This window comes from Streptomyces sp. NPDC007971, from assembly GCF_042958635.1.
Taxonomy (GTDB): Bacteria; Actinomycetota; Actinomycetes; order Streptomycetales; family Streptomycetaceae; genus Streptomyces.
In genome coordinates, this window is sequence record NZ_JBIBJK010000002.1 from 551380 (window position 1) to 608636 (window position 57257).

Annotated in this window: 50 protein-coding genes, 1 tRNA gene, 2 pseudogenes and 1 riboswitch (2 of these 54 only partly in view); of the genes and pseudogenes, 34 read left to right on the forward strand and 19 right to left on the reverse strand. The window is 72.1% G+C overall.

Features of this window, described 5'->3' with window-relative positions; all coding sequences use genetic code 11:
- The 3 genes and pseudogenes from mfd to ACFZCP_RS06310 form a co-directional block, all read left to right on the forward strand.
- Window positions 1-621, forward strand: partial view of a transcription-repair coupling factor gene (gene mfd, locus ACFZCP_RS06300; protein ID WP_391424532.1) — the end only. 2937 nt of this gene lie to the left of the window's left edge; the window shows 621 of its 3558 coding nt (coding positions 2938-3558); its start codon lies off the left edge, out of view; its stop codon occupies window positions 619-621.
- Between the two features lie 227 nt (window positions 622-848).
- Window positions 849-1565 carry an HNH endonuclease family protein gene (locus ACFZCP_RS06305; protein WP_362680646.1) on the forward strand — a complete coding sequence of 239 codons (717 nt, stop codon included), beginning with the start codon at window positions 849-851 and terminating at the stop codon, window positions 1563-1565.
- Between the two features lie 55 nt (window positions 1566-1620).
- Window positions 1621-2120, forward strand: a pseudogene (locus ACFZCP_RS06310) (hypothetical protein); the annotation flags it as partial.
- 22 nt (window positions 2121-2142) lie between these two features.
- On the opposite strand, the gene ACFZCP_RS06315 reads toward ACFZCP_RS06310, so the two are convergent.
- From ACFZCP_RS06315 to ACFZCP_RS06330, 4 genes are all read right to left on the reverse strand, one after another.
- A complete protein-coding gene (locus ACFZCP_RS06315; RefSeq protein ID WP_362680644.1) occupies window positions 2143-3267 on the reverse strand; it encodes a hypothetical protein in 1125 nt (374 codons plus the stop codon).
- A 70-nt stretch (window positions 3268-3337) separates the two neighbouring features.
- Window positions 3338-5098: a M48 family metalloprotease gene (locus ACFZCP_RS06320; RefSeq protein WP_391424535.1), complete on the reverse strand. Its 1761-nt coding sequence runs from the start codon at window positions 5096-5098 to the stop codon at window positions 3338-3340.
- Between the two features lie 49 nt (window positions 5099-5147).
- Entirely contained in the window at window positions 5148-5879 is a 732-nt protein-coding gene (locus ACFZCP_RS06325) for a hypothetical protein (protein ID WP_391424537.1), read from the reverse strand.
- Between the two features lie 52 nt (window positions 5880-5931).
- Window positions 5932-6069: a hypothetical protein gene (locus ACFZCP_RS06330; protein WP_391424539.1), complete on the reverse strand. Its 138-nt coding sequence runs from the start codon at window positions 6067-6069 to the stop codon at window positions 5932-5934.
- Between the two features lie 195 nt (window positions 6070-6264).
- Between ACFZCP_RS06330 and ACFZCP_RS06335 the strand changes: the two genes are divergently transcribed.
- The 15 genes and pseudogenes from ACFZCP_RS06335 to ACFZCP_RS06405 all read left to right on the forward strand — a co-directional run bounded on the left by ACFZCP_RS06335 (window position 6265) and on the right by ACFZCP_RS06405 (window position 24889).
- A complete protein-coding gene (locus tag ACFZCP_RS06335; RefSeq protein WP_391424541.1) occupies window positions 6265-8727 on the forward strand; it encodes an N-6 DNA methylase in 2463 nt (820 codons plus the stop codon).
- A 171-nt stretch (window positions 8728-8898) separates the two neighbouring features.
- Window positions 8899-9558: a hypothetical protein gene (locus ACFZCP_RS06340; protein WP_391424543.1), complete on the forward strand. Its 660-nt coding sequence runs from the start codon at window positions 8899-8901 to the stop codon at window positions 9556-9558.
- A 38-nt stretch (window positions 9559-9596) separates the two neighbouring features.
- Window positions 9597-11090: a protein kinase gene (locus ACFZCP_RS06345; RefSeq protein WP_362697444.1), complete on the forward strand. Its 1494-nt coding sequence runs from the start codon at window positions 9597-9599 to the stop codon at window positions 11088-11090.
- Between the two features lie 48 nt (window positions 11091-11138).
- Window positions 11139-11966, forward strand: coding sequence for a glycoside hydrolase domain-containing protein (locus tag ACFZCP_RS06350; protein ID WP_391424545.1), 828 nt, complete (start codon window positions 11139-11141; stop codon window positions 11964-11966).
- A 203-nt stretch (window positions 11967-12169) separates the two neighbouring features.
- Window positions 12170-12817 carry a SurA N-terminal domain-containing protein gene (locus ACFZCP_RS06355; RefSeq protein ID WP_391424548.1) on the forward strand — a complete coding sequence of 216 codons (648 nt, stop codon included), beginning with the start codon at window positions 12170-12172 and terminating at the stop codon, window positions 12815-12817.
- A gap of 97 nt (window positions 12818-12914) precedes the next feature.
- Complete coding sequence (locus ACFZCP_RS06360; protein WP_362697411.1) at window positions 12915-13946, forward strand: nucleoside triphosphate pyrophosphohydrolase; 1032 nt, start codon at window positions 12915-12917, stop codon at window positions 13944-13946.
- Window positions 13943-15211, forward strand: coding sequence for a cytochrome P450 (locus ACFZCP_RS06365; RefSeq protein ID WP_391424550.1), 1269 nt, complete (start codon window positions 13943-13945; stop codon window positions 15209-15211). The genes ACFZCP_RS06360 and ACFZCP_RS06365 overlap by 4 nt, the downstream gene beginning before the upstream one ends.
- A gap of 166 nt (window positions 15212-15377) precedes the next feature.
- Window positions 15378-16475 carry a transglycosylase family protein gene (locus ACFZCP_RS06370; RefSeq protein WP_391424552.1) on the forward strand — a complete coding sequence of 366 codons (1098 nt, stop codon included), beginning with the start codon at window positions 15378-15380 and terminating at the stop codon, window positions 16473-16475.
- A 182-nt stretch (window positions 16476-16657) separates the two neighbouring features.
- A riboswitch (cyclic di-AMP (ydaO/yuaA leader) is annotated at window positions 16658-16830 on the forward strand.
- Between the two features lie 4 nt (window positions 16831-16834).
- Window positions 16835-17548 carry a transglycosylase family protein gene (locus ACFZCP_RS06375; protein WP_391424554.1) on the forward strand — a complete coding sequence of 238 codons (714 nt, stop codon included), beginning with the start codon at window positions 16835-16837 and terminating at the stop codon, window positions 17546-17548.
- Between the two features lie 341 nt (window positions 17549-17889).
- Entirely contained in the window at window positions 17890-19176 is a 1287-nt protein-coding gene (eno, locus tag ACFZCP_RS06380) for a phosphopyruvate hydratase (RefSeq protein ID WP_362697441.1), read from the forward strand.
- A gap of 235 nt (window positions 19177-19411) precedes the next feature.
- Entirely contained in the window at window positions 19412-19882 is a 471-nt protein-coding gene (locus ACFZCP_RS06385; protein WP_391424556.1) for a septum formation initiator family protein, read from the forward strand.
- Between the two features lie 30 nt (window positions 19883-19912).
- Window positions 19913-20314, forward strand: a pseudogene (locus ACFZCP_RS06390) (DUF501 domain-containing protein); the annotation flags it as partial.
- A gap of 204 nt (window positions 20315-20518) precedes the next feature.
- Window positions 20519-21475, forward strand: coding sequence for an exopolyphosphatase (locus tag ACFZCP_RS06395; RefSeq protein ID WP_391424728.1), 957 nt, complete (start codon window positions 20519-20521; stop codon window positions 21473-21475).
- 444 nt (window positions 21476-21919) lie between these two features.
- Entirely contained in the window at window positions 21920-23296 is a 1377-nt protein-coding gene (locus tag ACFZCP_RS06400) for an NAD(P)/FAD-dependent oxidoreductase (RefSeq protein ID WP_362697396.1), read from the forward strand.
- Between the two features lie 294 nt (window positions 23297-23590).
- Window positions 23591-24889, forward strand: coding sequence for a class I SAM-dependent methyltransferase (locus tag ACFZCP_RS06405; protein ID WP_391424559.1), 1299 nt, complete (start codon window positions 23591-23593; stop codon window positions 24887-24889).
- Window positions 24890-24946: 57 nt separating this feature from the next.
- Here the strand turns inward: ACFZCP_RS06405 and ACFZCP_RS06410 are convergent, their stop codons facing one another.
- Together ACFZCP_RS06410 and ACFZCP_RS06415 are read right to left on the reverse strand one after the other, a co-directional pair.
- Window positions 24947-27475: an FtsX-like permease family protein gene (locus tag ACFZCP_RS06410; RefSeq protein WP_391424562.1), complete on the reverse strand. Its 2529-nt coding sequence runs from the start codon at window positions 27473-27475 to the stop codon at window positions 24947-24949.
- Window positions 27475-28245, reverse strand: coding sequence for an ABC transporter ATP-binding protein (locus ACFZCP_RS06415; protein ID WP_362697387.1), 771 nt, complete (start codon window positions 28243-28245; stop codon window positions 27475-27477). Before ACFZCP_RS06415 ends, ACFZCP_RS06410 begins: the two co-directional genes overlap by 1 nt.
- A gap of 390 nt (window positions 28246-28635) precedes the next feature.
- Here ACFZCP_RS06415 and ACFZCP_RS06420 point away from each other — a divergent pair.
- Window positions 28636-28719 (forward strand) — tRNA-Leu (locus tag ACFZCP_RS06420).
- A gap of 116 nt (window positions 28720-28835) precedes the next feature.
- On the opposite strand, the gene ACFZCP_RS06425 is transcribed toward ACFZCP_RS06420, so the two are convergent.
- Window positions 28836-29087 carry a hypothetical protein gene (locus ACFZCP_RS06425; protein WP_362697384.1) on the reverse strand — a complete coding sequence of 84 codons (252 nt, stop codon included), beginning with the start codon at window positions 29085-29087 and terminating at the stop codon, window positions 28836-28838.
- A 323-nt stretch (window positions 29088-29410) separates the two neighbouring features.
- Window positions 29411-29818, reverse strand: a complete 408-nt coding sequence (locus ACFZCP_RS06430; protein ID WP_391424564.1) for a helix-turn-helix domain-containing protein — start codon at window positions 29816-29818, stop codon at window positions 29411-29413.
- Between the two features lie 231 nt (window positions 29819-30049).
- Between ACFZCP_RS06430 and ACFZCP_RS06435 the strand changes: the two genes are divergently transcribed.
- From ACFZCP_RS06435 to ACFZCP_RS06460, 6 genes are all read left to right on the forward strand, one after another.
- Entirely contained in the window at window positions 30050-30265 is a 216-nt protein-coding gene (locus ACFZCP_RS06435) for a hypothetical protein (protein WP_391424567.1), read from the forward strand.
- Between the two features lie 52 nt (window positions 30266-30317).
- Window positions 30318-30536 (forward strand): hypothetical protein, encoded by a 219-nt coding sequence (locus tag ACFZCP_RS06440; protein WP_391424569.1) that lies wholly within the window; start codon window positions 30318-30320, stop codon window positions 30534-30536.
- Window positions 30537-30651: 115 nt separating this feature from the next.
- Complete coding sequence (locus tag ACFZCP_RS06445) at window positions 30652-32571, forward strand: hypothetical protein (RefSeq protein ID WP_391424570.1); 1920 nt, start codon at window positions 30652-30654, stop codon at window positions 32569-32571.
- Between the two features lie 50 nt (window positions 32572-32621).
- Window positions 32622-33296: a hypothetical protein gene (locus ACFZCP_RS06450; protein WP_391424572.1), complete on the forward strand. Its 675-nt coding sequence runs from the start codon at window positions 32622-32624 to the stop codon at window positions 33294-33296.
- 318 nt (window positions 33297-33614) lie between these two features.
- Window positions 33615-34814, forward strand: coding sequence for a 4-hydroxybenzoate 3-monooxygenase (locus ACFZCP_RS06455; protein WP_391424574.1), 1200 nt, complete (start codon window positions 33615-33617; stop codon window positions 34812-34814).
- A 112-nt stretch (window positions 34815-34926) separates the two neighbouring features.
- Window positions 34927-35772 carry a Bax inhibitor-1/YccA family protein gene (locus ACFZCP_RS06460; RefSeq protein ID WP_391424576.1) on the forward strand — a complete coding sequence of 282 codons (846 nt, stop codon included), beginning with the start codon at window positions 34927-34929 and terminating at the stop codon, window positions 35770-35772.
- Window positions 35773-35841: 69 nt separating this feature from the next.
- Here the strand turns inward: ACFZCP_RS06460 and ACFZCP_RS06465 are convergent, their stop codons facing one another.
- Window positions 35842-36072, reverse strand: coding sequence for a DUF4287 domain-containing protein (locus tag ACFZCP_RS06465; RefSeq protein ID WP_020940491.1), 231 nt, complete (start codon window positions 36070-36072; stop codon window positions 35842-35844).
- 99 nt (window positions 36073-36171) lie between these two features.
- Here ACFZCP_RS06465 and ACFZCP_RS06470 point away from each other — a divergent pair, with 99 nt between their 5' ends.
- The gene (locus ACFZCP_RS06470; protein ID WP_362697361.1) at window positions 36172-36483 is read left to right on the forward strand and encodes a hypothetical protein; all 312 of its coding nucleotides are present in this window, start codon (window positions 36172-36174) and stop codon (window positions 36481-36483) included.
- A gap of 39 nt (window positions 36484-36522) precedes the next feature.
- Here ACFZCP_RS06470 and ACFZCP_RS06475 read toward each other — a convergent pair whose 3' ends face one another.
- The 3 genes from ACFZCP_RS06475 to ACFZCP_RS06485 form a co-directional block, all read right to left on the reverse strand.
- Window positions 36523-37317, reverse strand: coding sequence for a hypothetical protein (locus tag ACFZCP_RS06475; RefSeq protein WP_391424730.1), 795 nt, complete (start codon window positions 37315-37317; stop codon window positions 36523-36525).
- Between the two features lie 283 nt (window positions 37318-37600).
- Window positions 37601-38821, reverse strand: a complete 1221-nt coding sequence (locus ACFZCP_RS06480) for an acetyl-CoA C-acetyltransferase (RefSeq protein ID WP_391424579.1) — start codon at window positions 38819-38821, stop codon at window positions 37601-37603.
- Window positions 38822-39393: 572 nt separating this feature from the next.
- Complete coding sequence (locus tag ACFZCP_RS06485) at window positions 39394-40449, reverse strand: GDSL-type esterase/lipase family protein (protein WP_391424581.1); 1056 nt, start codon at window positions 40447-40449, stop codon at window positions 39394-39396.
- A 161-nt stretch (window positions 40450-40610) separates the two neighbouring features.
- Here ACFZCP_RS06485 and ACFZCP_RS06490 point away from each other — a divergent pair, with 161 nt between their 5' ends.
- Window positions 40611-42002 carry a cystathionine beta-synthase gene (locus ACFZCP_RS06490; protein WP_362697352.1) on the forward strand — a complete coding sequence of 464 codons (1392 nt, stop codon included), beginning with the start codon at window positions 40611-40613 and terminating at the stop codon, window positions 42000-42002.
- Window positions 42003-42430: 428 nt separating this feature from the next.
- Here the strand turns inward: ACFZCP_RS06490 and ACFZCP_RS06495 are convergent, their stop codons facing one another.
- Window positions 42431-43285 carry a helix-turn-helix domain-containing protein gene (locus tag ACFZCP_RS06495; RefSeq protein ID WP_391424583.1) on the reverse strand — a complete coding sequence of 285 codons (855 nt, stop codon included), beginning with the start codon at window positions 43283-43285 and terminating at the stop codon, window positions 42431-42433.
- A gap of 147 nt (window positions 43286-43432) precedes the next feature.
- On the opposite strand from ACFZCP_RS06495, the gene ACFZCP_RS06500 reads away from it, so the two are divergent.
- Complete coding sequence (locus ACFZCP_RS06500; protein ID WP_362697346.1) at window positions 43433-44194, forward strand: SDR family oxidoreductase; 762 nt, start codon at window positions 43433-43435, stop codon at window positions 44192-44194.
- 6 nt (window positions 44195-44200) lie between these two features.
- Here the strand turns inward: ACFZCP_RS06500 and ACFZCP_RS06505 are convergent, their stop codons facing one another.
- Both ACFZCP_RS06505 and ACFZCP_RS06510 read right to left on the reverse strand, forming a co-directional pair.
- Window positions 44201-44632 carry a hypothetical protein gene (locus ACFZCP_RS06505; RefSeq protein ID WP_362697432.1) on the reverse strand — a complete coding sequence of 144 codons (432 nt, stop codon included), beginning with the start codon at window positions 44630-44632 and terminating at the stop codon, window positions 44201-44203.
- A gap of 157 nt (window positions 44633-44789) precedes the next feature.
- Entirely contained in the window at window positions 44790-45227 is a 438-nt protein-coding gene (locus ACFZCP_RS06510) for a carbonic anhydrase (protein WP_391424586.1), read from the reverse strand.
- 597 nt (window positions 45228-45824) lie between these two features.
- On the opposite strand from ACFZCP_RS06510, the gene ACFZCP_RS06515 reads away from it, so the two are divergent.
- The 3 genes from ACFZCP_RS06515 (at window position 45825) to ACFZCP_RS06525 (ending at window position 48993) form a co-directional block, all read left to right on the forward strand.
- Entirely contained in the window at window positions 45825-47333 is a 1509-nt protein-coding gene (locus ACFZCP_RS06515) for an aromatic amino acid lyase (RefSeq protein ID WP_391424588.1), read from the forward strand.
- Window positions 47334-47461: 128 nt separating this feature from the next.
- Entirely contained in the window at window positions 47462-48310 is an 849-nt protein-coding gene (locus tag ACFZCP_RS06520; protein WP_391424732.1) for a MurR/RpiR family transcriptional regulator, read from the forward strand.
- 89 nt (window positions 48311-48399) lie between these two features.
- Window positions 48400-48993, forward strand: coding sequence for a hypothetical protein (locus ACFZCP_RS06525; RefSeq protein WP_391424590.1), 594 nt, complete (start codon window positions 48400-48402; stop codon window positions 48991-48993).
- Between the two features lie 7 nt (window positions 48994-49000).
- On the opposite strand, the gene ACFZCP_RS06530 is transcribed toward ACFZCP_RS06525, so the two are convergent.
- The 4 genes from ACFZCP_RS06530 to ACFZCP_RS06545 form a co-directional block, all read right to left on the reverse strand.
- Window positions 49001-49375 carry a hypothetical protein gene (locus ACFZCP_RS06530; RefSeq protein WP_362697334.1) on the reverse strand — a complete coding sequence of 125 codons (375 nt, stop codon included), beginning with the start codon at window positions 49373-49375 and terminating at the stop codon, window positions 49001-49003.
- Between the two features lie 11 nt (window positions 49376-49386).
- Window positions 49387-49881 (reverse strand): roadblock/LC7 domain-containing protein, encoded by a 495-nt coding sequence (locus ACFZCP_RS06535; RefSeq protein WP_362697331.1) that lies wholly within the window; start codon window positions 49879-49881, stop codon window positions 49387-49389.
- Between the two features lie 1000 nt (window positions 49882-50881).
- A complete protein-coding gene (locus tag ACFZCP_RS06540; RefSeq protein ID WP_362697325.1) occupies window positions 50882-51271 on the reverse strand; it encodes a hypothetical protein in 390 nt (129 codons plus the stop codon).
- Between the two features lie 178 nt (window positions 51272-51449).
- Window positions 51450-52904 (reverse strand): diaminopimelate decarboxylase, encoded by a 1455-nt coding sequence (locus ACFZCP_RS06545; RefSeq protein WP_391424593.1) that lies wholly within the window; start codon window positions 52902-52904, stop codon window positions 51450-51452.
- 113 nt (window positions 52905-53017) lie between these two features.
- Between ACFZCP_RS06545 and hutU the strand changes: the two genes are divergently transcribed.
- The 3 genes in view from hutU to ACFZCP_RS06560 are tightly spaced (each overlapping or abutting the next) and all read left to right on the forward strand, a layout consistent with a single transcriptional unit that may run on beyond the window.
- Complete coding sequence (gene hutU / locus ACFZCP_RS06550) at window positions 53018-54682, forward strand: urocanate hydratase (RefSeq protein WP_391424595.1); 1665 nt, start codon at window positions 53018-53020, stop codon at window positions 54680-54682.
- Window positions 54679-55896 carry an allantoate amidohydrolase gene (locus ACFZCP_RS06555; RefSeq protein ID WP_391424597.1) on the forward strand — a complete coding sequence of 406 codons (1218 nt, stop codon included), beginning with the start codon at window positions 54679-54681 and terminating at the stop codon, window positions 55894-55896. The genes hutU and ACFZCP_RS06555 overlap by 4 nt, the downstream gene beginning before the upstream one ends.
- A protein-coding gene (locus tag ACFZCP_RS06560) for a formimidoylglutamate deiminase (RefSeq protein WP_391424599.1) crosses the window boundary here: on the forward strand, window positions 55893-57257 show its 5' portion. 6 nt of this gene lie beyond the right edge of the window; the window shows 1365 of its 1371 coding nt (coding positions 1-1365); its start codon is at window positions 55893-55895; its stop codon lies off the right edge, out of view. Before ACFZCP_RS06555 ends, ACFZCP_RS06560 begins: the two co-directional genes overlap by 4 nt.

The window sequence follows — 57257 nt, forward strand, 5'->3', positions numbered from 1 at the left end:
GCGATGAAGGACCTGGAGATCCGCGGCGCCGGCAACCTGCTCGGCGGCGAGCAGTCCGGGCACATCGCCGGCGTCGGCTTCGACCTGTACGTCCGCATGGTCGGTGAGGCCGTCGCCGACTACCGGCGCCAGCTGGAGACCGGCGAGATCGAGGAGGAGCCGCCGCTCGAGGTCAAGATCGAGCTGCCCGTCGACGCCCACGTCCCGCACGACTACGCCCCCGGCGAGCGCCTGCGCCTGCAGGCGTACCGCGCCATCGCCTCCGCCAACTCCGAGGACGACATCAAGGCCGTCCGCGAGGAACTCACCGACCGCTACGGCAAGTTGCCCGAGCCGGTGGAGAACCTGCTGCTGGTGGCCGGCCTGCGGATGCTCGCGCGGGCGTGCGGCGTCGGCGAGATCGTCCTGCAGGGCACCAACATCCGCTTCGCCCCGGTGGAGCTGCGCGAGTCTCAGGAACTGCGCGTCAAGCGGCTCTACCCGGGCACGGTCATCAAGCCGGCCGCGCACCAGCTGCTGGTCCCGCGCCCGAAGACCGCGAAGGTCGGCGGCAAGCCGCTCGTCGGCCGGGAACTGCTGGCGTGGGTGGGTGAGTTCCTCACCACGGTCCTGGGGTCGTAGGCGCCGTACCCGGCGGACTCCGGTACAGCAGGGTGTGAGCGGGCGCACGCGGGCGTGCGCCGCGCTCTCCGGCAAGGCGCCACATGCATCAAATGGCGCCCGGCTTGCCCCTGAATCCTCCCTTTGTCGCCCATCTGATGGCAGCGGATGGGCAGTTACCGTAGGGGTGGATCGGTCCGCCCCGCACCCGGGGCGGACCAGGGCGAGCAGCAAGAGGGGGGCGCACCGTGTCGCGTCTGAGGAGTGGGGCGGTCACCGCGGCGGTCGTGCTGGTCGCCGTGGCTGGCTGCAAGCCCGGGCAGAGCAAGGGCGCCTCCGGGCCCGAGGGGACCGGGGGCACAGGCGCCGCCCTGACCGCCGCCGGCACACTGCCCGTCAAGGGGCGTGCGCCCAAGACCGGTTACTCCCGGGAGCGCTTCGGCACCGCCTGGGCGGACACGGACTCCAACTCCTGCGACACCCGCGACGACATGCTCAAGCGCGACCTGAAGGACGTGAAGTTCACCGGCGGCACCTGCAAGGTCTCCTACGGCCTGCTGGAGCCCGACCCCTACTCCGGCAAGGAGATCACCTACCGGCGCGGCCGCAGCCTGGTCGACATCGACCATGTCGTCGCCCTCTCGGACGCCTGGCAGAAGGGCGCCAAGTACTGGGACCCCGGCAAGCGCATAGCGCTGGCCAACGATCCCCTCAACCTCATCGCGGTCGACGCGAGCGCCAATCGCGGCAAGGGAGACGGCGACGCGGCCACTTGGCTCCCGCCGGACAAGGCCTACCGCTGCACCTATGTCGCCACCCAGGTGGCGGTGAAGAAGAAGTACGGCCTGTGGGTCACCTCCGCCGAGAAGGCCGCGATGAAGAAGGTCCTCGCCGGCTGCCCCGGCCAGAAACTCCCCTCGGGCGGCAACCCGACCGAGGCGCCCGCGCGCTTCCGGGCGCACTGAATCCACCCCGTCCATTCGCCGGCACGCCGAGTGCGCACTGCCTGCCGTGACCACCCTGGACGTCAAGGTGCGCAGCATCGCCGAGCGGCCCGACCGGCTGCCGGCGGTGCCGGAAATGGCCGACACACGGCCGGAGTTCGTGACCGACGACTCTGCGGGCAACGCTCGTCAAGGCCGGATCCCCACCGAACGGCCCGAGTACGCGCTGTTCGCCCAGGACCAGCACGGCGAGGTCGTCGCCCCCGTTCGCCCCAGCGCCAAGCACCGCGAACCGCACCCCCGATCACCGAGTACGCCCACCGGGTTCGTTCCGACGGCCTGCCCGCGGACCCCTGGCTTGTGCGTGCACGTCCGCGCCGGGGCGGCCGTCTACTCCGTCGCCCCGGCCTCCACGACGGTCGGCGCCTCGCCGGAGGAGTGGCGCCGCTGGACCGGGCTGCCTTTCGACACCCGGGCCAGATCGAGGTACCCGGCACCCTGGTCCCGGTCCGCTGCGAACCGGAACGCGGGTACGCCGTCCACGTCGAGCCCAGCGTCTGGATGCGGCACCGGCTGCAGGTGCCTCGCCCGGTGCCCGTCAGACCCCGGTGGAGTGGCCGCGCGGCGCAGGGGCGGGGCAGCCCGCCTTCTCCCAGAAGACGAAGGCGTTGGTGCGGGCGTAGACGAAGGCCTTGACCGGGTTGGCGGAGTACGTCCATGGCACGCTGCCGATGTATGCGCCGACCGCCCGGAACTGCTCGACGGCCTCCGCGTACCGCATCGTCAGGAACAGGGCGTCCGCCAGCAGGTGCCGGACCACCGGCAGTCGGTGGTGTCCGGCCGGCACCTGGTCCACGGCGTCCAGAGTGGCGTCCACGGCCGCCTGGACGAACGGCTGGTGGTACACGGGCTCCTCGCGCTCCCGGGTCCCGTGCTCCAGCAGCGCGTACAGACGGAGTACGGGCAGCAGACTTCCCGGGGGAGCCGTGGCCGCGGCCTGTTCGGCGAACGCGTACATCAGCTCGTGCGAGCCGCGCCACTTGGCGCACCAGAACTGCAGGGCGCTGACATGGGCACCGAAGTGGTGCGGGTCGCGTGCGGTGATCTCGGCCCACAGCGCCCGGAAGTCCTCGTGCGACCAGCCGAGCCCCAGGGCGATGGTGATCTGCGCGATCCAGGGGCAGGGGTCCTCTGGTGCCGTCCGGGCGGCCTCCTGGCAGGCGGGCAGTGCCTCGGCCAGCAGCCGGTGGAAGCCCTCGAACTGCTCCGCCGTGGTGTGCTTCGCCTGCTTCGCGCCGCGGACCTTGCCCGCGAGGACGACGAGGGCGTCGGCGTGCACGAGCGCGGCGGACGGGTCGCCGGGGTGCTCGGTTCTCCACGCCCTGAGCCAGGTGTCGTCCTCGGCGGCGGCCCGTGTGAGGGTGCCGAGCCGGTACCACCGCAGGTCCCAGTCGCGGCCCGCCCCGGCCAGGTAGGCGGCGGCCCGCCGCCAGTCACCGGCGAGGGCGGCCTCCTCGACCGCGTCGGCCTCCGGATCGGGGCCCGCGCGACGGGCGTCGAGCTGAGCGGCGGGCACCAGCCCGTACTTGGCGGGATCGATGTTGACCGGGGCCTTGGCCTTCGCCTCGGCCCGAGCGGCGCGCGCCTTGCGGGCGTTGCGGGGGATGGTGACGGCCGCGTAGACGAGGGCGCCGGCACCGGCTATGTCGATCAGGACGTTCATACCGGGTCTTTCCGAGTCGTGGCCGCCTGAAGAGGTGACCGGGGAGGCTGTGGGGCAGGAAGGAGAGCCGTCACGGCGGGGTGGGGGCCGGGAGCGCGGTACCGCCGACCGGAGAACGGTCGCCGCTGATCAGCAGGGCGCGCAGTGGCGCCGTGCCGGCCGGATCGGCGACCGCGTGGTCCAGGGCCTCCTCCAGAGCCTCGGCGAACCGCTCGGGTGCCGCCTGTCGCACCGGGGGCCCGGCCCAGCACAGCTCGAACCGGACCAGCCCCGCGTCCAGCGCGGCGAGCAGGGCCAGTTGGCGCAGGGCCGAGCGGAAGGCCGTCCTGGCGAACTCGCGCGCCGCACGGCCGCTGTTTTGGCCGGCCTGCTCCGACCTGGGGAGCCGGCCGGCGATCTCGTACAACAGACCCCGGTCGATCAGGTCCAGGAGGCGCTGGAGGTGGGTGACTGCCGGTGCGGCGGCGCCCCACGCGCCGGCCACCTCGGCCATGGCCTCCAGTAGCGGACCCGCCTCCCGCGCCCAGCTCTCGCGCCGGATCTGCGAAGGCAGTTCGGCCCAGCGCACCCGCCGCCCGGACGGCGTCCGCGGGCTCAGTACAGCCCGCTCCAGCTCGGCGAAGAGGCTCTCCGGCGCCCGGAGCAGCGAGAACGCGGGGCGCCGTACGCGCGAGGTGGTGCGTCCGTCGTCGGGGAGCGCCTCCAGCGCCGCGATCCGGTCGGCCGTGGGTGGGTGGCTGTCGTAGGGAGACCTCTCCTGGGGCATCTCGTGCGGGAGCGGCTCCCGGGCCAGGGCCTCCAGTTCCAACCGGCGTGTGTCGTCCGCGAGCAGGAGGACGAGCCCACCGTAGAACTGCCCTTCCGGCGGCAGCAGGCCGGCCTCCCGGCCCAGCAGGGCGTAATCGTGCAGATAGAGGTCGTCGGCGGCTTCGAGCGCGGGGATGCGGCGCAGTGCGGCGGCCGTGGTGTCCCGTCCGGCGACCCGGGCGGCCGCCAGATCGGCCGCGTACTCCTGCCGGCGGCTGACGGCCTCGGTCAGACGCAGGCAGAGCCTGGCGTACGCGGAGAAGACGACGGCCAGGCAGTGGTCCGGGCCCCGCGTGGGCACCCGCTTCGGCGGCGGCGACTTGCCGGCCGACCGGCGGCGTGCGGCCCGTGCGGCGAACGCCGCCTTCTCCTCGGCCTCCTGACGTGCGGCCCGCTGCTGCAGCGTGAGCACGGTGTTCAGCAATCTGCTGCGCAGTGCCCAGAGCAGGCTTCCCAACCGGCTGTCGTCGTGCGCGTAGTGCCCGAGCTCGTGCGCGAGCACGGCATCCAGTTCGTCCTCCGGCAGGCCGATCAGCAGCGCCGTCCCGAGGAAGAGCCGCCGTTCGCCCGCGATCAGCCCGAGCCACCGGGCGTCCTCCTGGACCATGGCACCGGCCCCCGGGATCACCCGTATCTCCGCGGGGGCCCGCGTGCCCACCCGCTCGGCCAGATCACGCACGCGCCGCCACAGCTCGGGCTGCTGCTGCGGCGTCAGCGGCAGCCCGGGCAGTTCGTCCCGCTCGGCCGGACGGCCACGGCTGAGGAGGACGACCCGCAGAACGCACCAGGCGATCGCCAGTGAGCCGAGGTAGCCCTCGAGAGTGACGACCGTGAAGCCCGGGCCCCGGGCCAGCATGACGTCCAGGACCGCCAGGGCGACGAGGACGAGCAGGGCCAGCAGGTAGAACCCGATCAGCAGGCCGAGGGCGAGCGCGGCGCGCAGCGGGGCTCCGGGTACGCCGCGGTCTCGTACGACGGCCTCGTCGTCGGCGGCGCTGCCGACGAGGCGGGACGTCAGACGCATCGGCATCCTTCACGGGTACGGAACGGACGTGGGGCTGTGATGCCGGTGATCAGCCCTGGCCGCCCGGCGCCGCCTCCTTCTTCAGCGCCGCCAGGATCGTCGTCGTCACCTTCTTGGCGGAAGCGGCACCGTTGTCGCCGCCCGCCGTGGACAGCACGGTGACCACGGAGCTGCCGGAGCGAGCCGCTATCAGCGTGGTGCCGTTGTCCCAGTAGCCGCTCGTCAGCGTCATCGTGTAGGCCTCGTCCCCGAGTCCGGACGTGGAGCTGCCGACGACCTTCACCTTGGCGTGCGCGTCGGTGTCCGTGAACGTGGCGCACTCACCGGCCACGGTCTGCAGTTGCTTCATCAGCGCGGTTGCGGTCGTGCCCTGGAAGGCGTCGATCTCCTGGGCCACTTCCTCGGTCTTGTTCGCGTAGTCCTCCTGCGCGAACGACACCCCGCCCTTGTAGCCGGACACCTGGATCCATGACGTGGTCTCCAGCCTGGTGCAGTCCGGCTTCGCGGTCTTCCTGCTGGACGGGGAGAGGAACTGGCCACCGCTGTCCGCGGAACCGTCCGCCTCGAGGGTGAGCCCGGACGGGATGGCCGACGCGGGCGCCATCGCCTTCTTCAGCTGTGTACCGGTGAGCAGACCGGCGTTGGGGTCCTTCGCCTTGGCCGGCTTGGCGCTCGCGCCGGTACCGGTACCGGCGCCGGTGCCGGAGGAGGAACAGGCGGACAGGGCCAGGGGGAGTGCCGCGACGGCGATCAGCATGACGGCACGGGACGGGATGCGCATAGGAGTCCTTCTCGGGGTGGTGGAACAGCTGTGCAAGGTATGCAGTGAGAGATCACATAAAGATCACATAAGGTTCAAGGGGCAACCAAAGTGCTGGCGTGCCGCCCTTGCCGCCGCTGCCGGCGTTCGTGGACACGGCACCGATGACGACGACCCCCACGACGGCGCCCAGCGCGACCTTGGCCTTCATGCCTATGGCGAATCCCCTCCCCAAAGCTGCGGCCGTCCCCTCCGGTGGCCGCCCGTTCGCTGGGTCAATGAGATCAGAGCTTGTGAACCGAGTCAACACGATTCACGGGATCGATCCTGTACACGTCCGTGAATGCATGGATCTTGTGTACGTCGGTATGCTCGGCACACACATGGGACGAGGGGAGCGGGGCCGGTGCAGGACAACGCGACAGAGGTGACCGCTGCCGGTATCGCACGGCTCGCCGGAGTGGGCCGGGCCGCCGTCAGCAACTGGCGCCGCCGGCACGCCGACTTCCCCAAGCCGGTAGGCGGCACCGAGACCAGCCCGTCCTTCGCCCTCGCCGAGGTCGAGGCCTGGCTGCGCAAGCAGGGCAAACTCGCCGAGGTCCCGCTGAGCGAACGGGTCTGGCAGCAGCTCCTCGGCCACCCCGAGGGCCCGCTGGCGGCGCTCGTCCACGCCGGTTGCGCGCTGCTGCTGATCCACGAGCGCCCCACCGTCTGGCTCGACGTGAGCGCCGGTTCGGACGAGCGCCTGGCCGCGATGCTGCCGGGCGCGCTGGAGCAGGTGCTGACACCGCGCTTCGGCGGAGTGCCGGGCCGTACGGTGCACAGCGGCCGGTCCGCGGGCGGCGCGGGAGCTGTGCACAGCTCCCGCGCCGCACAGGGGGTGAACACCACGCCGGTCGTCACCGGTGTGAACGCCGAACCGACCGCACCGGATGTGAACGCGAGCGCCGCGACACCCGATGTGAACACCACACCTACGGCGGCCGGTGTGAACACGGAGCCGACACCCCACGGCGTGAACGCGGCACCCGCAGCACCTGGTGTGAACCGCTCAGAGGCACCGCCCCGTGTGAACACCCCGCCCGAGGTTCACGACGCCCCCGCTGTCCACGGGATGCCCGGCGCGCACCCTCTGGCCGACCCCGCGACCCATCCCGCGCCGCACCCCTCGGCACCCCTCACGACCCACGCCACCGCACCCGCCCCCGGCATTGCCGCCCCCGGCACCCCTGTCCCCCGCACCCCCGTCCTGCGCACGCCCAGTGGCCCCCAGATGCTGACCTCCGCCCCGCTCCTGCGCGGTGCCGCCGAGCTGGCCGCCGAGGTGGGGGCGCGGCAGACCTTCGAGTTCCTGCTGGGCCGGCACCTGGACGCCAACCCCCGTCAGTACACGCTCACCCCGGCAGAACTCGCCGGTCTCATGGCCGATCTCGTCGGCCCCGCCCGTACCGTCCTGGACCCGGCCTGCGGCACCGGCGCCCTGTTGCGCGCTGTGGACAGCCGCCCCGACCAGGAGTTGTACGCCCAGGACAGTGCGCCCGACCTCGCTGCGCTCACCGCGCTGCGGCTCGCGCTGCACTCCCGGGCCGCCGTGCGCGGCGCCGCGGGCGACACCCTGCGCGCCGACGCCCACCCCGGGCTGCGCGCCGACGCCGTGCTGTGCCACCCGCCGTTCAACGAGCGCAACTGGGGTCACGACGAACTCGCCTACGACCCGCGCTGGGAGTACGGCTTCCCGGCGCGCACCGAGTCGGAGCTGGCCTGGGTGCAGCACGCGCTGGCCCGGCTCACCGACGGCGGCACGGCGGTCCTGCTGATGCCCCCGGCCGCCGCCTCCCGCCGCTCCGGGCGCCGGATCCGCGCCGACCTGCTGCGCCGGGGCGCGCTCCGGGCGGTCGTCGCGCTCCCGGTCGGGGCGGCACCGCCGTACAACATTTCCCTGCACGTGTGGGTGCTGCGGCGGCCCGAGCGGACGCCGGCGACGCCCGAGGTGCTGCTCGTGGACACGGGGAGGTTCGCCGGGGAGGGGCGGGGCGGTCCGGACTGGGAGGCGGTGCGGGACGCCGTACTGGACGCCTGGCGTGCCTTCGAGCGCGCGGGGCGGCTGGAAGAGCGGCCGGGGCTGGCCCGTTCCGTGCCGGTCATCGAACTCCTCGACGACGACGTGGACCTCGCTCCTGCCCGCCATCTGCCGCCGCCGGCCGTGGCCGACGGCGCGGAGCAGCTCACGGCGGTGCGCGAGCGCCTCGGCGAGACCCTGCGCCTGACCGCCGACCTCACTCCGCCCCCCGCGGATCCGGCTCCGCCCGCGCGCTGGCCGCTCACCACCATCGGCGAACTCGCGCGCGGCGGCGCGCTGGTGCTGCGCACCGGCGGAAACGGCGGCCACGCGCGCGTGCCGGTACTCACCGACCACGACGTCCTCGCCGGCACGGCGCCCTCGGGCACGCTGCCCGAGAGCGACGGGGAGGCTGTGCTGACCGAGCCGGGCGACGTCGTCGTACCGGTGCTCGGCGGAGGCTCGGTGGCGCGGGTCATCGACGAGGCGACGGGAGGCGCCACTCTGGGCCGCAACCTCGTGCTCCTGCGCCCGGACCGCACGTCGCTCGATCCGTGGTTCCTCGCCGGCTTCCTGCGCGGTACCGCCAACAACCGGCAGGCCAGCAGCTACGCCTCCACCGCGACCCGCCTGGACGTGCGCCGGCTTCAGCTGCCCCGGCTCTCGCTGGACGAACAACGGCACTACGGCGCTCGTTTCCGCGCACTCGACGAGTTCGAGCGGGCCCTGCGCCACGCGAGCCGGCTCGGGGAGCAACTCGTGCGCGGGATGTACGACGGCCTCACCGACGGCACGGTCGCCCCCGGCTGACCACTGACCGGAGGTTCCCCGGCCGTGGGCCCGGACAACGGTTCGGTACAGGCCGGACCGCTTGCCCGTGCCGGGCCATATGCTCGAAGCGACAATCGCATCACCGGCGTTGCCCGACCGCGGCGCACGCCGGGCGGATCCGTACGCCCACTTCAGGCAACAGGAGCAGCCATGCAAGGCCACGGCCACGGACAGCCGGTGAAGCAGCCGCCGCACACCGCGTGGCTGGTCTTCCTGCGCGTGCTGTTCGTGGCGCTCGGGCTCTTCAGCATCGGCTTCCTGGCCTGGGTGATGCCGCTGCGGCTGGCCGCGGTCACGCGCAAGGCCCTGGACTGGGGACTGTTCGTGACGGTGCTGGTCCTCGACATCCTCAGCATCGTGCTGCTGGCGAGCGAGCCCGGGGACGAGATCCACACCACCAGCGGCTACCTGGGCCTGTTCCTGCTGCTCGGCACGCTGGTGGGCGCCATGGCGTACTACCTGGTCGCGGAGATCCGCCACTTCATGCTGCAGCAGCAGGCGTACGCGGCACGGGGACCGGCGCCGGCGTACGGCTACCCGGGGCCCGCGAACCCGTACACCGCATCGCCGGCGCCGACCGTGCCGGTCGGCCCGCACACCCCGCCCCCGATACGGCCGGCCCCGGTGCCGCACACCCCGGTGCCTCAGCCCCCGCCGCCCACCCTGCCGCCGCAGCGCCCCGCGCCCGCGCGGATCGACCAGGTGCGGGCGGAGCTGGACGAGCTGAGCGACTACCTGCGCAAGCACGACGGCCACCCCGACGGCCGGAACGAAGGCATGCAAGAGGGCCACCACGAGGGCGGAAGGTGACCGTGGCGACAGGACGTGTCGTTGCCGGCCGCTACGAACTGTCCACGCTCATCGGCCAGGGCGGCATGGGCCAGGTGTGGACGGCGTACGACCAGCGGCTCGACCGGCGCGTGGCGGTGAAGCTGCTGCGCCCCGACAAGGTGGCGGGCCAGGAGGCGGACGAGCTGCGCCGCCGGTTCGTGCGCGAGTGCCGGGTGACCGCGCAGGTCGACCACCCCGGCCTGGTCACCGTGCACGACGCGGGCAGCGAGGGCGAGGAGCTGTTCCTCGTCATGCAGTACGTCGACGGCGCGGACCTCTCCGACCACCTCGCGGAGCACGACCCGTACCCGTGGCAGTGGGCGGTGGCGGTGGCCGCGCAACTGTGCGCCGTGCTGAGCGCCGTGCACGCCGTGCCGATCATCCACCGCGACCTGAAGCCCCGCAACGTGATGGTCAAGCAGGACGGCACGGTCACCGTCCTCGACCTGGGCGTGGCCTCCGTCATGGACACGGACACCACCCGCCTCACCCACACCGGCTCCCCGATCGGCTCGCCCGCCTACATGGCGCCCGAGCAGGCGATGGGCGGCGCGGTCGGCCCGTACACCGACCTGTACGCGCTCGGGGTGCTGCTGCACGAACTGCTCAGCGGAGACGTGCCGTTCTCGGGCTCCACGGCGCTCGGGGTGCTGCACCGGCACCTGTACGAGCCCCCGCTGCCGGTGCGCCGGATCCGCCCCGAGGTCCCGGAGGGGCTGGAAACCCTCGTCCTGCGCCTGCTCGCCAAGGACCCGGAACAGCGGCCGGCGTCCGCGCAGGAGGTGTACGAGGACCTGGCGCCGCTCCTGCCCGCGCGCGGCACCCCCACGGGGGCGCCCCTGGACCCCACGCGCCCCTTCCTGCGTCCGCACGCCCCATGGCCGGACCGGGCGCGCACGCCCGCGCCCCAGCCCGCCCCCGTCGCGCCAGCGCCGCCGGTGACCGGTAAACCGGATGTCGCCGCCGCCGTCGACGAGGTCAAACGCCTCCTGGGGGAAGGGCGCATCACCCAGGCCGTCGACATCCTGGGCGCGATCCTGCCCGCCGCGGCCGAACAGCACGGCGAGCACTCCCCGGTCGTGCGCACCCTGCGCAAGCAGTACGCGGCGACCCTCATGGACGACGGCCAGTACCGGCGCGCACTGCCCGAACTGCGCCGGCTCGCCGACGAACGCGCCGCCGAGGCCGGCCAGGCCGACCCGCAGTCGCTGCGCTTCCGCTACGAGGCCGCGCAGTGCCTGGAGCAGCTGGGCGAACCGGCGGCGGCGCTCGCCGAGTACCGCGCGCTGCTGCCGTACTACGAGAACCAGTACGTCTCCGGTGATCCGCAGCTGGCCCACGAGGTCCGCCGACGCATCGGCCATCTGCTGCTCGCCCTCGGCGACCGGCCGGCCGCCCACGACACGCTCGCGAGGCTGCTGATGGACGTGGAGCGGCTGCACGGCCCGGGACATCCCCTCGCCACCGACATCCGGCGCACTCTGCAGTGGCTGGGGCAGGTGCGCGGATAGGTTTTACTGTTCGCCGAAGATCAGGCGACACACATCAGGGGTGGGGACATGGCCGGCCATCGCCAGTCGAAGAAGCGCAGATACATCACGTGGGCGGTGGCGGGGACCGCAGCCGTGGCCGGGGCCGGCCTTGCCGCGCAGACCTCGATGGCCGCCACCACCTGGCCGGCGCAGAAGACGTTCACGGGCCGCGCCTTCGACACCTGCACCGCGCCCTCGCTGTCCACCATGAAGGCCTGGCACACCGGGTTCTACGGCGCCGCGGCGGTCTACGTCGGCGGCAAGAACCGCGGCTGCAGCCAGCCCAACCTCACCGCCTCCTGGGTGAAGTCGGTCAGCTCCCTCGGCTGGAAGCTCATACCGCTCTACGTCGGCGCCCAGCCGCCGTGCCAGAACAGCTCCAACCCGGAGAAGCTCACCGCCGCCACCGCCGCCTCCCTCGGCACCACCGACGCCAACGACGCGGTGGCCAAGGCGACCGCGCTCGGCATGAAGGCCGGCAGCGCGGTCTACCTCGACATGGAGGCGTACGACACGACGAACAAGTCGTGCAACGACGCCGTGCTCACCTACGTCCGCGCCTTCGACAAGCAGCTGCACGCCAAGACGTACCGGGCCGGCTTCTACGGCTTCACCAGCTCCAGCGCCAAGGCCGTCGCCACCGCGAGCGACAAGACCGACCTGCCCGGCAACCTCTGGTACGCCCTGTGGGACAGCAAGAACACCACCACGACGGACTGGCCCTGGGGATCCACCCAGTTCACCGGTCACAGCCGCGCCCACCAGTACATGGTGAACAGCAAGGAGTCGCACGGCGGCGTCACCCTCACCGTCGACCGCGACGCGTGGGACGCGCCCGTCGCCATCACCGGCTGACTGTCGCCATCACCGGCTGACGGCCGCCGCCGGCGGCCGGGAGCGGGCGGTGAACGAGCGGAGCTGAGCGGCCGGGCGACGGGGCGGTACCAGAACACCCGAGGAATCGTTGGTCGAATGGGTTGGCCAGAGCTTGGCCGCTGCCTACCATCGATCACCGCAAGACTTTGTGCTCCGTCGCACAATCTCCTCAGGAGGCTTCCTTGCACCGCCGCCGTCGCACCGCGCTCGTCCTGTCCGCCGCGATCGCCGCCGCGGCACCTCTCCTGTCCGCCTGCGGAAACGAAGCGCACGCGGGCGCCGCGGCCGTCGTCGGAGGGCAGCGGATCACGGTCGCACAGCTGGAGAACAGGGTCGACGAGGTCCGCAAGGCGCAGCGCGCCGCCGTGTCCGACGACACCCAGTACCAGCAGGTCCTCTCCTCCACCTCCGGCCTGACCCGCGACACCCTGCACAACATGGTCCTCGACCGGGTGCTGCACCGTGCCGCGCAGGACGAGGGCATCTCCGTCACCCGCAAGGAGGTCATGGAGATGCGCGCCGGCCTGGAGCAGCAGGCCGGGGGTGCCCAGGGACTCCAGACGGCCTGGCTGCAGAAGTACGGCATCGCGCCCCGGCGCCTGGACGACAACCTCCGCCTGCAGATCGAGGCGCAGAAGCTCGCCGCGAAGCTCGGGACCGACACCACACAGCCCGCCTTCTGGAAGGCCCTGTCCCAGGCCTCCGCGGAACTCCACGTCGACCTCAACCCGCGCTACGGCTCCTGGGACGTGCAGAAGAGCAGCCGCGTGGACGCGAAGACGCCGTGGGTCCGCGAGGTCACCACGGGGACGCAGCAACAGCAGGCGTAGAGGCAGGGCCCCACATCATCGGTCATACGATCACAGAAGCTTCCGGCCCTGTGGACAACCGAGCCCCCGCCTGTGCGCCGTGGGTTACGTTCGGAGCGTGAACGAAACCAGCCCCGACGCCGCCCCCGGCCGCATCGTCCTGCTCACCACCAGCCACCGCGTCGCGCCCGGCCTGCTGTCCTGGCCCGCCTGGCAGGCGCTGCGCACCGCCGACGCCGTGCTGTGCGCGGACGGCGCCCATCCGCAGCTGCCGTATCTGCGCGAGGCCGGGATATCCGTGGCGGAGGCGTCTCCCGCTGCCCAGGAGCTGGTCGACCTCTGCGCCGGCGGGCGGACGGCGGTGGTCGTGGCCACGGGCGAGGGCGAGCCCGCCCTCACCGACGGTCTGGCCCGCCTGGCCGGCAGCGGCCGCGTCCGCATGCCCGAGCTGGAGCTGCTCCCCGCCTCCTACGACCTGCCCGGCGCCCGCCTCCTCGACCTCGTCCAGGTCATGGACCGCATCCGCGTCGAATGCCCCTGGTCGTCCCGCCAGACCCACCAGGGGCTGGCGAAGTACGGCATCGAGGAGGCCTACGAACTGGTCGAGGCGATCGAGGCCGGCGACCGCGAGGAGCTGCGGGAGGAGCTGGGCGACGTCCTGCTCCAGGTCGTCTTCCACTCCCGCATCGCCGAGGAGCACCCGGACGCGCCGTTCTCCGTCGACGACGTGGCCGGCGGCATCGTCACCAAGCTCATCCACCGCCATCCGCACGTCTTCGGCGACGAGAGGGCCGAGACACCGGAGGACGTCAAGGAGCACTGGCTGCGCACCAAGGCCGAGGAGAAGCGCCGCACTTCGGTCACCGAGGGCGTTCCCCTCGGCCAGCCCGGCCTCGCCCTCGCCGCCAAGCTCGCCTCCCGCGCCCGTACGGCGGAGCTGGACGTCCCCCTGCCCCGGGGCGAGGGCATCGGCTACGAACTGCTGGCGCTCGCGGTGCGGGCCGAGGCGGACGGGGTGGACCCGGAGGCGGCCCTGAGGGCGGCGGCGCGGGCGTACCGGGACGCCATCCGGGCGACGGAAGGCGTGCCCGCAGCGGGCGGCAGGAGCGAAGCGGCCTTCGGTGAAAAGCCGGATACGGTCGAGGAGTGATGGACCAGCCCCACCCCCCGACGGCCCCCGACCTCTTCACCTGGGAGTTCGCCACCGACCCCTACCCCGCCTACGCCTGGCTGCGCGAGCACGCACCCGTGCACCGGACCCGGCTGCCCAGCGGGGTGGAGGCCTGGCTGGTCACGCGGTACGCCGACGCCAAGCAGGCCCTCGCCGACCAGCGGCTGAGCAAGAATCCCGCGCACCATGCCGAGCCCGAGCACGCCAAGGGGAAGACCGGCATCCCCGGTGAGCGCAAGGCCGAGCTGATGACGCACCTGCTCAACATCGACCCGCCGGACCACACGCGCCTGCGCCGCCTGGTCAGCAAGGCGTTCACGCCCCGTCGTGTCGCCGAGTTCGCGCCCCGGGTGCAGGAGCTGACCGACCGCCTCATCGACGGGTTCGCCGGGACGGGCTCCGCCGACCTCATCCACGAGTTCGCCTTCCCGCTGCCCATCTACGCCATCTGCGACCTGCTCGGCGTCCCGCGCGAGGACCAGGACGACTTCCGGGACTGGGCGGGCATGATGATCCGGCACGGGGGAGGACCCAGGGGCGGGGTCGCGCGGTCCGTCAAGAAGATGCGCGGCTATCTCGCCGACCTGATCCACCGCAAGCGCGAGGCACTGCCCGCCGAGCCCGCGCCCGGCGAGGACCTGATCTCGGGCCTCATCCGCGCCTCCGACCACGGCGAGCACCTCACCGAGAACGAGGCCGCCGCCATGGCCTTCATCCTTCTCTTCGCCGGCTTCGAGACGACCGTCAACCTCATCGGCAACGGCACCTACGCCCTGCTCACCCACCCCGGGCAGCGGCGCCGGCTGCAGTCGTCGCTGGCCTGCGGGGAGCGGGACCTCCTGGAGACCGGTGTCGAGGAACTCCTGCGCTACGACGGCCCCGTGGAGCTGGCCACCTGGCGGTTCGCCACCCGGCCGCTGACCATCGGCGGCCAGGACATCGCCGCCGGGGACCCCGTGCTCGTCGTCCTCGCCGCCGCCGACCGCGATCCCGAGCGGTTCGCCGACCCGGAGGTGCTGGACCTGTCCCGCAAGGACAACCAGCATCTCGGCTACGGCCACGGCATCCACTACTGCCTCGGTGCCCCCCTCGCCCGGCTGGAAGGCCAGACCGCCCTCGCCACCCTTCTCACCCGCCTCCCCGACCTGCGGCTCGCGGCCGACCCGGCCGACCTGCGCTGGCGCGGCGGGCTCATCATGCGCGGTCTGCGCACGCTGCCCGTGGAGTTCACGCCCGTCCCGTGATCACGCCCGCCCGGGCACGTCCGGCAGACATCAATTTTGTGATCTTCACGTGATCTACGCGGCATTAACTTGTGACAAGTGATCGTCTGCCTATACGTTCACCCATCAGCGTGGCGCCCAGCTTCACCTGCCACGCCGGTCCCGTTGTCGCACGAAAGGCTTCCGCATGCTCACCGGGAACGGTCGTCACCGTCGCCCCCGCCAGGCTCCGGCTCTCCTCGTCGCGGCCGGAGTGACCGGCTCCGCCATCGCCATCCCGCTCCTCGGCGCCGCGAGCGCCAACGCGGCCGACGGCACCACATGGGACAAGGTGGCCCAGTGCGAGAGCGGGGGTTCGTGGAGCGCGGACAACGGCAACGGGTACTACGGCGGCCTGCAGATATCCCAGGACGACTGGAACGCGTACGGCGGCTCGGAGTACGCCTACAGCGCCGACCAGGCCAGCCGTTCGCAGCAGATAGCCGTCGCCGAGAAGATCCTTGCCGACCGGGGCACCACCCCGTGGGCCACCTGCGCCCTGCTCTCCGGCCTGACCTCCAACTCCGGCTCCGTGAACGTCGACACGGGCCTCGGCGACTCCGACGCGCAGGGCTCCGACGCGCAGGGCTCCGACGCGCAGGGTTCGGACGCGCAGGGCTCCGACGCGCAGGGCTCGGACGCCCAGGGCTCCGACCACTCCTCCCAGTCCAAGCACTCGTCCGACTCCGGCGATTCTTCCGACTCTTCCGGTCTGCCGGATTCATCGTCTTCGTCGCCCTCGTCCGATTCCTCCTCGGGTGCGCACGCCAAGCCGTCCCCGAGCACCGGTAAGCAAGCCGGTTCCGATGGCTCCGACAAGACCGATGAAACCCCCAAGTCCGACAAATCCTCCTCGCCCGGCTCTCAGGGCGAGCAGGGGGGCGACTCGCCCACCGCGGACCCCGCCGGAGAAGACCCGGACAATTCCGGGCAGATCGATGGCTCTTGGAGCCTGGTCGACACCGGCGCGCTCAGCAGCGGCGGACGTCACCGCGGCGGGAGCGCGGACGAAAGCGCGACCACAGACGGTCGGAGCGATGCCTCCTTGGGCCGTCACGCCTCCCGTGACGCGAGCACCTACACCGTTCGTGAGGGCGACACCCTCGTCTCCATCGCCGACTCCCTTGACGTCGACGGCGGATGGTGCGGCCTGTATGCCGAGAACAAGAAGGCCATCGGCGCCGACCCGAACGACATCACTCCCGGTCAGACCCTGAATATCGGTGCGGAAAAGGGCGGAAAGTAGCGGGAGTTGGCGCCCCGCTTCATGCCTAATGTCCGGTTTGGCGAAAGTGTGGGATGAGTCTCAGAAGCCCTGATCGTCTTTGAAATTCCGCCGAGCGCATGGCTACGGTCGAGGCCGCTCGTCACCACGAGCCCCGGCAGTCGCAACGCCGAGTCCTGCCAGCGGTTGCCCGGGAACAGTCGTCGCGTCATGCGCCGTAGGCAGGAGCGGGGGACCCAAGGTAAGTGCCGGGCCCGGCAGTTGAGACTGCTGGAACCGGCTGGGGGTGAAGCCGTGCCTCTCCAGGAGGTGCGGCCGGGCAACTCAACCGGCCCGAACCCGACAGCTCACCTCGCAGGCGTCGGTGAGGGGATCGATCCATGCTGTTTTCCGGCAAGGGCAAGCACCGTCGTCCGTCCAAGGCCACCCGGGTCATCGCGCTCGCCGGTGTCACCGGCGCCGTCGTCGCCGCCCCGCTGATGGCGGCCGGCAACGCCTCCGCCGCCACCGCCTCCGAGTGGGACGCGGTCGCCCAGTGCGAGGCCGGCGGCAACTGGTCCATCAACACCGGCAACGGCTACTACGGCGGCCTGCAGTTCTCCGCCTCCACCTGGGCCGCGTACGGCGGCACCGCCTACGCCGCGCAGGCCAACCAGGCCACCAAGGCGCAGCAGATAGCCGTCGCCGAGAAGGTCCTCGCCGCCCAGGGCAAGGGCGCCTGGCCGGTGTGCGGCACGGGGCTGTCCAGCACCCCCTACGGCGGCTCCGCCCCCACCACCGAGTCGAAGAGCGCCCCGGCGAAGCCCGCCCCGGCGAAGCCCGCCGCGCCGAGCACGACCTCGCGCTCCACCGACACGCAGGCCGCCTCCCGCTCGGCCGAGCGCCCGGCCCCGAGCAAGACCGTCACCACCCCGACCGGCAAGAAGGTCAAGAAGGGCGACGGCGAGTACAAGGTCGTCAAGGGCGACACCCTCAGCACCATCGCCGAGAAGCACGGCGTCAAGGGCGGCTGGCAGAAGCTGTTCGAGCTGAACAAGGACATCGTCGAGGACGCCAACCTCATCTACCCGGGTCAGCAGCTGCACCTGAAGTGACACCGGGTTCCCACCGGAACCACAGCGCTCTCACAAGGCCGGCCCCCATTCCGAAGGCCTCGTGAGGGTCACCCCCCGTCCCCACGGGCTCCCCGCCCCGGCGCGTGTTCCCCCGTACGCGCCGGGGCGGGGTTGTTTGTTCTCCCGGCCCGGCTCGCCGCTCCGTTTCCCCACTCTTCAGCCGGACCTCATCCGGAAGCCTCTTTGTTCCGAGGGTGAACAATAGGTACCGTCTCCCTGTCCACGGGGCGGTCGGTCGATGGCCGACGCCCCCGGGACGGTTAGGCTCTAGTCGCAAGGCGCACCCGCCCCGCACAACCAGCGTCACATCCATGAAGGAGATGCTCGTGCCGTCCATCGACGTCGTCGTAGCCCGGGAAATCCTGGACTCCCGAGGCAACCCCACGGTCGAGGTCGAGGTCGGCCTCGACGACGGCAGCACGGGTCGTGCCGCCGTCCCGTCCGGCGCCTCCACCGGTGCCTTCGAGGCCATCGAGCTGCGCGACGGTGACCCGAACCGCTACCAGGGCAAGGGCGTGGAGAAGGCCGTCCTCGCCGTCATCGAGCAGATCGGCCCGGAGCTGGTCGGCTACGACGCCACCGAGCAGCGCCTGATCGACCAGGCCATGTTCGACCTGGACGCCACCGACAACAAGGGCTCCCTCGGCGCCAACGCCATCCTGGGTGTCTCCCTCGCCGTCGCCCACGCCGCCTCCGAGGCCAGCGACCTGCCGCTCTTCCGCTACCTGGGCGGCCCGAACGCGCACCTGCTGCCGGTGCCGATGATGAACATCCTGAACGGCGGCTCGCACGCCGACTCCAACGTGGACATCCAGGAGTTCATGATCGCCCCGATCGGCGCGGAGTCCTTCTCCGAGGCCCTGCGCTGGGGCACCGAGGTCTACCACACCCTCAAGAAGGTCCTGAAGAGCAAGGGCCTGTCCACCGGTCTCGGCGACGAGGGCGGCTTCGCCCCGAACCTCGGCTCCAACCGCGAGGCCCTCGACCTCATCCTCGAGGCCGTCAAGCAGGCCGGCTACGTCCCCGGCGAGCAGATCGCGCTCGCGCTCGACGTCGCCGCGTCCGAGTTCTACAAGGACGGCAAGTACGAGTTCGAGGGCAAGTCCCGCTCGGCCGCCGAGATGACCGAGTACTACGAGGAACTGGTGGCGGCCTACCCGCTCGTCTCCATCGAGGACCCGCTGTTCGAGGACGACTGGGCCGGCTGGAAGGTCATCACCGACAAGCTCGGCGACAAGGTCCAGCTGGTCGGCGACGACCTGTTCGTCACCAACCCGGAGCGTCTGGCCCGCGGCATCGAGGAGGGCACCGCCAACGCCCTGCTGGTCAAGGTCAACCAGATCGGCTCGCTGACCGAGACCCTGGACGCCGTGGAGCTGGCCCAGCGCAACGGCTTCAAGTGCATGATGTCCCACCGCTCCGGCGAGACCGAGGACGTCACCATCGCCGACCTGGCCGTCGCCACCAACTGCGGCCAGATCAAGACCGGTGCCCCGGCCCGCTCGGAGCGCGTCGCCAAGTACAACCAGCTGCTGCGCATCGAGGAGATCCTCGACGACGCCGCGGTCTACGCGGGCCGCTCCGCCTTCCCCCGCTTCAAGGGCTGAGCGTTCCCGCAGGTCCGCTCCGCGGACCATCGACACGGCAGGGGCCGACCCTTCCCGGGCCACGTCCCAGCCAGTCCTACGTACGTCCCCGTACCCGGTCCCGTACCGTGTCCGGGGACGTACGCGCGTGTTGACGGGAGGCGGGGAAGATGGCCGTGCTGAGCTGCCCCTGGGCACCCCCCGGACCCCCGGCCGGTGAGCGGGCGGCCGGAGCGACGAGGCGAGGTGAGCTGTCATGACGGGCCGGGACCGGTTCTCCACCGCGACCAGGCTCAGGCTGCTCGGCGAGCAGACCGCGGCCCGGGTCTACCGCTCCCAGACCAAGCGGCAGGCCCGCCGCTCCCGTCTCACCGGCCGGGCCGCGCTGCTCGCGCTGGTGCTGTGCACGCTGATCGTCGCCCTCGCCTATCCCATGCGGCAGTACGTCTCCCAGCGCGCCGAGATCGCCGACGTCCAGCGGCAGCAGCGGCAGGCCCGCGAGCGTGTCGAGCAGCTGCGCGACCTCAAGGCGCGCTGGCAGGACGACGCCTATGCGGAGCAGCAGATCCGTCGCCGGCTGCACTATGTGAAGCCCGGCGAGACCGGGTACACCGTGATCGACCCGGGTGCGGCCAAGCAGTCGCGCGCCGGCCTCGGGGCCGCCCAACGGCCCTGGTACGCGAACGTCTGGGACGGCGTCGACAAGTCCGACGCCTCCGACCAGTGAACCGACAGAAAGACAGCTGAAGAAACAGTCATGGAAACGCCTCCGCCGCCCACTCCGCACACCGAGCCGACCGACGCGGACGTCGAGGCCTTCAAGCAGCAGCTCGGGCGTCCGCCGCGCGGGCTCAGGGCGATCGCGCACCGGTGCCCGTGCGGGCAGCCGGACGTCGTGGAGACGGCCCCGCGGCTGCCGGACGGCACGCCCTTCCCGACGACGTACTACCTGACGTGCCCGCGCGCGGCCTCCGCGATCGGCACGCTGGAGGCGAACGGCGTCATGAAGGAGATGACCGAGCGGCTGCAGAGCGACCCCGAGCTGGCCGCCGCCTACCGGGCCGCGCACGAGGACTACATCCGGCGCCGGGACGAGATCGAGGTCCTGGAGGGCTTCCCGAGCGCGGGCGGCATGCCGGACCGCGTGAAGTGCCTGCACGTCCTGGTGGGCCACTCGCTGGCCGCGGGACCGGGCGTGAACCCCCTCGGTGACGAGGCGATCGCCATGCTGCCCGAGTGGTGGCGCAAGGGTCCGTGCGTCCAGCCGCTCCAGGCGCCCGATCCGGCGGACGAGCACCCGGGCGAGCAGGGCGCGGTGTTCGACCCCGCCGAGGTCCGCAGCGGTTTCTTCGCCCACCGGCCCCTGCTCGTCGAGGGATTCACCCGCGTCGCCGCCGTCGACTGCGGCACGAACTCCATCCGTCTCCTCGTCGCGGACGTCAACCCGGCCACCGGCGAGCTGCTGGAGCTGGACCGGCGCATGACGATCGTGCGGCTCGGCCAGGGCGTGGACCGCACCGGCCGACTGGCGCCCGAGGCGCTGGAGCGGACCTTCGCGGCGTGCCGTGAGTACGCGGACGTCATCCGCGAACTGGGCGCCACGAAGGTGCGGTTCGTCGCCACCTCCGCCTCCCGGGACGCCGAGAACCGGGACGACTTCGTGCGCGGCGTCGTGGACATCCTGGGTGTCGAGCCCGAGGTCATCACCGGGGACCAGGAGGCCGCGTCCTCCTTCACCGGGGCGACGAAGGAGCTCAAGGGCCGCGACGACCTCGCCAGGCCCTACCTGGTGGTGGACATCGGCGGCGGCTCCACCGAGTTCGTCGTGGGCGAGGACCGGGTGCGGGCCGCGCGGTCCGTGGACGTCGGCTGCGTGCGGATGACCGAACGGCACCTGGTGCAGGACGGCAAGGTGAGCGACCCGCCCACCGAGGAGCAGATCGCCGCCATGAGGGCCGACATCGAGGCCGCCCTGGACCTCGCCGAGGAGACGGTCCCGCTGCGCGAGGCGCGCACCCTGGTCGGCCTCGCCGGCTCGGTGACCACCGTGTCCGCGATCGCCCAGGATCTTGCCGCGTACGACTCCGAGCGCATCCACCACTCGCGCATCTCGCGCGAGCGCGTCCGTGAGATCACCGAGCTGCTGCTGCGTTCCACACACGCCGAACGTGCCGCGATCCCGTCCATGCACCCGGGCCGCGTCGACGTCATCGGTGCGGGCGCGCTCGTGCTGCTCGCGATCATGGAGCGCACCGGGGCCGGGGAGGTCGTCGTCAGCGAGCACGACATCCTCGACGGCATCGCGTGGTCGGTGGCGTAGCTCTCTTTTGTTACTGGCCAGTAGCCGTCGGCTGAGCAGGTCGGATAACGTCTGAGCGGGAGTGAGGGGCCCTCAGGGGCCCCTCGGTGGCGGCCGGTCGGAAAAGTTCGTGAAGTTCTTCACAAGGAATTTGGTCGCGCGGGGCCGAGAAACGGGGCCGGTTGGCCCTTCCGAGGGCCGTCGAGTCGTTTGAACATGTTCAGACGGCAGGTGTGAGAGGGGCCCGGAAGGCGTTGTTCCGGGGGTGTCGCGCGATGCTCACGAGCACCCCGGTTGCCCAGAGCGGCAGCTCACGCGGCCTTGACAACGGGTCAGACCACCTCATGGTTCACTCTCGTCGCCATGACCTGCGTCACGCGGGCCGCGCAGTTTAGCACAGGGTCTGTCGGACCTTGTGAAGGGGCGCACGAGCACCCCTGTCGAGGCGGGTGGATACTCGATGGCATGAGCACCACGGAGCGTCCCAGGATCCTCGTAGTAGGCGGTGGGTACGTAGGCCTGTACGCAGCTCGGCGCATCCTCAAGAAGATGCGCTACGGCGAGGCGACCGTCACGGTCGTCGACCCCCGGTCGTACATGACCTACCAGCCCTTCCTCCCCGAAGCCGCCGCCGGCAGCATCTCCCCTCGCCACGTCGTCGTCCCGCTGCGACGCGTGCTGCCGAAGGCGGAGGTCCTCACCGGCCGGGTCACCACCATCGACCAGGACCGCAAGGTCGCCACGATCGCCCCTCTGGTGGGCGAGGCGTACGAGCTGCCCTTCGACTACCTGGTCATCGCGATGGGCGCGGTCTCCCGCACCTTCCCGATCCCCGGCCTCGCCGAGCAGGGCATCGGCATGAAGGGCATCGAGGAGTCCATCGGCCTGCGCAACCACGTCCTCGAACAGCTGGACAAGGCCGACTCCACGACCGACGAGGAGATCCGCCGCAAGGCGCTCACCTTCGTCTTCATCGGCGGTGGCTTCGCGGGTGCGGAGACCATCGGCGAGGTCGAGGACATGGCCCGCGACGCGGCCAAGTACTACAAGAACGTGTCCCGTGAGGACATGCGCTTCGTCCTCGTCGACGCCGCCGACAAGATCCTCCCCGAGGTCGGCCCCAAGCTCGGCCAGTACGGCAAGGAGCACCTGGAGAGCCGCGGCGTGGAGATCTACCTCTCCACCTCGATGGACTCCTGCGTCGACGGCCACGTCGTGCTGAAGAACGGCCTCGAGGTCGACTCCAACACGATCGTCTGGACGGCCGGGGTCAAGCCCAACCCGGCGCTGTCCCGCTTCGGCCTCCCGCTGGGCCCGCGCGGCCACGTCGACTGCGCGCCCACCCTCCAGGTCCAGGGCACGGACTACATCTGGGCCGCGGGCGACAACGCCCAGGTCCCGGACGTCGCCGCCCGCAAGGCCGGCGTCGAGAACGCCTGGTGCCCGCCGAACGCCCAGCACGCGCTGCGCCAGGCCAAGGTCCTCGGCGACAACGTGGTCTCCGGCATGCGGGGCTTCCCGCAGAAGGACTACAGCCACGCCAACAAGGGTGCGGTCGCCGGTCTCGGCCTGCACAAGGGCGTCGCGATGATCGTCATGGGCAAGATGAAGATCAAGCTCAAGGGCCGCCTCGCCTGGTACATGCACCGTGGCTACCACGGCATGGCGATGCCGACCTGGAACCGCAAGATCCGCGTCTTCGCCGACTGGACGCTCGGCATGTTCCTCAAGCGCGAGGTCGTCTCGCTCGGCGCCATGGAGAACCCCCGCGAGGAGTTCTACGAGGCCGCCAAGCCGGCGCCGGTCGCCGCCGCGAAGACCGAGAAGGCCAAGGCCTCCTGACCTGCGACGGTCGCTGATCCACCCGAAGGACCCCCTGCCATCCGTGGTGCAGGGGGTCCTTCGGCGTTGCGGGGACTCCCCGGCGCCGCGGGGGAGTTCCCGGCGCGGTGACGTCCGGTGGTGACGTCCGGTGGTGACGGCCGGTGCGGCACCGCCGGAATCCCCCGTCGTGACCCGTCGCCGGCACGGAGGAAAAAACACCCGCCACAACCCCTTTGCGGGACTGCGCAGGGCGACCGTCGGTGCTTACGTGGTGAACGGACATCCGGGATCGTCGTCTTGGAGGTGTGCGCCATGGCCGACGCCGCGTCGCGGCTGACAAGGGTTGCCGAGCAGATGCTGGGAATGCCGTTCCCGCTGCGGATCCGCGCCTGGGACGGCTCCCAGGCCGGGCCGCCAGGAGCACCGGCCCTCGTCATCCGCAACCGCCGCGCCCTTCGCCGACTGCTGTTCAAACCGGGCGAGCTTGGCCTGGCCCGCGCCTGGGTCGCAGGCGACCTGGACATCGAGGGCGACCTGTACACCGCGCTCGACGCCATGGCCGGACTGGTCTGGGAGAGGGGGGAGGACGCCCGCGGTCTCGCCCAGGCCGTGCGCGACCCGCAGGTGCGGGCCGCCGCCCTCGAACTGCTCAAGCTCCTCGGACCGCCCGTCCCGCCCGCCCCGCCGCGCGAGGAGGTCCGCAGGCGCCGCCATCTGCACACCCGGCACAGCGACAAGCGGGCCATCAGCCACCACTACGACGTCGGCAACGACTTCTACGAGATGGTCCTCGGCCCGTCGATGGTCTACTCGTGCGCATACTGGGGGGCCGTCGAAGAGGACGCGACCCTGGAGTCGGCCCAGCGCGACAAGCTCGAACTGGTCTGCCGCAAGCTCGGCCTGACGCCCGGCCGGCGGCTGCTGGACGTCGGCTGCGGCTGGGGCTCGATGGCCCTGCACGCGGCGCGGGAGCACGGCGTGAGCGTCGTCGGCATCACCCTCTCCCAGGAACAGGCCGTCTACGCCCGCAAGCGCGTCGCCGACGAGGGCCTGGCCGACCGGGTGGAGATCAGGGTCCAGGACTACCGGGACGTCGCGGACGGCCCCTACGACGCGATCTCCTCCATCGGCATGGCCGAGCACGTCGGCGCCGAACGCTACCTGGAGTACGCGAGCACCCTCCACGCCCTGCTGAAGCCGGGCGGACGCCTGCTCAACCACCAGATCGCCCGCCGCCCGCAGCGCGACGAATCGGCCTACGAGACCGACCGCTTCATCGACGCCTACGTCTTCCCGGACGGCGAACTCGCCCCTCTCGGCACCACCGTCACCCAGCTGGAGCGCGCCGGCTTCGAGGTCCGGGACGTGGAGTCGATCCGCGAGCACTACGCCCACACCCTGCGCCGCTGGGTCGCCAACCTGGAGGCCGGCTGGGACCGCGCCGTCCGCCTCACCAGCCCCGGCCGCGCCCGCGTCTGGCGGCTGTACATGGCCGCCTGCGCGCTCGCCTTCGAGCGCAACCGCATCGGGGTCAACCAGGTGCTGGCCGTCCGCACCCCCGAGGCGGGCGCCTCCGGCCTGCCGCTGCGCCCCCGCACCTGGCACGGCTGAACACGGCACAGGCCCCGCTCTGCGCAGGCAGAGCGGGGCCTGTCGTGGCCGTCCGTGCTACTCGGCCTTGATGGCCGCCAGCATGTTCAGCCGGGCCGCGCGCCGGGCCGGCCACAGGGCGGCCAGCACGCCGACCCCCGCCGCCAGCAGCAGGAAGACCGCCATCCGGACCCAGGGCAGCACCAGTTCGTACGTCGCCATCTTGGTGCCCAGCAGCTCACCGGCCGCCCAGCCGAAGAACACGCCCAGACCGATGCCGAGCACGCCGCCGAACAGGGAGATCACCAGGGACTCCAGGCGGACCATCCGCTTGACCGCCTTGCGGTCCAGGCCGATCGCGCGCAGCATCCCGATCTCCTGGGAGCGCTCGAAGACCGACATGGCCAGGGTGTTGATGACGCCGAGGACCGCGACGATCACCGCCATGCCGAGCAGGCCGTAGAGCATGTTCAGCATCGTCGTGAACATCTTCGCGATGCCGTTGGAGATGTCCTGCTTGTCCTGGACCTTGATCGCCGGGTTGGTGCCGAGGGCCTTCTCCAGCTTCGTCTTGACCGCGTCGGAGGCGCCGTCCGCCGTCTTGACCATGACCTGCATGTCGGCCGGGTCCTTCAGGTGCGGGGTGACGTCCTTGTTGTCGACGATGATCCCGTTGAGCAGTTCGTTGCCCTCGTAGATCCCGGCGACCGTCAGCTTCTGCGCCTTGCCGTCCTCGAAGTGCGCGGTGAACCGGGATCCGGCCCGCCAGCCGTAGTCCTTGGCGCGGTCCTTGTCCACGACGACGTGCGTGCCGTCGACCTTGAACGTGCCGTCCTGCACCTTGAGGTCCGTCAGCTCGCCGATCACCGAGCCGTTGACGCCGGTCAGGAACTCGGTCTGGCCGCCGATGCGGGACTCCGCGTTGCGCAGCGGGCTGCTGGCGGTGACGCCGTCGGTGGCGGCGATCTTCTTCGCCACCTCGGGGGAGAGCGGCGAGCGGTTGGCCATCGAGACGATGTAGTCCGCGCGGACCGCCGAGCTGGCCATCTTGTCGATCGCCGTCTGCAGGCTGCCCGCCATCACCGTCATCCCGGTGATCAGGGTCAGGCCGATCATCAGCGCGGAGGCCGTGGCCGCCGTACGGCGCGGGTTGCGCACCGAGTTCTGGCGGGCCAGCTTGCCCGAGACGCCGAACAGGCGCAGCACCGGCGAGGCGGCCGCGATCAGCGGGCGGGACAGCAGCGGGGTCAGGATGAACACGCCGATGATGAGCAGGACCGCGCCGAGACCCATCGGGCCCTGGGCGGCGTCGGCGTCCATCGACGTGGCCGCGAGGACCACGGCGATGCCGGCCGCGGAGAACAGCGCGCCGAACGTGTTGCGCAGCACCAGCGACTTGGTGGTCGCCTTGGCGTGCACGCTGCTCATCGCCGCCACCGGCGGGATCTTCGCGGCCCGGCGGCCCGGCAGCCAGGCGGCCAGCACGGTGATGACGATGCCGACGGCGAGCGCGGACACCACGGTGCCCGGCGTGATCACCAGTGGCCCGTCCGGCATGGCAGCCCCGAAGGAGCCCAGCAGGCTCCGCAGCCCCGCGCCGATGCCGATGCCCGCGACCAGACCGGTCACGCCGGCGACCGTGCCGACCACGAACGCCTCGATCAGCACCGAGCGGGTGACCTGCCGGCGGGAGGCGCCGACCGCCCGCAGCAGGGCCAGTTCCTTGGTGCGCTGGGCGACCAGCATGGTGAAGGTGTTGGCGATGATGAACGTGCCGACGAACAGGGCGATGCCGGCGAACACCAGCAGGGCCTGCTTCAGACCGCTCATCGAGGACGAGATCATCTTCGCCTGGTCGTCGGCGAGCCGCTTGCCGGTCGTGCTCTCCACCAGGTGCGAAGGCAGAGCCTTGTCCAGCGTGGACTTGAGCGCGGTCTGGCTGGTTCCCGACGCCGCCTCCACGTCGATCTCGTCGTAGGAGCCCTTCTTGTTGAACAGCGCCTGCGCGGTCGGTGTGTCGAACAGCGCGAGGCTGCCGCCGGCGGCCACGTTGCCGTCGTCGGTGGTGAAGATGCCGCTGATGCGCGGGGTGAGGACCGGGCCGTCGACGGAGAGGTGCACCGTGTCGCCGACCTTGTAGCCGGCGCGCTCGGCGGTCTTGGAGTCGATCAGCACCTCGTCCTTGCCGCGCGGGGCGTGACCGCTCGTCAGCGGGTAACGGGCGTCCTTGGTGCCCCAGTAGTTGCCGCCCTCGGACTGCCAGTCGCCGCCGACCAGCTTGCCGTCCTTGCCGGCGATCGCGGTGAAGCCGGTGACGACACCGGTCGCGGAGGCGGCGCCCGGGACCTTCGCGGCCTTGTCGACCAGCGCCTGGGTCAGCTCGGGGGTCTTGCCGACCCGGTCGCCCTCGGAGTCCTGGTGCTTGGGGCTGATGGAGACGTCGACGTGGTCGAAGCCCTTGGCGGAGCTCTTCTGGTAGGCGTCGGAGATGGTGTTGGTGAAGACCAGGGTCCCGGACACGAACGCCACGCCGAGCATGACGGCGAGCACGGTCATCAGGAGCCGGGCCTTGTGCGCGAGTACGTTGCGCAGGGCTGTGCGGAACATCAGCTGGTACGGCCCTTCGCGTCGAACTGCTTCATGAGGTCGAGCACGGCGTCGGACGTCGGGGCGTGGATCTCGTCCACGATCCGCCCGTCCGCGAGGAAGACCACGCGGTCCGCGTACGCCGCCGCCACCGGGTCGTGGGTCACCATGACCACCGTCTGGCCCAGCTCGCGCACGGAGTTGCGCAGGAAGCCCAGCACCTCGGCGCCGGAGCGCGAGTCGAGGTTTCCGGTCGGCTCGTCACCGAAGATGATCTCGGGCTTGGAGGCGAGCGCGCGGGCCACGGCGACGCGCTGCTGCTGGCCGCCGGAGAGCTGCGAGGGCCGGTGGGTCAGGCGTCCGGACAGGCCGACCATCTGGATGACCTGGTCCAGCCACGCCTTGTCGGGCTTGCGGCCGGCGATGTCCATCGGCAGCGTGATGTTCTCCAGCGCGGTCAGCGTCGGCAGCAGGTTGAAGGCCTGGAAGATGAAGCCGATCTTGTCCCGGCGCAACTTGGTGAGCTGCTTGTCCTTCAGGGAGCCCAGCTCGGTCTCGCCGATCCGCACGGACCCGGAGGAGAAGCTGTCCAGACCGGCCACGCAGTGCATCAGCGTGGACTTGCCGGAACCGGACGGGCCCATGATCGCGGTGAACTCGGCCTGCCGGAAGTCGACGGAGACCTGGTCCAGGGCGACCACCCGGGTCTCACCCTGCCCATAGATCTTCGACAGCTCGGTGGCGCGTGCGGCCACGGCCGTGGTCCGGCCTGCGATGGGTGTGGTGGTCACGGGAGGGTGCTCCTGTCGGGACGACATCGGTTCGTGGGGACGGATCCATCGTCCCGGCCGAAGGTGCCCGTGAAGTCAGCCGCAGTTCCCGTTCCGGGGGGAGACTCCGGTCGGACGGAGCGGGTCCGTGTCATACCTGGGGAGGACGGGCGCCCCCGAGACCGCCTTGTCGAGAACGGGTGGAGCGCCCTCGTTCGGTAGGTGAAATTCCGTCATTCCACGTACGCGCACACCCGTGCCACGCCAGGCTATTGGCAAGTGCTGATGGCGCGTTTCCCCGGCTGATGCACGCTCAGAAGTCAATAAAATAAGACAACATCGCTCCGTCGTTCCGCTGTTCGGGGGATGCGTCCCGATAGGCTCGGAACTCGAAAGCGGGGCCCATGGCCTGCCCGGATGGTGGAATGCAGACACGGCGAGCTTAAACCTCGCTGCCCCTTCGCGGGCGTGCCGGTTCAAGTCCGGCTCCGGGCACTTTCCGCGCCTGCGAGACCCCGTGCGGGACATCGGCACGGTGTCCGAATCAAGGGCGGTGCCGCAGTCACCCCGAGGCCGGCCGCTCGTGCGCAGCCGGCCGGTGCACCCCCTCCTCACCCCTCGTAGACCGTCAGTACGGCACCCTCCACCTCGATGCGGCGGCCCGCCCGCAGGCCGCCCGCGCGCAGGGTGCGCAGGCAGGCGTGGAACAGGGCCAGCTCGTCGGTGTCCAGGATCGCGGCGGCCAGGTCCAGCAGGTCGAAGACCGCCTTCTCGGTCAGCTCCTCGGGCAGTTCGCCGGAGAGCAGGACGACCGATTCACCGGCGGGCCCCCGGACCACCGCGGTGGTCGGCCCGCCATGCACGAACAACACGTTCCCCCCAAAGAGCCCGGGGTCGTGCGGCTCTCGCTCCTCGGGCAGGACGAGAGACTAGCGGGGGATCATGGTGCTTTCGGGGCAGTTGAAATCTTTTTCCGACTTGGCGCGAAGAGCGGGCATTCGTGGTCGCCGGCGTGCGGTCGGCGTAGGTCCGCGGTCACCGGACGGCCGCGGTCGGCGTAGGTCCGCGGTCACCGGACGGCCGCGGTCGCCGGACCGGCCGGTGCCGTCGGCGGACTGGCCCGCGGCGGTGTCCGGGGTGGCCGGTGGCGGTGTCCGGGCCGGTCGGGCGGCGGTGTCCGGGCGGGTCAGTTCTCCGGCGTGCGCTGCGCGGAGCGGCCCAGCAGGGACTCCACCAGGGCGGCGACGTGCCTCCGGTCGTCGACCGACAGCTGCTGCACGCTGGCGATGAGCAGGTCCACCTCGGGGTCGCTGGGCCGGGGGGCCGCGCCGTCCGCGTCCGGGGCGGCCGGGGTGCCGTACACGTGGATGCCGCAGGCCTCGGCCGCGGCGCGCCGCACGGTGTCGAGCGGCAGTTCGAGTCCCTTGGCCAGGCCCTCCAGTGTGGCCGCCTGGGGCATGCGGACCACCCGGTCGGTGGTGGCCAGGTGGTGGACGGTGGAGCGGGGTACGCCGCCACGGCGTGCCACGTCGCCGTATGACCAGCTCTTTCGGTCGAGGCGCTCGCGGATCAACTGCTGCAGTGCGTTGGACACCGTTGGTCACTTCCTGCTCGCCGTTGGGCCGAACCCTCCCTGTCGCCGCTGATTCTACGGTCGGGTAGCCGGGCTGCCGAAAGGGTGATTCCCCGAACGGGTTGCGCAGCGGCGCCGCGAGGCCCTAGTGTCCAATCTCGTTGGACAGTCCGTCCGACCAAGTTGGACAGAGTCCGGGGGGAACCTGACTCGATCCGACCGGAACTGCCTTTTCCCGAGGGGGAATTGATCATGATGAACGCCCATGAGCTCGACGCCGAGTCCGCGGAGCTGCTGCCGGGCCGTGAGGCCCTCGGTCGTCTGAAGTTCAGCTTCGGCAAGACGGTCAACGTCACCAAGCACGTCGCGAACATCTCCGCGCACAACGAGTCCGCCGCCCTGAACGACCACTCCTCGTGGTCGGTGGCCGACTCCGGCGCCTCGCAGACCATCAGCGTCACCCAGTAGCGCCCGCGCACCACCTCGACCCACCGCAGAAACCAAGGAAAGGATCTTCACCATGAGCATGGACATGCGCGAGCTGGACGGCGAGTCCGCGGAGCTGCTGCCGGGCCGTGAGGCCCTCGGTCGTCTGAAGTTCAGCTTCGGCAGGACGGTCAACGTCACCAAGCACGTCGCGAACATCGCCGCCGACAACCAGTCGGCCGCCCTCAACGACCACTCCGCGTGGTCGGACGCCCAGTCGCACGCCGCGCAGACGATCACCGTCAAGCAGTAGCGGTACCGCCGCGACGACGGCCCCGGGGGGCGGACCGCACCGACAACGCGGGCGCGGTCCGCCCCCCGGCGTCATCCCAGGGGGGAAGCGGCGAGGACGTGGGGGGAGACCACATATGACGGTGCTGGGAGACGGCACCTCCGCGCTCTACGACACCGGCCCGCTGCCCGGGCCCGGTGGCTGGCCGGTGACGTACGAGCAGGTCACGACCGGCACCGTGCCGATCGTCGGAGTGCCGGGCCGCCCGGTGCCGCGGCTCAGCGCGGGACTGCGGCTGCACGGCGAGTACCAGGGCTCGGGCTTCACCGAGCCGAAGTACATCGCCCGTCGGGGGGACGGGCAGGTCGTGCAGCTGTCGCGGCTGCTGTATCTCGTGGCGTCGTCCGTCGACGGCGTCCGGGACACGGACGTGATCGCCCACCGGGTAAGCGCCCGGTTCGGCCGCGAGGTCAGCGGGGACAACGTCCGCTACCTGGTCGAGAACAAGCTCGAACCGCTCGGCGTGACCGTGCCCGAGGGGCAGGAGAGCGACGAGGTCGACGCCCCGCGCTCCGACCTGCTGCTCGCTCTCAAGGGCCACCGGGTGGTCTTCGACGAGCGCCGCACGGCGAAGATCGCACGGGCACTGTCCTGGCTGCACCGGCCGGCCGTCGTCGTCGCCGTGCTGCTCGCGGCCGTGGCCATGGACGTGTGGCTGTTCGGCTTCTTCGGGGCGATCGAGCCGGTCCTGGAGGTCCTGGACCAGCCGCTGCTGATCCTGATCGTCTTCGTCCTCACCGTGGCCTCGCTCGTCTTCCACGAGTTCGGCCACGCCTCCGCCTGCAGATACGGCGGCGCCCGTCCCGGGTGCATCGGCTGCGGGCTCTTCCTCATCTGGCCGTCGATGTACACCGACGTCACCGACGTCTACCGGATCGGCCGCGCCGGCCGGATCCGGACCGACCTGGGCGGGGTGTACTTCAACGTCGTCTTCATGCTGGCCATGGCCGGGGCCTACTTCGCCACCGGGGCGCAGTTCTTCCTGGCCGCGGTCTACCTCGGGCACTTCGAGATCCTCGAACAGCTGATGCCGGCGGTCCGGCTGGACGGCTACTACATCCTGGGCGACCTCGCCGGCGTGCCGGACCTCTACGGCAAGATCAAGCCGATCCTTCTCTCCCTGGTGCCCGGCGCCAAGGGGCGGGCGGCCCGCACGGAGGTCGCCGGGCTGAAGAAGTCCGCGCGCACCATCGTCGCCGCCTGGGTGCTGACGATGGTGCCGCTGATCGTCGGCGAGATGGGTTACGCGCTGTGGAACCTGCCGCGGATCCTCACCACGATGACGCGGTCGCTGACCGAACAACTCCTCGGCACCGGCTCGGCGTTCGCGCACGGGCAGATCGTCGAGGGGCTCGTCGGGACGATCGGCACGATCATGCTGCTGTGCCCGATGGCGGGCGTCGTCTACCTGTCCGTGAAGATCGGCGGCCGGCTCCTGCGGGCCGCCAAGCGCTCCACGGCCGGGCGGCCCCAGCTGCGGCTGGCGCTGTGCGCCCTCGCGCTCGCCGGGCTGACCGGCCTCAGCTACGCGTGGGTGTCCGGAGTGACCCCGCAGCCGCTGCCCAAGAAGCCGCCGATCGCCCCGATCCTGCAGCCCGGCGTGCCCACGCACGTGCCCGCGCTGCCGGACGCGTCGACGCCGGGCACGGGCCGCGACGGCTCGCCGGGCCGGCCGGGCGCCGAATCCGGGGTCCCGTCGGCGGTTCCGGGGGCATCGGCCCCGGGGGCGTCCGCCGGGCCGTCGGGCGGGGCGCCGGACAGCGCCTCCGCAACGCCGTCGGCGTCCTCCTCCGCACCGGGCGAGCCCGGCAAACCGACCCGGAGCAGCTCCCGGCAGCCGGAGACGTCCGGCGCGGGCACGGCGGGAGCACCGCAGCCGACGCCGTCCGCAACGGCGCCCGAGCCCTCGCCGACGCCGTCGGAGAGCGTCCCGGTGTCGCCGCCGGCCAGCCCCTCGGCACCGCCCACCGAGTCACCGGCTCCGGTGTCGTCGTGATCCCGGGCGCCCGCGCCCACACCTCACTTCACCCTTCGTCAGGAGAGCTCATGACCAGCCATCGAAAGGAACGCGCCAGCGGCCGTCCCTTCGCCCACCGCGTCGCGCGGATAGGGGTCTTCGCCGCCGGAGTGGCCGGAATGGCGACCGCCGTCCCGGCCCAGGCGGCAACCGGTCCGGCGCACGCCGCCGTCACGTCGGACCACGTCTTCAGCCACGCCGACCGGGCGCACCACACCGAGGCCCGGGACTCCTTCACCGTCCGGCAGTTCGGCTCCGTGAACGCCGTCGGTGTGCGCAACCAGGCCAACGCCGTCTCCGCCGGCTGTTCGGTGGACGACCACTGCCGCTCGGTCGCACTGTCCTTCCAGATCGTCACGGTCGCCGGGGAACGCACCCATCTGAACGCCGTCAACCTCAGCGACGCCGCCAACAAGGAGTGCACCGGCTGCCAGACCCTGGCCGGTGCCTACCAGTTCGTCGTCTCCACACCGGCGCCGTTCAGTCTGAACAGCGCCAGTCGGCACAGGCTGGACGACATCCACCGCAGGCTCGACGCGCTGACCCGCTCCTCGCTGCCCGCCGCCGAGCTGCGAAAGCGCGTGGACGGGCTGGCCGCCGAGGTCACCGCGGTGCTGGGCGACGCCGTCGCGCATGCCCCTCAGCAGCATGCGAAGCCGGCGGTGACCCTGCACCGCCACCTGGACGGCTGGCCGGGCCACTGACCCGAGCCGAGCCCGTCCCGAGCCGGCCGCCGGTTCCGCGAGCGCACCCGCGGAACCGGCGGCCGGCCGTCTGCCGTTGACCCATCCGCCTCGCCGATCCGTCCGCCTCGCCGATCCGCCGGTCTCACTGATCCGCCGGTGTCACTGATCCACCGGCATCGCTGATTCATCGGCCTCACCGATCCACCAGCCTCGCCGATTCACCGGTCTCACCGATTCATTGACATCGCATGCCCCCCGTCGCAGACTCGACGCACCAGTGCAGGAAACTTCACCAGGCGAACACCCAAGGGATGGGCGCCAGCCGGAGGAAAGCCGATGCGGACCACCGTCGGGATCATCGGAGCCGGACCGGCCGGACTGCTGCTGGCGCGGCTGCTGCACCGCGCGGGCATCGACTCGGTCGTCCTGGAGAGCCGCGAGCGCGCGTACGTGGAGCACCGTCAGCGCGCCGGCATCCTGGAGCAGGGCACGGTGGACGTGCTGCGGGCGGCCGGGGCCGGGGAGCGGATGGACCGCGAGGGGCTGCGCCACGACGGGATCGAGCTGCGCTTCGACCGGCGCCGCCACCGCGTCGACTTCCCCGCCCGCACCGGCGGACGGTCCGTCATGGTCTACGCCCAGACCGAGGTCTGCAAGGACCTCATCGCCCTCCAGCTGGCCGACGGCGGGCCGCTGCTGTTCGGGGCCCGGGCCCTGGCCGTCGAGGACGCGACGGGCGACCGGCCGCGCGTGCCCTTCCGTCACCAGGGCCGTGAGGCGGTGCTGGAGTGCGACTACGTCGTCGGGTGCGACGGCTTCCGCGGTGTGGCCAGAACGGCCTTCCCGGCCGCCGTGTCCCGGGTGTTCGAGCGGTCGTACCCCTATGCCTGGCTCGGCATCCTCGCCGACGTCGCGCCCTCCCACGACGAGCTGGTCTACGCCCGCCACGACCGGGGCTTCGCCCTCGCGTCCATGCGGTCCCCGTCCGTCTCGCGCCTCTACCTCCAGGTGCCCGCCGGGACCGAGGCCGGGCAGTGGACCGACGGTGCGATCTGGGCCGAACTGGAGCGGCGCCTGGAGACCGACGGCTACTGGACGCTGCACCGCGGCCCCGTCACCCAGAAGTCGGTCACACCCATGCGGTCCTTCGTGCACGAACCGATGCGCCACGGCCGGCTCTTCCTCGCCGGTGATGCCGCTCACATCGTGCCGCCGACGGGAGCCAAAGGGCTGAACCTGGCCGTCGCGGACGTCGCCACCTTCGCCCGGGCGCTCACCCATGCCCGGCAGACCGGTTCCCCCGACCTCCTGGACGCCTACTCCGCGACCTGCCTGCGCCGCGTCTGGCAGGCCGAGCGGTTCTCCTACGACATGACGACCCTGCTGCACTGCGCCCCGGACGCCCCCGCGTTCGACGCCCGTCTCCAGCTGGCCCGGCTGGAGAGGATCGCCTCCTGCCGGGCGGCCGAAACCGACCTCGCCGACGCGTACACGGGCTTCCCCCCGGTCATGGCCGGGAACAAGCCTTCCGGTTAGCGTGTTGCGCAGCACGGCGAGGGAAAGATCCTCCTCAAGTATTACGGTCGATCCTTTGCCAATCCATTACTCTTTGAGCCAAGACTGCGCACGGCAGTCATGGAGGAGTGAAATGAGGAGCAGCAACCCGGTCTTCTCGCGACGGGGGTTCAGCCGCGACAACGGCTACGCCGGCTTCAACACCGCACCGCAGGCCGGGTACGCACAGGGCAACCCCTACGCGCAGAACCCGTACGCCCAGCAGGGCGTGCAGTACGGCGCCCCGCCGCAGGCCCCCGCCACCACCGGCCGGATGACGATGGACGACGTCATCGTGCGCTCGGCCCTCACGCTCGGCACGGTCGCCGTCGGCGCCGTCCTCGCGTGGACGCTGCTGCCGGTCTCGCCGACCAGCTACGCCCTGGCCTTCGGCGCCGGGCTCGTCGCGATGGTCCTGGGACTGGTGCAGAGCTTCAAGCGCACCCCGTCGCCCGCCCTGATCCTGGGGTACGCCGCCTTCGAGGGCATCTTCCTCGGCGTCATCAGCGAGGTCTACGACAGCCGCTGGAGCGGCGCGCCCTTCCAGGCGGTGCTCGGCACCATGGCGGTCTCCGCCGCCACCCTGCTGATCTACAAGGCCGGCTGGATCCGCGTCACGGCCCGCTACGCCCGCATCGGTACGGCGATCGCCCTCGCCTTCGTGCTGGTCCTCGCGGTCAACCTGCTGCTCGTCGCCTTCGGCGTCGCCGAGCACGGCGGCCTGCGCAGCTTCGGTCCGCTCGGCGCGATCGTCGGCATCATCGCCATCGTGCTCGGCGCGTTCTTCCTGACCCTCGACTTCAAGCAGATCGAGGACGGCATCGCCTACGGCGCCCCACGCAACGAGGCCTGGCTCGCCGCGTTCGGCCTCACCATGACCCTGGTGTGGATCTACGTGGAGATGCTGCGGCTGGTGGCGATCTTCAGCAACAACGACTAGCCGGCACACCGGTCGTGGCCGGTCGTGCGAGAGAGGGCCCCGGGTGCGACCCGGGGCCCTCTCGGCGTCTCAGAGCAGCTTCCGGGCCGCCCTCCTCAGGTCGTACTCATGAACGATCGCCTTGGCGTGGCCGTACGCGAGGTCGTACTCGTGCCGGAGCCAGCTGACCTTCTCCTCGAAGCGGAACAGGGCGGGGCCTTCTTCTACGGTGCGCAGCCAGTCGGAGACCTCACGACCGGTGCAGTGCGGAATGCGGGCGAGCAGATTGCGGTGGGTCTCCTCGGAGAAGAGTTGGGACATCGGCGCCTCCGAACGCAAAGGGGATGTAAGCCGGTCCTTCACGTCACCGTGCCTGAGCGTTCGCGTATTGGCAACAGTGCGGCGCGTTACGCTCGGCGCGTGGTTGATACGACGCCCTTGACCCGAGCCGTGGATCACTTCGCCGACCGGCTGCGGGCGGCTCCGCAGAGCAGGCTGCAACGCAGCGGCGCCGCGGAGGCGCTGGAACTGGCCCGGCAGTTGGCACGCTGGACGCAGAGCATCGAGGAACCGGCCACCGCGCCGCGTCAGATGCCGGACGCCGGGATGTTCGCGGTCGCCGATCAGATTCTGGTGGCCGCGCACGACTTGGCGGTGGTGCTGCAGAGCGACGACCAGGTGGCCGAGGCGGTCGTGCTGGTGGAGGAGGCGCGCAAGAGAGCCGGGGTCTGACACCGGCGCCCGGCCCGCGCGAAAGGCGCCGTCAGGCCGTCAGAGGGACGCGATGACCCGGTCGGCGAGGATGTACACCGTGTCCTCGCCGCAGGTGAAGGTGAGGGCGTAGGCGCCGGAGACGCCCGAGCCGCCGAGGAGGTAGGGGCTTTCGCCCTCCCGCAGGGCCGCTGCCAGACGTTCGGCCGTCTCCCGGTGGCCCGGGGTCATGCACAGGGTGGTGCCGTCGGCGAAGACGTAGACGTCGAGGGTGCCGAGGGGGCCGGGGCGGACGTCGGAGAGTTCGACCTGCTCGGCGGCCAGCTGCTCCAGCGTGATCGCCGTGCGCTCGTGGTCGTTGACGACCGGCGACTGCACCGGGACGAAGTCGGGGTGCGAGGGGTGACGGCGGCGGGCCGCGGCCAGCTCCGCGGACTCCCCGGCACTCTCGTCCGCCTCGGTGGCCGGCTCGGCCACCGGCTCCAGCGGCTCCAGGCCCGCGAAGTCGGCCTGCCGGGGCAGGAACGGATCGCCGTCGGCGAGTCCGTCGGCGATGCCGAGCAGCGAGGGTGCGTCGGAGGCGTCACGGGCCTCCTGGGCGGCCCAGAACGCGCGGGCCTCCGCCAGCTCCCGCTCCCGCTCCTCGGCGAGCGCCTCGGCCACGGCCGTGCGTATCTCGTCGGTGTCGGCGGCCGTGCGGGCTGCGGGCAGCAGCGCGCGCATGGACGCCGTCTGGTTCGCGGCGAGCTGGGCCTGAAGGTCCGCGAGCTGGCGGCGCAGCTTCAGGACGGTGCGCAGGACAGCGACGCCCACGGCGCCCGTGGCGGCCGTGGTGAGCAGCAGGGCGATCGGCATGGCGCTCACTGACGTACTCCCAGGTTCAAAGTCGACCCCCGACTTCCTACATCAGCTTGAAGGGCGGACTAACCAGCTGTCAGTGCGTAACGTCACGAAAGGGACAGGAATTTGGTCGTGGGGTTCCCAGGCCCACGGCACTGACCAGCGCAGATGTCTCCGGCGAGGGAGATAGGTCACACCTTGAGGGAGATTGGATCACAAAAAGGCCCAGAACCCTTGGGTTTTCCGGGTTCCGGGCCCTTTGTGCACCTGCTGTGTCCGGTCGGCTACCGAGGGTCGGTCAGCTGAGGCGCTCGATGACCATCGCCATGCCCTGACCGCCGCCGACGCACATCGTCTCCAGGCCGAACTGCTTGTCGTGCCACTGCAGCGAGTTGATGAGCGTGCCGGTGATACGGGCACCGGTCATGCCGAAGGGGTGGCCGACGGCGATGGCGCCGCCGTTGACGTTCAGCTTGTCGATGTCGATGCCGAGGTCACGGTAGGAGGGGATCACCTGGGCGGCGAAGGCCTCGTTGATCTCGACCAGGTCGATGTCGTCGATGGTCAGGCCGGCCCGGCGCAGGGCCTGCCGGCTGGCCTCGACCGGGCCGAGGCCCATGATCTCGGGGGACAGGCCCGAGACGCCGGTCGACACGATCCGGGCGAGCGGGGTCAGGCCCAGCTCACGGGCCTTGGTGTCGCTCATGACGACCACGGCCGCGGCGCCGTCGTTGAGGGGGCAGCAGTTGCCGGCGGTGACCAGACCGTCCGGGCGGAAGACCGGCTTGAGGCCCGACACGCCCTCCATCGTGACGCCGGCGCGCGGGCCGTCGTCCTTGCTGACGACCGTGCCGTCGGGGAGGGTAACCGGGGTGATCTCGCGCTCCCAGAAGCCGCTCTTGATGGCTTCCTCGGCGAGGTTCTGCGAGCGGACGCCGAACTCGTCCATGTCCTGGCGGGTGACGCCCTTCCAGCGGGCCAGGTTCTCGGCGGTCTGGCCCATCGTGATGTACGCGTCGGGGACCAGCCCGTCCTCACGCGGGTCGTGCCACGTGGTGCCCTCCTGCTGGGCGACGGCGACGGTGCGGGCCTCGGCCTCGGCGAAGAGGGGGTTGTGCGTGTCCGGGAGGCCGTCGGAGCTGCCCTTGGCGAACCGGGAGACCGTCTCGACACCGGCCGAGATGAAGACGTCGCCCTCGCCGGCCTTGATGGCGTGCAGGGCCATGCGGGAGGTCTGCAGCGAGGAGGAGCAGTAACGGGTGACGGTGCAGCCCGGGAGGTGGTCCATGCCCATCTGTACGGCGACGATCCGGCCGAGGTTGTGGCCCTGCTCGCCGCCCGGGAGGCCGCAGCCCAGCATCAGGTCGTCGATGTCCCTGGGGTCCAGCTCGGGGATCTTGGCGAGGGCTGCCTGGATGATCGTCGCCGTGAGGTCGTCGGGGCGCAGGTCCTTGAGGGATCCCTTGCCGGCGCGGCCGATGGGGGAGCGGGCGGTCGAGACGATGACGGCTTCGGGCATCACGGCTCCAGTGGCGTACGGGTGATTTTGCAGGACCGCTTGGGAAGTTACCCGGCCGTACCTGCGAGGTCATCGGTGTCGGGGTGTGACACTGGCCGCAATTGTCTAAGCGCTTGCTTGGCTGCCGGTCAAGCTTTTTCCCGCCCACCCACCCGTCTCGGCCGACAGAGAGGTCCCTTCGCGGGCCCGGCGAAGAGCCCCCTGCGTGCTTGTGCCTGGGCGTCTTTCTTTTCCCGCCCGCCCGTCCGTCTCGGTCGGCAGGGAGGTCCCTCCGCGGGCCCGGCGAAGAGCCCCCTGCGTGCTTGTGCCTGGGCCTCTTTCTTTTCCCGCCCGCCCGTCCGTCTCGGTCGGCAGGGAGGTCCCTTCGCGGGCCCGGCGAAGAGCCCCCTGCGTGCTTGTGCCTGGGCGTCTTTCTTTTCCCGCCCGCCCGCCCGTCCGTCTCGGTCGGCAGAGAGGTCCCTTCGCGGGCCCGGTGAAGAGCCCCGCGGTCATGCCACGGCCTTTCCCTCTCCGGCGGTGACCAGTGCGGGCGGGTTTCTGTCCGGCCGGGTCGGGGGCGGGCGAGGGCGGGGTCAGGGGGACGGGGTTGCCGGCTCGGCCTCCGGTACGCGACGCCGGCGGCGTCGCTTGAGCAGCGCCCACGGCCCCCGCGGCCCGGTCGGCATCGCCGCCGTGACCTCCGTACCGGCCTCGGAAGCCGCCTCGGCCGCGGCCTGCGCCACCGGCAGGAAGCCCTCGCGGCGGGACACGTCCGGGCGCTCCTCCTCCGCCGGCCACAGCCCGAGCGCCGCGCACACCGTCGGCAGCACCGCCATCGCCGCCGTCGCATACCCCTCCGCCGAGGGGTGGTAGTTGTCCGGGCCGAACAGCTCCCGCGGATTCGCCTCGAACTCGGGCCCGAGCAGATCGCCCAGCGACACCGTGCGCCCGCCCTGCTCGACCACCCCGATGGTCTGGGCCGCCGCGAGCTGCCGCGAGGCCCGCCGGGCCAGCCACCGCAGCGGCTGCTGCACCGGCTCGATGGTGCCGAGATCGGGGCACGTGCCGACGACCACCTCCGCCCCGGCCGTGCGCAGCCGCCGTACCGCCGCCGACAGATGCCGTACCGAACGGGTCGGCGGCATCCGGTGTGTCACGTCGTTCGCGCCGATCATGATCACGCACACGTCGGGGACGGGAGAGGAGCCCGACAGCACCAGCGCCACCTGCCGGTCCAGGTCGTCCGACCGGGCCCCCGGGAGGGCGACGTTGCGCAGCTCCACCGGCCGTTCCGCCACCGCCGACAGCCCCGACGCCACCAGCGCACCCGGTGTCTGCCCCGCCCGGTGCACCCCTTGGCCGGCAGCCGTCGAGTCGCCGAGCATCGTCAGCCTGAGGACCGGTTCACCAGGGATGTCGCAGACTCCCCCGCTCTCGGCTCCGCCGGAGCGGTGGTACCCCCATCCGTACACGCCGTCGGCCCCCGGTACCCGGCCGCTGCTGCCGTTGCCCACATGGCGCCGGGCCATCTGCAGCTCGGCCAGCAGCAGGCCGACGGCGGCCGCTCCGGCCAGCCCGACTCCGCCGCCGCCGTACGCCGCTCCGGCCGCGATCCGCCGGGCCACTCTCGCCCTCGACATGCTCGTCATGCGTCGCCGCCACCTCCTCGTAGCCGTACATCCACTCCTTGCCCCGTACTGCCCGTGCGTCAATCTCAACGGGGAGTGAACGCCCGCCCGGCGTCACCCGGGGGCCTTAGGCTGGCGGCACCAACCATGACCACTGTTTTTGCAAGCAACCGGAGACAACGGTGCAATTCCACGACTCGATGATCAGCCTCGTCGGCAACACCCCGCTGGTGCGGCTCAACAGTGTGACCGAGGGCATCCAGGCCACCGTCCTGGCCAAGGTGGAGTACTTCAACCCGGGCGGTTCCGTGAAGGACCGCATCGCCCTGCGGATGATCGAGGCCGCCGAGCAGAGCGGGGAGCTGAAGCCGGGCGGCACGATCGTGGAGCCGACCAGCGGCAACACCGGCGTGGGCCTTGCCATCGTGGCCCAGCAGAAGGGCTACAAGTGCATCTTCGTCTGCCCTGACAAGGTGAGCACCGACAAGATCAACGTGCTGCGTGCGTACGGTGCCGAGGTCGTGGTCTGCCCGACGGCGGTCGCTCCCGAGCACCCGGACTCCTACTACAACGTCTCCGACCGTCTCGTCCGCGAGACCCCCGGCGCCTGGAAGCCCGACCAGTACTCCAACCCCAACAACCCGCTCTCGCACTATCACTCGACCGGCCCCGAGCTGTGGGAGCAGACCGAGGGGAAGATCACCCACTTCGTGGCGGGCGTGGGCACCGGCGGCACCATCTCCGGCACCGGCCGCTATCTGAAGGACGCCAGCGACGGCAAGGTCCAGGTCGTCGGCGCCGACCCCGAGGGCTCGGTGTACTCCGGCGGCTCCGGGCGGCCCTACCTGGTCGAGGGCGTCGGTGAGGACTTCTGGCCCACCGCCTACGACAGGACCGTCGCCGACGAGATCGTCGCGGTCTCCGACAAGGACTCCTTCCAGATGACCCGCCGCCTCGCCAAGGAGGAGGGCCTGCTGGTGGGCGGCTCCTGCGGCATGGCCGTCGTGGCCGCGCTGCGCGTCGCCGAGCGGCTCGGCCCGGACGACGTCGTGGTCGTCCTGCTGCCCGACAGCGGCCGTGGCTACCTCAGCAAGATCTTCAACGACGAGTGGATGGCCGACTACGGCTTCCTGGAGGACGAGGGCCCCAGCGCCCGCGTCGCCGACGTCCTGAACGACAAGGCGCACGGCGCCATCCCCTCCCTGGTGCACATGCACCCGGAGGAGACGGTCGGGCAGGCCATCGAGGTGCTGCGCGAGTACGGCGTCTCGCAGATGCCGGTGGTCAAGCCGGGCGCCGGCCACCCGGACGTCATGGCCGCCGAGGTCGTCGGGTCGGTCGTGGAGCGGGAGCTGCTGGATGCCCTGTTCTCCAAGCGGGCCTCGCTGGAGGACCCGCTGGAGAAGCACATGTCGGCCCCGCTGCCCCAGGTCGGCTCCGGCGAGCCGGTCGGCGACCTGATGTCGGTGCTCGGTACGGCGGACGCGGCGATCGTCCTGGTCGAGGGCAAGCCGACCGGTGTGGTCAGCCGGCAGGACCTGCTGGCCTTCCTGGCCAAGGGCGGAAAGCAGTAGCGAACGTGCGGTGAACGGCCCGTGTCGGCGGCGAACTTGCGGTGACCGCGGCCGTTCGCGCCGTCGCGGAAGTGGTACGAGCGTGTCACGTGCACGCAGCACCCGCTTAACACGCGTCCGGCACATTGGTGGGTGTCGGCAGGGCGATGGGGGCACCACCCAGGCGTCAAGCACTGGGGAAGGCTCCCCGCCCACGCCGGCGCCGAACGGCGCCAAGGACCTCCGGAGCGGCTCCCGGACCATCCATGGACGCCACGGACGCGCAGCCCGGCCCTGACCCGGCCCGCGTCCTTCGCGGGGACCGCCGTCGTCCCGCCCCCCGGCAACGGGGGTGCGGCGGTCCCCGCGCACTTCTCTCCACGGCTGAACCGCCGCCGCTCGCAGGGCGGTTGCCCGCCGTTGTGCTTCTTCGGTTCAGCAGTGCTTCTTCAGTTCACGGGTGCGGCCGTGGGAGCTTTCCAGCTGCCCAGCAGCGCCAGCCTCTGAGCCGTGTCCGAACCCGGCTCGGGCGTGTACACCACGATCGTCTGCTCCGGATCCCCCGGGACCGTCAGGGTCTCGTACGGGAGGGTCAGCACGCCCACCTCCGGGTGGCGTACCTTCTTCACGCCGTAGGCGCACTCCCTGACCTGGTGGTCGGCCCACAGGCGGCGGAAGTCCTCGCTCTTCAGGGAGAGTTCGCCCACCAGCGCGCACAGCTCGCGGTCGTCGGCGTACAGGCCCGCGTTCAGCCTCAGGTGCGCCACCGTCTGCGCGGCCACCGCGGCCCACTCGGGGTACAGCTCCCGGCCCTCGGGGTTCAGGAAGACCTGCCGGGGCATGTTCCGCTCGCCCGGTGCCAGGTGGCTGAAGCCGTTGACCGCGTCGGCGAGCGCGTTCCACGCCAGCACGTCCATCCGGCGGCCCAGCACGAAGGCCGGGTGGCGGTCCATGCCGTCCAGCACCGCCTGGATGCCGGGGCGCACGCGGGGCGCGGCCGGCTGCTTCGCCCGCCGCCGGCGCGGGCGGGCCACCGTCCGCAGATACGCGTGCTCGGTCTCGTCCAGCCGCAGCACCCGCGCGATCGCGTCCAGGACCGCGTCCGAAACGCTGGGTCCCCGGCCCTGTTCCAGGCGGATGTAGTAGTCCACGCTGACCCCCGCGAGCTGGGCCACCTCCTCGCGGCGCAGGCCCGGTACGCGGCGCCGTCCGTGCGCGGGCAGACCCACCTCCTCGGGCCGTACGCGAGCGCGCCGTGAGCGCAGGAAGTCGCCCACTTCTCCTTCGGTCCAGTCCCCGTTCATGAGCCGATCGTAGGTCAGGGACCGGCCGTCGAACCTGGTACTGGCAGACCCAGGAAAAGCCGATCCCTGGGTAGGGCGCCCGCGCCCGGCGAAGGTGGTGTCAGCGGCCGGGGAGACGCCCCGGCCACCGCACCAGGGGGAACACCCATGTCGTACGAGAACCTTGCCGGCCGTACCGCCGTCGTCACCGGAGCGGCCAGCGGCATAGGCGAGGCCGTCGCGCGCCGACTCGCCGCCGAGGGCGCCCGGGTGGCGCTGTTCGCGCGGCGTGCCGACCGGCTGGAGGCCGTCGCCGGGAAGATCAGGGCCGAGGGCGGCGAGGCGCTGGTGGTGGCCGCCGACGTCACCGACGACGCGTCGGTCGAGGCCGCCCGCGACCGGGTCCACGAGACCTTCGGGCCCGTCGACCTGGTCGTCAACAACGCCGGTGTGATGCTGCCGAACCCCGTCGACGACGGGCGTCTGGACGAGTGGCAGCGGATGATCGACACCAATGTGACCGGTGTGCTGCGGGTCGTGCGCGCCTTCACCGCAGACCTGGTGGCCGCGGCCGCCGAAGGCCGCACCGCCGACCTGGTCAACGTCTCGTCCATCGGCGCGCACGCCGTCTACCCCACCTACGCGGTGTACGGCGCCACCAAGGCCGCCGTCACCTTTCTCTCGCAGTCCCTGCGCAGCGAGTTCGGGCCGCGCGACGTGCGGGTCACCAACATCGAGCCGGGACTCACGGACACCGAGCTGAAGAACCACGTCGACAGCGAGGAACTGTCCGGGCAGCTGGACGGCATGGTGGAGGCGATCGGGACACTGGCGGCGGCGGAGGTCGCGGACGTCGTCGCCTACGTCAGCAGCCGCCCCCGGCACGTCAACCTGCGTCAGATCATGGTGCTGCCGACCCGGCAGGCCTGAGCCGGGTCACCCCTCCCAGTCGCTGTCCTGGGAGGAGGACTTGGGGCGCCGGGTGCCGAAGAGGCCGGGGTTGGTGCGGGCCGCCTGCACGGCGTTGACGCCGACGATGCCGGCCCAGGTGACCAGGAGACCGGCGAGATGGGCGTTGTAGGCGCCGATCGCGGACAGCGGGATCGCCAGCACCAGCGAGACGATGCCGAAGCCGAAGCGCTCGGCCCAGGAGTCGGCGGTCTTCGGCGTGCGGGAGCCACGGGCGACCACCATCTGCGCCTCCGCCATCTGCCGCCGCACCCGCCGCTCGACCGCGCCGTCGATGCGCTGGTCGACCTTCTCCAGGAACGAGTCCACCAGGGCGGACTCGTACTCCTCGCCCAGCTCCCTGCGGGCCTGCAGGGTGGCGTCGACTTCCTTCTTGAAGTCGGCGTCCCGTGCGTCCATTGCTGTCATGTCCGCAACGTTAGACAGTCGGGCCGCCCGCCGCACTGGGGATAGCCCCCCTGTCGGGGGTGGGGCTCGCCGGGAGGACGCCCAGCGACTCCAGCACCCGGCGGTGACCGTGTTCATGGCTACTTCGGGGGCTGTGCGGGAAGCGGGGTCAGGGCAGCAGGGACACGAGCCCTGTGCCGGGATCGAACCGCGCCGCCTCGACATGAGCGGTGCCGAACGCGGGATCCGCGCGGATCGCGTCCCGCACCCATGTGGTGTGGGCCCGCATGGTGTGCTCGGCCCAGTCGCCGGGCAGTGCGCGGGTGCGGTGGGCGGCGGGGGCGATCTCGTCCACCAGCAGTTCCAGATGGCCCGGCACCGGCGCGCCCGTGCGCAGATGTTCCAGCGTGGCGGCGACGGCCCCGCAGCGCTCGTGCCCGAGGACCAGCACGAGCGGGACGCCCAGCTCCTCCACGCCGTACTGGACGGAGCCGAGCACGGCCTCGTCCAGCACCTGGCCGGCCGTCCTGGTGCACAGCAGGTCGCCGAGCCCCTGGTCGAATACCAGCTCCGGGGGGACGCGGGAGTCGATGCAGCCGACGATCACGGCGAACGGGTGGTGTGCGGCGGCCGGCCGGCGGGGCCGGCCGGCGTCGTCGTGCGGGTGCCGGGGGCGGTCGGCGGCGTAGCGCCGGTTGCCGGCGAGCAGTTCGTCCAGGGCGCCGGGTGCGGTGAGGGACGGGCGGGGGCGGGGGCCGGGCGCGGCCGTCGCCGGGGCGGCGGTTGCCGGCGAGCAGTTCGTCCAGGGCGCCGGGTGCGGTGAGGGACGGGCGGGGGCGGGGGCCGGGCGCGGCCGTCGCCGGGGCGGCGGCCGACGCGGTGACGGCGGCGGCCGTCAGGAAGGCCCTGCGGTTGGAGGCCATGACGCTTCCTCAGTGTCGTGCCAGTAGCGCCTTTTCACCGTAAGCACTCGATCGGTCACCCTCGGTGGTCGTTTAACGACACTTGGCTGATTCGTCGTCAGATCATCGCCACGGCGATACCGCCCCTTGGGTGGTGGTGACGGCTGGACCGTTACTGCGTCGGGAAGCGCTTGCAGGCCGCCCTGAGCTGCGGCATGAGATGCCCCTTGCCCGGCTGCATAACGTCATGCAGAGTTCTTGATGTCTGAATAGGCTGTCGGCGCGAGGGGAGTGTGGACCCGATGGTGTCTCGCATCATGGACGCGCCCGAGTCCGTGCGGTCCGCGGAGGTGGTCCTGGACGGGGGCGGCCTCGGCGCCGAGGGCGTCGTGCGCCTCGCCGACGGGACCGCGCGGCCGGTCCCCGCCGCCGACGCCATGCGGCGCGCGGAGGACTCCTGGAACGCCGCCCGGCAGATCGCGGCCACCGGGCGCGTGTACGGCCGTTCCACCGGTGTGGGCGCGAACCGCAGCGAGGACGTGCCCACCGAGGCCGCCGCCGGGCACGGCCTGCGCCTGCTGCGCAGTCACGCCGGTGCCATAGGCGGGGAACTTCCCGCCCGGCAGGTCCGCGCGATGCTCGCCGTCCGCGCCAACCAGGTGCTGGCCGGGGGCGCCGGCCTCAGGCCCGGCGTGGTCACCGCGCTGTGCGAGGCGCTGGAGACGGGCGCGTACCCGGTCGTCAACGAGTACGGCTCCGTCGGCACCGGTGACATCGCGGCGCTGGCCCAGGTGGGCCTCGCGCTGGCCGGGGAGCACCCGTGGCGGGGCGACGCCGCCCCCGGGCCGCAGCCCCTGGACAACAACGACGCCCTCGCCCTGATCAGCAGCAACGCGCTCACCCTCGGGCAGTCCGCGCTCGCCCTGCACGAGCTGCGCGGGCTGATCGGCGCCACCCAGGTCGTCGCGGCCCTGTCGCTGCTCGCCGTGGACGGCTCCCACGAGCCGTACGCCGCCCCCGTGCACCTCGCCCGCCCGCACCGCGGCAGCGCCGAGGTGGCCCGGCGGATGCGGGAGCTGATCGGCGCCGCCGACCGGCCGGCCCCGCCGCTCGGCCGGATCCAGGACCCGTACGGCTTCCGCTGCCTGCCCCAGATACACGGACCCGCGCACGACGCGGCGGACGCCCTGGAAGAGGTCCTGGCGGTGGAGATCAACGCGGCGGCCGAGAACCCGCTGATCGCCCCGGGCGACCTGGCCGCCTACCACCACGGCGGCTTCTACCAGGCCCAGCTCGCCCTCGCCCTGGACCACTTCCGGCTCGCCGTGACCCAGGTGGCCCGCCTGTCCACGTCCCGCCTGTCCACCCTCAACGAGCCCGCCTACACCCGTCTGCGCCCGTTCCTCGCCGACCACGAACCGGCCTCCTCCGGCGTGATGATCCTGGAGTACGCGGCGGGAGCGGCCCTCGGGGACCTGAGGGCCTTCTCGGCCCCCGCGTCGCTCGGCCACGCTGTACTCTCCCGGGGCGTCGAGGAACAGGCGAGTTTCGCCTCGCTCGCCGCGCGCCAGACCCTGCGCGCGTGCGATGCGTACCGTCTGGTGGTGGGCTGCGAACTGGTCGCCGCCGTCCGGGCGCTGCGCCAGCGCGACCTGAGGCCCGACCCGGGGCTCCTGGCCGGCCGGGCGCTGACGCTGGCCGAGTCGGTCCTCGACGACGACGCGGCCGACCGGCCGCTCACGCACGACGTGACGGCGGCCGCCGCACTGCTCGACCGGTTCACGGACATCTGGAGGGGGAGCACGGCATGAGCGTGGACAGGAGTACCGGGGTGGCCTCCGGCGAGACACCCGGGGTGACCTCCGGGGTGGTCTCCGGCGCGGCGTCGGCCGCGGCATCCGGGGTGACGCCCGGGGAGAAGTCCGGCGTGGCCTCCGGTCTGGCCTCCGGCGTGGCGGACAGCCCGGCCACCCGGTTGCAGACGCTCTTCGAAGGACACAGGCTCACGCCGACCCAGCGCCGCATCGCGCACAGCATGGTCCGGCGGGCCGCCGACGTGCCCTTCCTTTCCAGCGTGGAGCTGGCCGAGCTGGCCGGGGTCAGCCAGCCCTCGGTGACCCGGTTCGCGGTCGCCCTGGGCTTCGACGGCTACCCCGCCCTGCGCCGGCACCTGCGCGAGGTCGTGCCCGCCGAACCGGCCGCGGAGAACGGCTCGTACAACGAGTACCAGCAGGCCGTCGAGGCCGAGATCGAGAACCTGAAGCACCTCGCCGAGCTGCTCGCCGACCCGCGGCCGGTGCAGCGGGCCGGCCGGATCCTGGCCGCCTCCCGCCCGCTGCCGGTGCTCGGCCTGCGCGCCGCCGCCTCGCAGGCGTACGGCTTCGCCTACTTCGCCGCCAAGGTCCATCCGGACGTCCGGCTGCTCAACGAGGGCGGCACGATGATCCACGACCGCATCGACGCGGCCGTCCGCGCGGGCGCCACGGCCCTGCTGTGCTTCGCGCTGCCGCGGCATCCGCGCGAGGTCGTCGACACCCTCGGCTATGCCAAGGAGGCGGGCCTGACCGTCGTCACGGTCGCCGACTCCGCCTTCGCCCCGGTCGCCAGGTACTCCGACCTGCTGCTGCCCGCCGCGGTCGGCACCGGACTCGCCTTCGACACCGCGTGCGCGCCGATGCTGCTCGGGCGGGTGCTGCTGGAGGCGGTCTGCGACGACCTGCCCGACGCCCAGGCGAGGCTGGAGGAGTTCGACGCGAACGCCTCCGCCCGCGGACTGTTCGTCGACTGACCTGGCGCTCTCAGACTCGTCTCAGGTTCCGCCACTGGCGTCGTGCGCACACGCAGACGCCGGACGGACACGTGACACGGGAGGCCGACGTGGCGCGCGCAGGACGCGGAGGACAGGGACTGGCCCGGGTGGCCGTCGTCGTACGGGCGGGGGCCGCACCGCTGTGGTGGCTGGGGGTGTTCGCCGCCGGGACCGGGGTCCTGGCGCCCGGCGTGACCGGGCGATGGATCGGGGTGGTGGCCGGGGCCGCTCTGTTCCTCGTCACCGCGGCAGTCGTGGCGCCGGCGCGGCGCGGGCGGTACGACGCCCTCGCCCGCGGGGCGTCCCGCGCGGGCAAGCACGACGTCCTGCAGGACCGGGCGGTCACCGTGCGCACCTGGCGCCGGGGGCACCGCTGGTGGCTGCTGCTGGCCTTCGCCGTCGCCTTCGGCAGCTCCTTCGCGGTGCCCGCGGCCGGCGGCATGCTGCTCGCCGGGGCCGGCGCCGGGCTCCGGCTGAAGGCCGCCCGGCTCGGGCGGCGCGAGCGGGCCGGGGACGCGCACCTGCGGGTGCGCGTCGACTGGCTCGACGGGCGGGGCGGCAACCCGGTGGGCAAGGCCGTGCGGGGCCTGCGGAGTACGGGTGTCGCGGCCGGCGACGCGGCCCCGGGCGGGGCCCGCCGCCGTGCCGCGGCGCTCGTCTGACCTCGCCCTAGACCTCCAGCTCCGCCTCGATCCGCTTGAGCTGGTGCCGGGCCATCGCCAGGTTGGCCCGGGCGGCGTCCAGGACCAGGTAGAGGAACAGGCCGTTGCCGCCGCGGCCCTTGAGCAGGCGGATCAGGTGGTACTGGTCCGACAGTGTGATCAGGATGTCCTCGATGTCGCCCTTGAGGCCGAGGTGTTCCATCGTGCGCATCTTGGCGCGGATCACGTCCGTGTTGCCGGCGGCGGCCACGTTCAGGTCGAAGCTCTTGTTGCCGCCCATCGTGCCCAGCGCCATGCCGCTGGTGTAGTCGACGAGGGCGACGCCGGTCGCGCCCTCGATGGAGGTGAGCGCCTCTTTCAGTGCGATCTCGGTGTTGGCCATGGTGTGTCCTCTCAACTGTCGGTTGCGGTGCGCGCCTCGGCGGCCGTCGTGGTGCGTGGCGTGCGTGTGGTGCGGGTACGTGCGGGTGTGGTTCGGGTGACCGGGCGGGCGGCCGCGGCGGCGGCCTCGGCGGCGTCGAGCAGTTCGCCGATGCGGGCTCCGGCCCGGCGGCCCTCCAGGTGGAGCCGGCCGACATTGACGCGGTCCTGGGCGAGCAGGGTCAGCACGGCGGTGCGGCCGGCCGCGTAGGTGGCGACGTAGCCGTGCTCGCCGCGCACCAGCAGTTCCCGGAAGGAGCCGTTCCCGGTGGCATCGGCGACGCGTACGGCGACGCCGAGCGCTGCCGCGGTGAGGGCGGCGAGGCCCTCCGGGTCGACGCCCGGGGTGTCGTGGGCGACGACGAGTCCGTCGACGCCGGCCGCGAGCGCGCCGGTGAGCTGCGGGACACGGGTCCGCAGCCGGCGCAGTTCGTCCAGGACGGCCTGCAGGTCCTGTTCGGGCACCATCAGCTCTCTCCTCTCGGCGGGGCGGTGCCTTTCAAAGCGCCTCCAGCGCATCCCTGAGCCTCTTCAGCAGCGCGATGTCGGGGTCGGTGACCGTGAGCGGGGGAGTGGGCAGCGGCGGGGCGTGGGGGGGGGGGGCCCGCCCCCCGCGGGCGGCCCGGGCGCGCCGCCGCGCCCGCCCCCCCCCCGGGGGCCCCCCGGGGGGCCCCGGGGGGGGGGGGGGCGCGGGGGGGGGGGGGGCGGGGGGGGGCGGGGGGGGGGGGGGGGGGGGGGGGGGGGGGGGGGGGCGCGGGCGGCCCCCGCCCCCCCCCCCCCCCGGGGGCGCCCCGCCCCACGTCCACCAGCGTGTGGAACGCCTGTCTGCCCAGGGTGCGGGCGATCTCCGGGGCCGTGCGGACGCCGTCCACCCGGTCCAGGACCACCCGCCGGCGCGGAGGGACCGGCGCCGCGCCCGCCGGGTCGGCGCGGATCAGCGGGGCGCTGTCGGCCGCCGGGTCCGGCCAGAGGCGGTGCAGCAGCAGGCGGCGGCGCAGCGTCTCGCGTTCCAGGGCGATGACCGGGACCGAGGGCAGCGGGCCGATGCGCGGCCCGCTGTCGTAGCGGAACCGGCCGGGGGTGCTGCTCGGCGCCAGCGCGAAGTACCCGGCGTCGTACAGGGCGTCCAGATGGCACAGTTCCAGCGCGCCCTCGGGCAGCAGTCCGGCCTCCAGCAGGAGGCGGGCCGCGTCCGCGGTGCCGGAGGTCCGCGCGGCCGCCTGCTGCCAGGCGGCCGCCGCGAGGGTCCCGTGGGCCGTGAGCAGGACGTCCAGGCCCGGGGCGAGCGGGCTCTCGGCGTGCACCACCCGGCCCTGGGCCAGGTGCAGCGTGCCGTGCTCGCGCACGAGCACCCCGGTGGCCTGCTCCTCGGCGAGCCGCCGCAGCATCGGCGACAGCGCGCCCGCGGTGCGGTCCGCCGCCGCGACCCTGTCCCGCACCGGCAGCGGCGGAGGGGTCCCGACCCTGGTCATCCCAGCACCAGCCGGTCGGCCATCTCGCCGAGCCGGATCCGGGCGAGCGCGAGGTTGCCGTCCTCGCGGCCGAGCCACAGGTGCAGGAAGACGCTGCTGTCGAAGGACGTGACCACGAACCGCAGCAGGTGATAGCTGTCGCGGTTGCTGATGATCACGTCCTCCACGGGCGGGCGTCCGTCCGTGTCGTCCCCGGCTGTGAAGGCGCCGTGCTCGGCGGCCAGGCGGGCCAGTTCGGCGGCCTCGGCGGCGGTGGTCTCGTGGTCACCGCCGGGGGCGTCCCCGACGGTGCCCAGAGCCAGTCCGCTCGTCCAGTCCACCAGCGCGGCTCCCCGGGCACCGGGCAGCCGCATCGCCTCAAGTAGGCACTCGTCGATTCCGGGCACGCCGGTTCCCCTCCCCGCTGTACTCCGGTTGAGTGACAGGGACACTACGCAACGTGTGCGCGAGGGGTGAGGCCTTTGGCATTTTCCAGTGGAACGTGCGTCCGGCGTACTAGTGTGGGTCAACTGACGACTGTTTCACGGCAGTTGATCCATTTGTTCGAGCGGAAGCGGGGGTGTGTCAACGGCTCCCGAGCGTGCGCAGGGTGGTGAGATTGTCCGCTTGCGCCCCTCCGGATTCGGCCACGATCTCCGGCACGGTCTGCGGCTCCCGCACGGTCGCGAAGGCCACCGCGCCGGACCCGTCCGGCACGAAGCCGTAGATCCCGGGCCGAGCCAGGGAGTTGTAGGCGTAGTGGTGGGCGAAGTAGTACGCGCCCGTGTCCAGCGCCGCCGCGTAGTCGCCCTGTTCCAGCAGGGGCAGCGCGCGCTCCTCGGCGAGCAGGTCGCCCGAGAAGCAGGCCGGGCCCGCCACGTCCTGCACCACCTCGGGACCCGCCTTCGGCCGCCCCTTGGCGTCGTACGCGGCGATCCTCAGCGGCCACGCCCCCGGCGCGTACACGGTCCGCGTCGCCACCTGCACGCCCGCGTGCGTCACCGCGATCCGCCGTCCGCCCGAGGTCTTCGCGTACTCCACCCGCGCCACCACCGTGCCGTGCCTGGCCAGCAGCGACCGCCCGAACTCGGTCACCAGCCCGTACCGCCCGTCGAACAGCCCCGGCACCCGGTCGGCCAGCAGCCGCGCGTACTGGGCGAACGTCGGCGCCGCCGCCTCCGCGGTGAAGTCGACCGGCAGCCCGCCGCCGATGTCGAGCGTGTCGATCTGCTGCCGCCCGACCCGCGCGTTGATCTCCTCGGCGAGCGCATACGTCTCCGCCACGCCCTGCGCCAGCAGTGGCAGCGGGATGCCCTGCGAGCCGGTGTGCGCGTGCAGCCGGGTCAGCCACGGCCGGGCCGCGCAGGCCCGGACGACCCACTCCCGGGCCCCCTCGTCGCGCAGCGCCACGCCGAACTTGGAGGTCGCCGTCGCCGTCGAGGTCGCCCCGATGCTGCCGCCGCCGACCTGCGGGTTGATCCGGAGGCCGAGCGGCGAGCGGGTGGGTGCCATGGGGGCGCCTCCCGTGCCGCCCGCGCCGTGGGGGAGGACGAGGGCGTCGATCCGGTCCAGCTCCTGCGGGTTGTCCGCGTTGACGGCGATGCCCAGCGCCAGCGCCTCGCGCAGCTCCGCCGGGGTCTTGGCGGGCGAGTCGAGCACCGTCCGCTCCGGCGGCAGGCCCGCCACCCGCGCCAGGGCCAGCTCGCCCGGGCTCGCCACCTCCGCGCCGATGCCTTCCGCGTGCAGCAGCCGCAGCACCGGCACCAGCGGGGCCGCCTTCACCGCGAAGGCGTGCAGCACCGGTGTCCCCGGCGGCACGACCGCGCCGAACGCCGCCCGCAGGGCCGCCGCCGACTCCCGGATGCCGGTGACGTCCAGCAGTGCGACCAGGGCCGCGTCCGGCCCCAGCAGGCCCTGCTCCACCGCGCCCCGCACCGCCTCGTCCCGCCGGGCGGTACGGGCGCGGGCCTCGCTGTCGATGTCGTGCCCCACGCCTTTCCCCCTCTCTGTCGGCCTTCGCGTTCCTTCGTGTCCTTCCATGCACCTTCCAGCCAAACACCCCCGCCGCGCCGACGCGGACCCGCCGATGTATTGACTAGTTCTATTCAGGAGGACAGGATGTGAATAGACGCAGCTACAGAAGGAGGCAGACGATGTCGGGACCCCGCCCCGTACGAGCACCGCGCGGCACGGAACTGAGCACCCTGGGATGGCAGCAGGAAGCCGCCCTGCGGATGCTGCAGAACAACCTCGACCCCGAGGTCGCCGAGCACCCCGACAAGCTCGTCGTCTACGGCGGCACCGGCAAGGCCGCCCGTGACTGGCGCTCCTTCGACGCGATGGTGCGCACGCTGAGGACCCTCAAGCAGGACGAGACCATGCTGGTCCAGTCCGGCCGCCCGGTCGGCGTGATGCAGACCCACGAGTGGGCCCCGCGCGTGCTCATCGCCAACTCCAACCTCGTCGGCGACTGGGCCAACTGGGAGGAGTTCCGCCGTCTGGAGGCCCTCGGCCTGACCATGTACGGCCAGATGACCGCCGGCTCCTGGATCTACATCGGCACCCAGGGCATCCTCCAGGGCACCTACGAGACCTTCGCCGCCGTCGCCGCGAAGAAGTTCAACGGCACCCTCGCCGGGACCATCACCCTCACCGCCGGCCTCGGCGGCATGGGCGGCGCCCAGCCCCTCGCCGTCACCATGAACGACGGCGTCGCCCTCTGCATCGACTGCGACCCGCGCGCCATCGAGCGCCGCATCGAGCACCGCTACCTCGACGTCAGGGCCGACAGCCTCGACCACGCGCTCCAGCTCGCCACCGAGGCCCGCGACGCCCGCCGCCCGCTGTCCATCGGTGTCCTCGGCAACGCGGCCGAGCTGGTCCCGCAGCTGCTCGCGATGAACGCGCCCATCGACATCGTCACCGACCAGACCTCCGCCCACGACCCGCTGGCGTACCTGCCGGTCGGCGTGGCGTTCGAGGACATGGCCGACGAGGCGGCCAAGGACCCGGCCGGCTTCACCACCCGCTCCCGCGAGTCCATGGCCAAGCACGTCGAGGCCATGGTCGGCTTCATGGACGCCGGCGCCGAGGTCTTCGACTACGGCAACTCCATCCGCGGCGAGGCCCAGCTGGCCGGATACGACCGGGCGTTCGCCTTCCCCGGCTTCGTCCCCGCCTACATCCGCCCCCTCTTCTGCGAGGGCAAGGGCCCCTTCCGCTGGGCCGCCCTGTCCGGTGACCCGGCCGACATCGCCAAGACCGACAAGGCGCTCCTGGAGCTGTTCCCCGAGAACGAGTCCCTGGCCCGCTGGATCAAGATGGCCGGCGAGCGCGTCCACTTCCAGGGCCTGCCCGCCCGTATCTGCTGGCTCGGCTACGGCGAGCGCGACAAGGCCGGCGAGCGCTTCAACGACATGGTCGCCTCCGGCGAGCTGGCGGCCCCGCTGGCCATCGGCCGCGACCACCTCGACTGCGGCTCCGTCGCCTCCCCGTACCGCGAGACCGAGGCCATGCTCGACGGCTCCGACGCGATCGCCGACTGGCCGCTGCTGAACGCCATGGTCAACGTGGCCTCCGGCGCGTCCTGGGTCTCCATCCACCACGGCGGCGGCGTGGGCATGGGCCGCTCCATCCACGCGGGCCAGGTCACGGTGGCCGACGGTACGAGGCTCGGCGGCGAGAAGATCCGCCGCGTCCTCACCAACGACCCCGGCATGGGCGTCATCCGGCACGTGGACGCGGGCTACGACATCGCGGAGTCCGTCGCCGAGGAGCGCGGCGTGCGGGTGCCGATGCGCGAGGGTGACCAGGCGTGACCTTCCACAGCATGTGGGCGGAGCTGCTGCCGATCGGCCGCAGCTCCGCCTCCGGCGGCTACCGCCGCTACGCCTGGACCGGTGCCGACACCGAGTGCCGGGCCTGGTTCAAGGAGCAGGCCGAGGCCCGCGGGCTCGTCCACGAGGTGGACCGCAACGGCAACCAGTGGGCCTGGCTCGGGGACCCGGCCGCCGGGGACGCCGTCGTCACCGGTTCGCACCTGGACTCGGTGCCGGACGGCGGCGCCTTCGACGGACCTCTCGGCGTCGTCTCCTCCTTCGCCGCCCTGGACGAACTGCGCGGGCGGGGAGCGCGGTTCACCAGGCCGCTGGCCATCGTCAACTTCGGTGACGAGGAGGGCGCCCGGTTCGGGCTGGCCTGTGTCGGCTCCCGGCTCACCGCCGGAGAGCTGACCGTCGAGCAGGCCCACCGGCTCACCGACGGGGACGGGATCAGCCTCCCGCAGGCCATGGAGGCCGCCGGGTACGACCCCGACGCCGTCGGGGCCGACCCGGAGCGGCTCGCCCGTATCGGAGCCTTCGTCGAACTGCACGTCGAGCAGGGCCGCGCGCTGGACCTGTCCGGTGACCGGGTGGGCATCGCCAGTGCCATCTGGCCGCACGGCCGCTGGCGCTTCGACTTCCGCGGCGAGGCCAACCACGCGGGCACCACCCGCCTGGCCGACCGGCGCGACCCGATGCTGTCCTACGCCGAGACCGTGCTCGCCGCCCGTCGCGAGGCCGAACTCGCCGGTGCGGTCGCCACCTTCGGCAAGATCTCCGTCGAGCCGAACGGCGTCAACGCCATCCCCTCCCTGGTGCGCGGCTGGCTGGACTCCCGCGCCGCCGACCAGCAGACCCTGGACACGGTCGTCGGCGGCATCGAGAAGGCCGCCCGGGAGTACGCGGACGCCCACGGCATCGACCTCGACGTCGTCCGGGAGTCCTTCACCCCGGTGGTCGAGTTCGACCACGCGCTGCGCGACGAGCTGGGCCGCATCCTGGGCAGGGACACCGGACTGAGGGTGCCCGTCCTCGGGACCGGTGCCGGACACGACGCCGGAATCCTCTCCGGCCGCATTCCGACCGCCATGCTGTTCGTGCGCAACCCCACCGGCATCTCGCACTCCCCGGCCGAGTTCGCGGCCGAGGACGACTGCGAGGCCGGGGTGCACGCACTCGCCGACGTACTGGAAGGACTGGCCTGCACGTGACGACGCAGACGACGCGGACGTACTGGCTGGAGCACGCCTGGCTCGACCCGGCCGTCGAGCAGGGCGTGGTGGTCGAGGTGTCGGTCAGCGGCTCCGCCGCGGGTGCGGACGGCAGGATCACCGCCGTCCGCACCGACGTGCCCACCCCGCCGCCCGGTGCCGAGATCCTGCGCGGCCTCACCCTGCCCGGCCTGGCGAACGCCCACTCCCATGCCTTCCACCGGGCCCTGCGCGGCACGGTCCAGGTCGGCTCCGGCACCTTCTGGACCTGGCGCGAGGTGATGTACTCCGTCGCCGACCGGCTGACCCCCCAGACGTACCACGCCCTCGCCCGCGCGGTGTACGCCGAGATGGCCCTGGCCGGCGTCACCTGCGTCGGCGAGTTCCACTACCTGCACCACGCCCCCGGCGGCACCGCCTACGCCGACCCCAACGCGATGGGCGAGGCGCTGATCGCGGCCGCCGCCGAGGCCGGTGTCCGCATCACCCTCCTGGACACCGCCTACCTCTCCGCGGGGTTCGGCGCCGAACCCAACGGGCACCAGCTGCGCTTCTCTGACGGCAGCGCCGAGGCCTGGGCCGAACGCTGTGCAGTTCTCAAGGAACGGGATCACGCGAGGATCGGGGCGGCGATCCACTCCGTACGGGCCGTGCCCGCGGACCAGCTGGCGACCGTGGCCCGCTGGGCCGAGGAGCGGCGGGCGCCGCTGCATGTGCACCTGTCCGAGCAGACGGCGGAGAACGACGCCTGCCTCGCGGCCCACGGCTGCACCCCCACCCGGCTGCTCGCCGACCACGGCGTCCTCGGGCCGCGCACCACCGGTGTGCACAACACCCACCTCACCGACGAGGACATCGCCCTGCTCGGCGACTCGGGCACCGGCACCTGCATGTGCCCGACGACGGAGCGCGACCTGGCGGACGGCATCGGCCCGGCCGTCGCCCTCCAGCGGGCGGGCTCCCCCCTCTCCCTCGGCTCCGACAGTCACGCCGTCATCGACCTGCTCGAAGAGGCACGCGCGATGGAGCTGGACGAGCGGCTGCGCACCCGCACCCGGGGCCACTGGACCGCCGCGGCGCTGCTGCGGGCCGCCTCCGCCGACGGCCATGCCGCCCTCGGCTGGCAGGAGGCCGGCAGCATCGAGGCCGGCGCGCTCGCCGATCTGACGACGATCGCGCTCGACTCGGTCAGGACGGCCGGGACGCTGCCCAGGCTGGGCGCCGAGACGGCCGTATTCGCGGCGAGTGCGGCGGACGTACGGCACACGATCGTGGGCGGCCGGCACATCGTCCGGGACGGTGTGCATGCGCTCGTGCCCGACGTGCCGTCGGCACTCGCGGAAGCGATCGACGCCCTGCGC

Excerpts from the sequence above, each read along its gene's own strand:
- ACFZCP_RS06315 (WP_362680644.1), bottom strand. The coding sequence starts at position 3,267 with ATGAACGTCCTGATCGACATAGCCGGTGCCGGCGCCCTCGTCTACGCG.
- ACFZCP_RS06320 (WP_391424535.1), bottom strand. The coding sequence starts at position 5,098 with ATGCGTCTGACGTCCCGCCTCGTCGGCAGCGCCGCCGACGACGAGGCC.
- ACFZCP_RS06325 (WP_391424537.1), bottom strand. The coding sequence starts at position 5,879 with ATGCGCATCCCGTCCCGTGCCGTCATGCTGATCGCCGTCGCGGCACTC.
- ACFZCP_RS06330 (WP_391424539.1), bottom strand. The coding sequence starts at position 6,069 with ATGAAGGCCAAGGTCGCGCTGGGCGCCGTCGTGGGGGTCGTCGTCATC.
- ACFZCP_RS06340 (WP_391424543.1), top strand. The coding sequence starts at position 8,899 with ATGCAAGGCCACGGCCACGGACAGCCGGTGAAGCAGCCGCCGCACACC.
- ACFZCP_RS06350 (WP_391424545.1), top strand. The coding sequence starts at position 11,139 with ATGGCCGGCCATCGCCAGTCGAAGAAGCGCAGATACATCACGTGGGCG.
- ACFZCP_RS06370 (WP_391424552.1), top strand. The coding sequence starts at position 15,378 with ATGCTCACCGGGAACGGTCGTCACCGTCGCCCCCGCCAGGCTCCGGCT.
- ACFZCP_RS06375 (WP_391424554.1), top strand. The coding sequence starts at position 16,835 with ATGCTGTTTTCCGGCAAGGGCAAGCACCGTCGTCCGTCCAAGGCCACC.
- eno (WP_362697441.1), top strand. The coding sequence starts at position 17,890 with ATGCTCGTGCCGTCCATCGACGTCGTCGTAGCCCGGGAAATCCTGGAC.
- ACFZCP_RS06385 (WP_391424556.1), top strand. The coding sequence starts at position 19,412 with ATGACGGGCCGGGACCGGTTCTCCACCGCGACCAGGCTCAGGCTGCTC.
- ACFZCP_RS06400 (WP_362697396.1), top strand. The coding sequence starts at position 21,920 with ATGAGCACCACGGAGCGTCCCAGGATCCTCGTAGTAGGCGGTGGGTAC.
- ACFZCP_RS06405 (WP_391424559.1), top strand. The coding sequence starts at position 23,591 with ATGGCCGACGCCGCGTCGCGGCTGACAAGGGTTGCCGAGCAGATGCTG.
- ACFZCP_RS06410 (WP_391424562.1), bottom strand. The coding sequence starts at position 27,475 with ATGTTCCGCACAGCCCTGCGCAACGTACTCGCGCACAAGGCCCGGCTC.
- ACFZCP_RS06435 (WP_391424567.1), top strand. The coding sequence starts at position 30,050 with ATGATGAACGCCCATGAGCTCGACGCCGAGTCCGCGGAGCTGCTGCCG.
- ACFZCP_RS06440 (WP_391424569.1), top strand. The coding sequence starts at position 30,318 with ATGAGCATGGACATGCGCGAGCTGGACGGCGAGTCCGCGGAGCTGCTG.
- ACFZCP_RS06445 (WP_391424570.1), top strand. The coding sequence starts at position 30,652 with ATGACGGTGCTGGGAGACGGCACCTCCGCGCTCTACGACACCGGCCCG.
- ACFZCP_RS06450 (WP_391424572.1), top strand. The coding sequence starts at position 32,622 with ATGACCAGCCATCGAAAGGAACGCGCCAGCGGCCGTCCCTTCGCCCAC.
- ACFZCP_RS06455 (WP_391424574.1), top strand. The coding sequence starts at position 33,615 with ATGCGGACCACCGTCGGGATCATCGGAGCCGGACCGGCCGGACTGCTG.
- ACFZCP_RS06460 (WP_391424576.1), top strand. The coding sequence starts at position 34,927 with ATGAGGAGCAGCAACCCGGTCTTCTCGCGACGGGGGTTCAGCCGCGAC.
- ACFZCP_RS06465 (WP_020940491.1), bottom strand. The coding sequence starts at position 36,072 with ATGTCCCAACTCTTCTCCGAGGAGACCCACCGCAATCTGCTCGCCCGC.
- ACFZCP_RS06475 (WP_391424730.1), bottom strand. The coding sequence starts at position 37,317 with ATGCCGATCGCCCTGCTGCTCACCACGGCCGCCACGGGCGCCGTGGGC.
- ACFZCP_RS06480 (WP_391424579.1), bottom strand. The coding sequence starts at position 38,821 with ATGCCCGAAGCCGTCATCGTCTCGACCGCCCGCTCCCCCATCGGCCGC.
- ACFZCP_RS06485 (WP_391424581.1), bottom strand. The coding sequence starts at position 40,449 with ATGACGAGCATGTCGAGGGCGAGAGTGGCCCGGCGGATCGCGGCCGGA.
- ACFZCP_RS06495 (WP_391424583.1), bottom strand. The coding sequence starts at position 43,285 with ATGAACGGGGACTGGACCGAAGGAGAAGTGGGCGACTTCCTGCGCTCA.
- ACFZCP_RS06500 (WP_362697346.1), top strand. The coding sequence starts at position 43,433 with ATGTCGTACGAGAACCTTGCCGGCCGTACCGCCGTCGTCACCGGAGCG.
- ACFZCP_RS06505 (WP_362697432.1), bottom strand. The coding sequence starts at position 44,632 with ATGGACGCACGGGACGCCGACTTCAAGAAGGAAGTCGACGCCACCCTG.
- ACFZCP_RS06515 (WP_391424588.1), top strand. The coding sequence starts at position 45,825 with ATGGTGTCTCGCATCATGGACGCGCCCGAGTCCGTGCGGTCCGCGGAG.
- ACFZCP_RS06530 (WP_362697334.1), bottom strand. The coding sequence starts at position 49,375 with ATGGCCAACACCGAGATCGCACTGAAAGAGGCGCTCACCTCCATCGAG.
- ACFZCP_RS06535 (WP_362697331.1), bottom strand. The coding sequence starts at position 49,881 with ATGGTGCCCGAACAGGACCTGCAGGCCGTCCTGGACGAACTGCGCCGG.
- ACFZCP_RS06545 (WP_391424593.1), bottom strand. The coding sequence starts at position 52,904 with ATGGAAGGACACGAAGGAACGCGAAGGCCGACAGAGAGGGGGAAAGGC.
- hutU (WP_391424595.1), top strand. The coding sequence starts at position 53,018 with ATGTCGGGACCCCGCCCCGTACGAGCACCGCGCGGCACGGAACTGAGC.